Here is a 57344-nt window from a genome sequence, read left to right as displayed (position 1 = left end):
CTGCTCACCCGGCTCTACTCGCCGATGACGGCGCTGGCCAACGCCCGGGTCGACGTCATGAGCGCGCTGGTGGCGTTCGAGCGGGTCTTCGAGGTCCTCGACCTCAAGCCGATGATCACCGAGAAGCCGGACGCCCGGCAGCTGCCGGACGGGCCGGTCGGCGTGCGGCTGCGCGACGTGCACTTCGGCTACCCCAGTGCCGATCGGGTGTCACTGGCCTCGCTCGAAGAGGTGGCCGTGCTCGACAGCAGGCCCGGGGGAGCGGTGCTGCACGGCATCGACCTCGACGTCGGACCCGGCAGGCTGCTGGCGCTGGTCGGCTCGTCGGGGGCCGGGAAGTCGACGATCGCCTCGCTCGTACCGCGGCTCTACGACGTGGACTCCGGGGCGGTCGAGCTCGCCGGCGTCGACGTGCGCGACCTGTCGTTCGCCGCGCTGCGCGGCGCGGTCGGCGTCGTCACCCAGGACGGGCACCTGTTCCACGACACGATCGCGGCCAACCTGCGCTACGCCGCGCCGGAGGCCACCGACGACGAGCTGCGCGCGGCGATCGCCCGGGCCCGGCTGTCGGCCCTGGTCGACGAGCTGCCCGATGGGCTGGAGACTGTGGTGGGGGAGCGCGGCTACCGGCTCTCCGGCGGGGAGCGCCAGCGGCTGACCATCGCCCGGCTGCTGCTGGCCAAGCCGCGGGTGGTGATCCTCGACGAGGCCACGGCGCACCTGGACTCCGAGTCGGAGGCGGCTGTGCAGGCCGCGCTCGCGGAGGCCCTCGACGGGCGGACCGCGATCGTCATCGCCCACCGGCTCTCCACGATCCGGGCGGCCGACGAGATCGCCGTCGTCGAGGCGGGCCGGATCGTCGAGCGCGGTACCCACGCCGAGCTGCTGGACGCGGGTGGGCGCTACGCGCTGCTGTACCGCACGCAGTTCGCCGACCAGGCGGACGCCGACCGGGTGGCCTGAGACCGCAGTACGTCCTGGCTGGCTCCATAACGTACTGGGAAGCCAGGCGGTGGGACCGTCATGGAGCCATGACGCGCAGGACGCCCAGAACCCGCCCGGACCGGTGTGCGAGTTATGGCTCCATAACGTGGGGGGGAGCCGAACGCCGGACGGTCTGCTCGACGACGTCGAGGACGCCGGCCAGGTCGCCGGCGGGCAGGCCCATCGCCAGATGCGAGACCAGGCCCTCCAGCACCAGCTCCAGGTACTGGGCCAGCACCGGCACCGGAACGTCGTCGCGCAGCGCGCCCGCGGCGGCCTGCCGCTCCAGACGGTCGCGGGTGGCCGCGGTCAGCGCCGCCGAATGCGCCCGCCAGCGCTGCCGGAACTCCGGATCGGTGCGCAGCCGCCGGGAGACCTCGAGCCGGGTGCCGAGCCAGCTGCGATCGTCGCCGTCCTCGCCGGCCAGCAGTTCGCGCATCACCTGTACCAGGCCCTGATCGGCGACGATCTCGGCCATCCGCCGGGCGTCCTGCTCGGCCAGCGCCAGGAACAACGCCTCCTTGTCCCGGAAGTAGTGGAAGATCGCCCCGCGGGACAGTCCCGTGGTCTGCTCGAGCCTGCGGACCGTGGCGCCCTCGTATCCGTAACGGGCGAAGCAGGACCGCGCGCTGTCGAGAATCTGCTGGCGCCGTGCGGCGAGCTGATCGGTACTGACCCTGGGCACACCCGCAGTATCCCGTACGTACGGATTGTTGCGGCGCGCCGCGCTGCGACCGGCGCGGCGCGCGCCGGTGGTCACCCCGTGTTCCACACCCCGGAGGCCGCGGCGATCTCGACCGCACCGACGCCACCTCGCCGCGGCACACACGGAAGGTCGGCTCGACCCGCCGCTACCCGATCGGGGTAACAACACGGGATCCACTAGGCTGAATTGCCTAGTCCTCTCCTCTGGCATCGGCTGTTTTCCGGCGATCAGGCGAAGATCAGGGAGAGGGAGATAGCCGGATCGGGTGATCGGCGGTCCTGTCCCCGCTCGCGGTCGCCTGCGGCTGTCGGTCTCGACGAGTAGCGTTCCCGTACGTGATGCAGGAGGCGACGGGCGTCCAGCCGCCGACCGCAGCGAACGGAGTGGTGCCGACATGGGCGCCGCCTCCCGCCGCACCACCGACGATCACCGTGCTGCACAGTCGTGCCGAGGCGGAGGCCTACGTCGCGTCGGTGTGCTTCAAGCACGGACCTCCGCGGTTGGCCGGAGTCGAGCTGGAGTGGCTGGTGTACCCCGCCGCCGCTCCCTGGAAGCCTCCTGACGCGGCCACCCTCGCCGCCGCCCTCGGTCCGCACACCCCGAGCACCCTCCACCCCTGCTCCCCGGCCATCCCGTTGCCGAACGGCTCGGTCGTCACGGTCGAGCCCGGCGGGCAGGTCGAGCTGGCAAGCCCCCCACTGGCCGGCCTGAGTGCCCTCGACCGCACCGTCAAGGCCGACGTCGCCGAGTTGCATCGTCGCCTCGCCGCCCACGGCCTGCACATCGAGCCCCGCGCGTCGGACCCGATCCGTCCCCCCACCCGGATTCTCGACCTCCCGCGCTATCGCGCGATGGAGCGGGCCTTCGACCGCATCGGTCCGCACGGGCGCAGCGGAATGTGCTCCACCGCGGCGGTGCAGGTCTGCCTGGACGCCGGTGAGGCCGCCGAGATCGCGCACCGCTGGGACACCCTGCATGCGCTCGGTCCGGTGCTGCTGGCCGCGTTCGCCAACTCGCCGCTGCTGCACGGCAGGCGCACCGGCTGGAAGTCCTCCCGGATGGCCTGCTGGCTTGCGGCCGACCCGGGCCGCACCGCTCCGCCGCCACCGCGTACCGGCGACCCGGCCACCGCCTGGGCCGAGCGCGTGCTGCAGACCCCGCTGTTGTGCGTGCGCCGGTCCACCGGCTCCTGGGAGGTGCCGGACCGGGTCACCTTCGCCGACTGGATCGGCGGCGCGCTGTCCACCCGACCCACCACGGCCGACCTGGACTATCACGTGTCCACGCTGTTTCCGCCGGTCCGGCCGCGCGGGCATCTCGAGGTGCGCTACGTGGACGGGCAGCCGGGCCGGCACTGGATGCTGCCGATCGCGATGCTCGTCGCGCTGCTGTCCGACCCGGTCGTCACCGACAAGGCGCTGGAACTGAGTGAACCCGCGCAGGGCCGGTGGACCTCCGCAGCCCGGCACGGTCTGGACGACCGGGTGCTGGCCGGCGCCGCGGTCGGCGTCTTCGAGCTCGCGTGCACCGCGCTGCGGGCGCTGGGCGGGCCACCCGAGTATCTCGCCGAGCTGGAGGACGTCACCGAGCGCCGGGTGCGCCGGGGCCGATGTCCAGCCGACGAGGCGGTGCCGGGAGAGACCGGCGTGGACCGCGAACCCGCCCCCGCCGGGCCGCCGTTCGCCCTCCGCGACGGGCCCGCCGGGCCGCAACGGCTGCCCGACCACCCCGACGAACCCGACAGCCCGGAGGGAGCCCGATGGTGAGCGGAAGCCACCCCGCACCGCTGCCCGAGCGCAGCGCCGAGGAACTCCGCACGCAGGTCGCCGAGCTGCTGGCGCGCTCCCGCGCCCGCAGCATCGCGCTCACCGAGACCGTCGACGAGGCCGATCTCGTCGCCCAGCACTCGCCGCTGATGTCACCGTTGGTCTGGGACCTCGCGCACGTCGGCAGCCAGGAGGAGCTCTGGCTGGTCCGCGACGTCGGCGGCCGCACACCGCTGCGCCCGGAGATCGACGGGCTCTACGATGCCTTCCAGCACTCCCGCGCCAGCCGGGTCGATCTTCCGCTGCTGACCCCGGCGGAGACCCACGCCTATATCGGACAGGTCCGGGAGAAGGCCCTCGACACGTTGGAACGCAGCCCGCTCACCGGGCGCAGGCTCGTCGAGAACGGGTTCGCGTTCGGCATGATCGTGCAGCACGAACAACAGCACGACGAGACGATGCTCGCCACCCACCAGCTGCGGACCGGCGCCCCGGTGCTGCACGCCGAACCCCCGCCCGCGGCCGCACGGGTCCGCGGACCTCGTGAGGTCCTCATCCCGGCCGGTCGGTTCCTGCAGGGCACCTCGACGGAGCCATGGGCCCTGGACAACGAACGCCCGGCCCATCCCGTCGACCTGCCGGCCTTCGTGATCGACACCTATCCCGTCACGAACGGCGAATACGCCGCGTTCATCGACGACGGTGGCTACGACGAGCCACGCTGGTGGTCCGAGGCCGGATGGCGCCATCGCACCGAGGCCGGTCTGGTCGCGCCGGAGTTCTGGGAGCGCGACGTCGATGGCACGTGGTGGCGGCGCCGGTTCGGGGTGTTCGAACCGGTCCCGTCCGGTGAGCCGGTGGTGCATGTGTGCTTCCACGAGGCGACCGCCTATGCGGCGTGGGCGGGGAAGCGGCTGCCCACCGAGCCGGAGTGGGAGAAGGCCGCCCGGCACGACCCGGCGACGGGCCGATCCCGGCGCTACCCCTGGGGCGATACGGACCCGACATCCGCGCAGGCCAACCTCGGCCAGCGGCACCTGCAACCGGCGCCCGTGGGCGCCTACCCCGCGGGCGCCTCGCCCTACGGGGTGCAGCAGCTGATCGGTGACGTCTGGGAGTGGTGCGACTCGGGCTGGTGTCCCTACCCCGGCTTCGAGGCGTTCCCCTACCGGGAGTACTCGCAGGTGTTCTTCGGCGGCGACTACAAGGTTCTGCGCGGCGGGTCGTTCGGCACCGACCCCTCGGCGATCCGCGGCACGTTCCGCAACTGGGACCACCCGATCCGCCGGCAGATCTTCGCCGGGTTCCGGTGCGCGCGGGACGCGAGCCCGCACGAGACCCGCGCGGTCATCGCGGGCGAGCGGTAACGCCGAGTGTGCCGCCACCTGGCGTACCTCGGTCCGCCGACGACGCCGTGCGCGCTGCTGCTCGCTCCCCCGCACGGGCTGCTGCACCAGTCCTACGCCCCGGCCGATATGCGCGGCGGGGGCACCGTCAACGCCGACGGATTCGGGGCCGGCTGGTATGTGCCCCCGTCGGCGGGCGACGGTGATCGGGCGGGGCTCGAGCCGGTCCGCTACCGCAGCGACCGGCCGCTGTGGTCGGACACCTCGTTCCACACGCTCGCCGCCGCCACCGCCACCTCGGCGGTGCTCGCGGCGGTGCGCTCGGCGACGCCGGGGATGCCCGTGGTCAGCACCGCGGCCGCCCCGTTCGCCGAGGGACGCTGGCTGTTCAGCCACAACGGGGTGGTGCGCGGCTGGCCGGGCAGCGTCGCCGCGCTCGCGTCCGGACTGCCGGTGACCGACCTGCTGACCCTCGACGCGCCCACCGATTCCGCCCTGCTGTGGGCGCTGGTGCGGCACCGGCTGCGCGGGGGCGAGGATCCGGGCACGGCGCTCGCCGACGTCGTCGTCGCGGTCGAGGCGGCGGCCCCGGGATCGCGGCTGAACCTGCTGCTCACCGACGGCTCGACGATCTGGGCCACGGTGTGGGGCCACGCGCTGTCCCTGCGCACGACACCGGATTCGATCACCGTCGCCTCCGAACCGCTCGATCCGTCGCCCGGATGGACCGCGGTGCCCGACCGGCACCTGGTCGTGGCACTCCCCGGACGACACCGCCTCGTCGCGCTCACGGTCCCGCGATCCCTGCCGTCCCCGCCGTCCCCGCAGTCCCCGCACCCACAGGGAGTCCGATGAGTTCCGTGTTGCTCGACGTCCACCTGACCGAGTCCGCCGCCGAGACCGCCCTGCGGGCCGACGCCCGCGCCGGCCTCATGGCCGAACCCAAACAGCTGCCGCCCAAGTGGTTCTACGACGGGCGGGGCAGCGAGCTCTTCGAGAAGATCACCGAGCTGCCGGAGTACTACCCGACCCGGACCGAGCGGGCACTGCTGCGGGCCAGCGTGGACGATATCGCCGCCGCCTCCGGCGCGGACACCGTCGTCGAGCTGGGCTCCGGATCGTCGGCCAAGACCCGGCTGCTGCTCGACGCGTTCACCCGTGCCGGCACCCTGCGCCGGTACGTGCCGCAGGACGTCAGCGAGCCCGCGCTCCGGCTCGCGCTGCACGCGCTGGCCGACGAGTACGCCGGCCTGGAGCTGCACGGCGTGGTCGGCGACTTCACCCGCGACCTGAGCGGGCTGCCCCGCGGCGGCCGTCGGATGATCGCCTTCCTCGGCGGGACGGTCGGGAACCTGCTGCCCGCGGAACGCGCCGCGTTCCTCACGCATGTCCGCTCGGTCCTCGAACCCGGCGAGCAGTTGCTGCTGGGTACCGGACTCGTCATCGATCCGGCGATCGTCGTTCCCGCCTACGACGACGCCGCCGGGGTCACCGCGGAGTTCAACCGCAACGTGCTGCACGTGCTCAACCGCGAGCTCGGCGCCGACTTCGATCCGGAGGCCTTCGCCCACGTCGCGGCGTGGGACGCCGAGAACGAGTGGATCGAGATGCGGTTGCGTGCCGAACGGGACATGACCGTCACCATCGCCGCGCTCGACCTGGTCGTGCGGTTCGCGGCCGGGGAGGAGATGCGCACCGAGATCTCGGCGAAGTTCCGGCGCGACGGGGTGGGCGCAATGCTCACCGACGCCGGGTTCGAGCCCAGCCGCTGGTGGGCCGATCCGCAGGACCGCTTCGGCCTGAGCCTGGCCACCGCCCGCTGACCGAGGCCCCGCGCCGACCCGGCCCACGATGACGCTGGTGTTCTGTTGCCGAGTTCCGGGCTCCACAGCGCGAGCCACGACTCCGCATCCGCCGGCTCCGGCGGGCGGGCGGTGAGGGCTCGGTCGTGCGGGGGCACGCGGTGGTGGGCGGCGGCGAGTAACGCGGTCTTGCCCACCCCGGGCTCGCCGACGACAGCGACCGCCCGGTCGTCGGCCAGCGCGGCCTCGACGTCGGCGAGCCCGGCCTGCCAGCCCACGGACAGCTCGGGCAGGGGCACCTCGTCCTCGGAATGCGGGAGCCGGACCCGGAACATCTCCCCGCGAGACACCGGACGGGCGTCCGGCCACGACCGCGGGCCAGCATGAGGGCGGCCGTGCTCCCCGCCGCCGTCTGCGCCAGCGCCAGCAGGAGGTTGGCCGACTGCTGGGCCCAGGTGGTCAGGTTGACGCTGCCGACGAGCTCTCCGGTCACCGGATCCGTCACCGGAACGGCGGCGCAGGTGTAGCCCCACAGCGCCGTGCAGTAGTGCTCGTCCGCTCTGACCAGCGACGGAGCACGGTCGGCGAGGGCGAGGCCGAGCCCGGTCGCTCCCGTATCGCGCTCGGCGTAGCTGAACCCCGGCGCGAGATACACGTCGGCGAGCGCCCGCAGCAGCGAGCGCTCGCCGCAGGTGCGGCTGAGCACCAGACCCTCGCTGTCGGTGAGCCGCGGGCGATCGTCGTGGCTCCCGGCGCGCCTCGTGACATCGCGATCTGCTCCCGTCCCGAGAGCCGGGCCCGCTCGCTCATCCTCCAGACCTCCGTCGCACGCCTCGTTGCGTTCTCCCTGCTGATGTGACTGTGACACAGGCAACGCCGAACACGCGGGGCCGGGAGTCTCAGACTGAGACATCTCGCGTCAGGAGACGACCTCCGGCGTGCGGCGCCAGGGCGGACCTGGCCGGTGGGCCTCCGTGGGCAGTACCGCTAGCCTGCCCCCATGACCGACTGGCGCACCGACGGCGTCCGCGTCATCCCCGGTGACGCGCTCGACACCAACACCCCGCAGACCCCCGGGATGAACCGCGCGGCGGCGATCACCTACGACCGGGCCGGCGCCCAGAAGCTGTGGGCGGGCACCGTCACGATCCACCCGGGGGCGCGGACCGGCGCGCACCATCACGGCGAGCTGGAGAGCGTGATCTACGTGGTCCGTGGGCGGGCCCGGATGCGCTGGGGCGAGCGGCTGGAGTTCACCGCCGAGGCCGGGCCCGGCGGGTTCATCTTCGTGCCGCCCTATGTCCCGCATCAGGAGATCAACGCTCTGGACGACGAGCCGCTGGAATGCGTGCTGACCCGCAGCGGCCGCGACCCGATCGTGGTCAACCTCGACATCGAGGGGATCGCCGATCCCGAGCATGTGCCGTGGATCGACCCCATCCATCCGCCTGCGGGCTGAGCACGAACTCGAACTCGAGCGGACCGAGCTCGTACGCGCCGCCCCGCAGCGGCGGACCCAGTGTGCGGAGCAACGCGACCGAACCGGTGTTGGTGGGCTGCACCGTCGCGGTGATCTGTCAGCTCGCCCAGGCGCCGCGGGCGTGGCGCACCAGCTGGGTTCCGATCCCGCGGCGCTGCCACTCGTCGGCGACGAGAAGGGTGATCTCGGCCCGGCGAGGTTCGTGCCAGAACGCGGTGAGCAACCCCACGGGCCTCGACACTCGCCAGCAGCGCCTCGCCCCGGCGTCCGGGAGCAGGAAACGCAGGTAGCCCATCGAGGACGCGCGCCGCATCGATCCCCGGGAGGAAGAACCACCGGCTCAGCGACTCCGGCGAACACGCGCCGACCAGCTCAGCGACGGCGGTGCGAACCGCGCTGTTCTTCGGGTTCGCCTCGGGAATGGTGGAACGGGCCCTGCCCCGGGCCTGCGAGCTGGCCGATCCGGACCGGGTGGCGGCGGCGTGGGCCAAGGTGGCCGGGACCGTTCGCGGCCGAGGCTCAACGCCGCGGCGCTGGCCAGGGCCGTCGCGGCGGAGGGGCGCCGGCACTGCTCGAGCGCACCGGCCAGCCGCGGGTGCCCGGCGAGCAACCCGCCGTCGACCGGCTCGAGGAACGGCTGCTGCCGTGACGTCCGCGGTCACGACAGCGGCTCTGCTGGGATCGGCAGGGCTCAGGTCAGCAGGGCCTTCGCGAGCAGCCCCAGCGCGCTGAGCACCGCCAGCGCGACGACGGCGGGCCGCGTCCAGCCGCGGTCGAGGACGTGCCGGACCGGGTTGGACAGCAGGAACCCGCCGACCATGAACGGCAGCATCAGCGCGCCGTCGAGCAGCCCGGCGACGTGGACCTGCCCGGCCGCCCCGAGGAACAGCAGGGACAGCACGGCACCGAGGGCGAAGTAGGCGCCCAGCGTGGACCGCACCCGCGGGCCGGTCTCGTGCTGGTAGACCAGCGCGATCGGCGGTCCGCCGATCGACGACGCCGTCCCCGACGCCCCGCTCACCAGCCCGGCCGCCAGCAGGATGGGTGCCGTGGGCCGCAGCCGGCAGCGCAGCACCGACATCCCGGCGCAGGTCAGCACGGTCAGCGCCACCAGGATCGAGAACTCGCGGTCCGGCAGCAGCGTCACGGCGAGCGTCCCGAGCGCCGCGCCCGGGACGCGGCCGATCATCGCCAAGGCCACGCCGCGCCAGTCGGTGGCCCGGAACTCGCGGGCCAGGGTCAGCAGCGCGTGCGCCGCGGCGAGCAGGAGCACCGGGACCGGGACCAGCGCCGGGTTGAGGATCGCCAGCAGCGGTGCCGCGACCAGCGCGATCCCGAACCCGACCGTGCCCTGCACCAGGGCGCCGAAGGCCACGATGAGCCCGGCGGCAACGACCTCCACCCGACCACGGTAGGCAGCCCGCCACTCCGGACCGCGTTATGGCTCCACAACGTTCCTGCGGGGCCGGGCCCGGACCGCGTTATGGAGCCATAACGCGCTGGTGGGTCAGCTGCGCAGCATGCCGCGCAGCACGTACTGCATGATCCCGCCGTGCCGGTAGTAGTCGGCCTCGCCCGGGGTGTCGATGCGGACCTCGGCGTCGAACTCGATCGTCTCGCCGCCGTCCTTGCGCGCGCTCACGTGCACCGTGCGCGGCGTCGAGCCCTCGTTCAGCGCGGTGATCCCGTCGATGTCGAAGGTCTCGGTGCCGTCCAGCCCCAGCGAGGACGCCGACTCGCCCTGTGGGAACTGCAGCGGCAGCACACCCATCCCGATCAGGTTCGAGCGGTGGATCCGCTCGAAGGACTCGACGATCACCGCCCGGACCCCCAGCAGCGCCGTACCCTTGGCCGCCCAGTCCCGCGACGACCCCGAGCCGTACTCCTTACCGCCGAGCACCACGAGCGGCGTGCCTGCGGCGGCGTAATTCTGCGCGGCGTCGAAGATGGTCGCCTGCGGCCCGCCGTCGGCGGTGAAGTCGCGGGTGTAGCCGCCGCTCACCCCGTCCAGCAGCAGGTTGCGCAGCCGGATGTTGGCGAACGTGCCGCGGATCATCACCTCGTGGTTGCCGCGCCGCGAGCCGTAGGAGTTGAAGTCCTTGCGCTCCACCCCGTGGGCGTTCAGGTAGGCACCCGCCGGGGAGTCCTCCTTGATGGAGCCCGCGGGGGAGATGTGGTCGGTGGTGACCGAGTCGCCCAGCAGCGCCAGCACCCGGGCCCCCGAGATGTCGCTCACCGGGGCGGGCTCGCGGGTCATGCCCTCGAAGTACGGGGGCTTGCGTACGTAGGTCGAGTTCTCGTCCCAGGCGAACGTGTCGCCCTCCGGCGTGGGCAGCGAGCGCCACCGCTCGTCGCCGCGGAAGACGTCGGCGTAGTCGCGGATGAACATCTCCTGGGTGATGGCGGTGTCGATGGTCGCCTGCACGTCCTGCGCCGAGGGCCAGATATCGCGCAGGTACACCTCGCTGCCGTCGCTCGCGGTGCCCAGCGGCTGGTTCTCGAAGTCGAAGTCCATCGTTCCGGCCAGTGCGTACGCGATGACCAGCGGCGGGCTGGCGAGGTAGTTCATCTTGACGTCGGGGTTGATCCGGCCCTCGAAGTTGCGGTTGCCCGACAGCACCGACACGACGGCGAGGTCGGCCTCGTTCACCGCGGCCGAGATCTCCTCGGGCAGCGGACCCGAGTTGCCGATGCAGGTGGTGCAGCCGTATCCGACGAGGTGGTAGCCGAGCTTCTCCAGGTACGGCCAGAGCCCGGCCTTCTCGTAGTAGGCGCTGACGACCTGGGAGCCGGGCGCCATCGAGGTCTTCACCCACGGCTTGACCGCGAGGCCGCGGTCAACGGCGTTGCGCGCCAGCAGCGCCGCACCCAGCATCACCGACGGGTTGGAGGTGTTGGTGCAGGAGGTGATCGAGGCGATGACGACGGCGCCGTGGTCGAGCTCGGTCTGCGTGCCGTTCGCGAGCGTCACCGGCACCCGCTTGACGGCCCGCTCGGGCAGCGGCGAGTGGTCGTGGTTGTGCGGCCGGTCGGCGGTGTCCTGGCCGTTGAACACGGCTGGCGCGTCGCTGGCCGGGAAGGACTCGCAGGAGGCCTCGTCGACGCGGCCCTTGGAGATCGCGAAGTCGTCATCGACGTAGTCGGTCAGGGCCTGGCGGAAACAGTCCCTGGCCTCCGTCAGCGGCACGCGGTCCTGCGGGCGCTTGGGCCCGGCGATCGACGGGACAACCGTCGAGAGATCCAGTTCGAGGGACTCGGAGAAGACGGGCTCGCGGGCCGGGTCGTGCCAGAGGCCCTGCTCCTTGGCGTAGGCCTCGACCAGGGCGATCTGCTCGGCGGGCCGGCCGGTCAGCTTCAGGTAGCGGATGGTCTCGGCGTCGATCGGGAAGATCGCCGCGGTGGAGCCGAACTCGGGGCTCATGTTCCCGATGGTGGCCCGGTTGGCCAGCGGCACCGCGCCTACGCCCTCGCCGTAGAACTCGACGAACTTGCCGACGACGCCGTGGCGGCGCAGCATCTCGGTGATCGTGAGCACGACGTCGGTAGCGGTGGCGCCCGCCGGGATCTCGCCGGTGAGCTTGAACCCGACCACCTGCGGGATGAGCATCGAGACGGGCTGGCCGAGCATCGCCGCCTCGGCCTCGATCCCGCCCACGCCCCAGCCGAGCACGCCCAGCCCGTTGACCATCGTGGTGTGCGAGTCGGTGCCGACGAGCGTGTCCGGGTAGGCCTGGCCATCTCTGGTCATCACGACGCGCGCCAGGTGCTCGATGTTGACCTGGTGCACGATGCCGGTGCCCGGGGGCACGACCTTGAAGTCGTCGAAGGCGCCCTGGCCCCAGCGCAGGAACTGGTAGCGCTCCCGGTTGCGCTGGTACTCGAACTCGACGTTGCGCTCGAAGGCGTCGGCGCGGCCGAAGATGTCGATGATCACCGAGTGGTCGATGACCAGCTCGGCGGGGGCGAGCGGGTTGACCCGGGAGGGGTCTCCGCCCAGCTTCGTGACGGCCTCGCGCATCGTCGCGAGGTCGACGACGCACGGCACGCCGGTGAAGTCCTGCATGATCACCCTGGCGGGGGTGAACTGGATCTCGGTGTCCGGTTCGGCGGCCGGATCCCAGCTTGCCAGCGCGCGGATGTGGTCGGCGGTGACGCCGGCGCCGTCCTCGGTGCGCAGCAGGTTCTCCAGCAGCACCTTGAGGCTGAACGGCAGCCGCTCGGCGCCCTCGACGGCGGACAGCCGGAAGATCTCGTACTCGACGCCACCGGCCTCGATGGTTCCCCTGGATCCGAAGCTATCGGTGCTGGCCACGATGGGTGTCCTCCCTGGCGGTGGTAGGCGCGACTGTTCGGTTCCGGAGTCTCGCGCACGGCGCCCTGCCCGGCAGCGTGACCCCGCTCCCCTCAAACAGTACGCCTGTCCTATTAATGGGTCGAGCGCAGGGTGGCGGCGCGGGCTCCCTCGGGCGGTCTCGTCCGCCGCTCGGGCCCGCCCCCTTACCCCATGTGGTGGAAGTTACGCACGAATACCGGTGGGGCTACTGCAACTGGATGCACGAAAGTGGCAGAGTCGGACCACTGTGGAAGTGATCATCGCTGGTGGCCTGTCGCGGGAGGTGTGGTGCGCTCCGGTCGCGTCGTCGTCGTGCTCGTCGTCCTCGCGATGCTGGCCGGGGCCTCGACGGCGCTGGCCCAGCCGCCCACCCCGCCACCCCCGCCGAACCCCAGCGAGCAGGATCTGCAGAACAGCCGCGACGCCGTCGCCCGCCGCGCCGCCGAGGTCGCCCGGCTGACCGGCCGGCTCGCCCAGCTGGACGCCGAGGCCGACGAGCTGCAGATCCTGCTCGCCGAGCAGCGCGAGGCCGCGAACGAGGCGCGCGACGTGCTCGACGCCGCCCAGGCCGAGGCCGCCGCGGCGGCGGCGCGTGCGCAGGCCGCCCGCGCGGAGACCGAGGCCGCCGGGAAGGCCATCGAGGCCGCCCGCCGCAGGCTCGACGAGTTCGTCACCAGCACCTACCAGCTCGGCATCGATCTGGGCCCGCTCGGACTGCTCACCTCCGCGACGGGCCCCGAGGACTTCGTCGACCGCGCCCGGCTCACCGATGCGATCAGCCGGCAGCAGGCGGCGGCACTGGACGGCCTCGAACGCGCGCGGGTCGAGAAGGCGAACGCCGACTCGCGGGCCCGCGCCGCGGAGGAGGAGGCCCAGGCGCGGCGGGTCGCCGCGCAGGAGGCCAAGCAGGCCGCCGACGCCGCGGTCGCGCAGGCCCAGCAGGCGGCCGCCGAGCAGGCCCGGCGACTGGCCGCGGTCGCCGCCGAACAGGCCGACGTCCAGCGCAGGCTCGAGGCCGCCGAGACCGCCGACGCCGGGCTGCGGTCGCAGCGCAGGCGCTTCGAGGACTGGCAGCGCCAGCAGGCCGAGGCCGAGGCGGCCCGGCAGCGCGCCGCGCAGCAGGCGGCGGCCGCGCGCGCGGCGGGCCGGGCCGCTACTCCCGCACCCGCGCCCAGGGCCGGGGCGAGTGCCGTGCAGATCGTGATCGACCGGGCGATGTCGCAGCTCGGCGTCACCTATGCCTGGGGCGGCGGTACCGCCCGCGGGCCGAGCCGAGGCATCCGCGACGGCGGCTACGCCGACCTCATGGGCGACTACAACAAGATCGGTTTCGACTGTTCGGGGCTGATGCTCTACGCGTTCGCCGGGGTCGGCGTGCGGCTGCCCCGCTACAGCGGCAACCAGCACGCCTTCGGCCGCCAGGTCCCGCTGTCGCAGATGCGGCCGGGCGACATGCTGGGCTGGGCGCGCAACGGCCGCAGCTATCACATCGCGCTCTACATCGGCGGCGGCAAGATGATCGAGGCGCCGTACTCCGGCGGCCACGTCCGGATCAGCCCGGTGCGTTACTCCGGGGGCCTGCTGCCGACGGTGTCGCGGGTGCTGTGAGTCCGCTCGGGCGCAGGCAGTACGCCCAGTAGGTGAACTCGTTCCAGTCCAGCGCCGAGGCGACGAACCGGATGGTCACCTCGATCGTCTTCCTGCCCGCCGTCGCGGACGGCGGGATCAGGAACTCCGCGTCGCGCCACTGGCGGAAGGGGTTGCCCCCGGCGACGTACCAGGGCCCGATCACCTTGGCGTCGACCAGCACGTCGGCGCGCTGGTTCGCGATCGTCTGGTCGAACCGCCGCCGCAGCAGCACCCCGTCGTTGTCCGGGTCGATCCGCAGGACGAACCGGCTGGTGCCCCGGTGCGCCCGGCCGGTGTCGGGCACGTCGACGGTGTCGGCGACCCCCTCGTACTGGTAGCGGCGGGAACCGGCCCACCGCTGCCCGCTGATCCGGTAGCCGTGGGCGGCCTCGCTCGCGCGGTCGCCGACGTCGAGGATGTCGGTGAGCACGAGGCGGATCCGCGGCTGGTGGTAGTAGTACGCGAGCATCCAGGCGTCGGTGGTGGTGTCGTTGTGGCCGCCGTGCTCGATGGACACCCGGATCCGCCGCCGGAACGGCACCGCGTCCTGCAGCAGGAACCGGTAGGCCGCGATCCGCGCGGCCCCGTCGTCGAGCAGGTGCGCGGTGTTGCCGCTCATCGGCTGGGTGTAGGGGCCGCGGGCGAAGTACCAGCCGCCGTTGAAGAAGTCCTCGGTGCCGGTCCCGTGGCACGCGGGCGAACCACTGTCGTCGACATAGATGCGCTCGTCGCCCTCCAGGAACCAGCGGTCCGGGCGGCCGGCGTACGAGGCGGTGACCCCGACGAGGTTGCCGCTGCCGGTCACGTCGAGGATCGGGATGTCGCGGCCGGCGACCGACGGGGTCGTGGCGGTGAGGCGGGTGTGCAGGTAGCCGACGTCGGCGAGGTCGCCGGTGAGTGGGTGGTGGCGGAGCAGGTAGCCGACGGCCGCGGTCGGACCCGTGCTCGCGAGCTCGATGCGGGCGTGCCGGCGGAACGGCATCGGCAGGTAGACGTAGAGCCGGTCGGCGGCGTCCAGGCCGACCACGAGCGCCCGGATGGGACAGGACCCGAACCGGCCCATCCCGAAGAAGGCACCGAGGGGGGCGTCCACGCTCGGGGTCGCCTCGCCGTCCCAGTACATCCGGATCGCCAGCCCGTTGAGGATCTCGGCCGTCTCGGGGCCGGTCCGGGCGGCCGTGACGTCCGGCACCGTGAGCATGATCGCGGAGATCGACCGTGGCCCGTCCGCCTCGAAGATCGTCCGCACGGAGCCGGGCCGCAGCTGCCCGACGCCTGCCACCGTGGCCTCGCCGGAGGGCTGTTTCGGGTGGGCGCCGGCGTTCATCCACGCCCGGCGCGCCGGGGTGGTGTCCTCGGCGCCGGTCCAGGTCGTCACGGGGGTGCCGGGGCCGAAGGTGTGGAAGCCGATGTTGTAATAGCGGCCCATGTTGGTCGTGATCGTGATCGCGCGCTGGTAGGGCAGGGGCAGGTAGCAGGTGAAACCGCCGCTGGAAACCGTGTCGTCGGCGACCAGCGGGGCGAGGAACGGCGCGTGGGTGCCGGAGAACAGGTCCGCCAGCAGGATGTCGATGCGCGGCGTGGGATCGTCGTCGAAGTAGACCCGCAACCAGTCCGTCGCCGGATCGAAGCCGGTGACCCAGATCCGGTACACCACACCCGGGCCCCGCTGGTCGAGCATCACCTTCTCGTCCCCGCGCACCCCGAGGAAGTTGTTCCAGTCGTGGTTGCCCCGGCCGGGGCCGCGGGTGTCGCGCTGGTAGCTGGACTGCCCGCCCGCGAGGGTGTGCGGGCGCAGCAGCGGCAGCTGGTCGAGGCGGGTCAGCGCGGCGAGGCCGTGGACCGGGGCACCCGTCATCGCGGCACCGCCGGCCCCTGATCCAGGCGCAGCCGCACGGTGAGGATCTGGAACGGACGCAGCGCCACCGCGACACCGCCGCGGTCGGCGGCGACCAGCCCGGTGGGGGAGACCTCCCGTTCGAGCAGGTCCGTCTGGGTCGCCGCGGCCAGCGGCGTCCCGACCGCGAGCCGCCCCGCCGCCCGTCCGCCCACCGCCTCGTAGAGCCGCACGACGACATCGCCGGAGCGGTCCTCGGCGAGCTTGACCGACTCGACAACGAGGGCCGGGTGGTCGACCCGCACGATCGGCTCGACGGCGCCGCGCCCGGCCACCGTGCGCAGCGCCAGGTTCGCCGCGTAACCCGCCCGCACCGCGTCGGCGATGTCGGCGCCGGCCACCAGGGCGTAGCGGAACGTGTGGCGACCGTGATCGGCTCGCGGATCGGGGAACAGGGGCGCCCGCAGCAGCGACAGCCCGACCTGGGTGGTGGTGGCGGGCCCGGGGCCGCTGGTGCGGGAGACGTCGTGGCCGTAGGTCGAGTCGTTGACCAGTGCGATCCCGTACCCGGTCTCGCCGACGTGCACCCAGCGGTGCCCGCAGGTCTCGAACCGGGCCGCGTCCCAGGACGTATTGCGATGCGTCGGGCGGAACACGTGCCCGAACTGGGTCTCCGCGGCGTACCGCTCGGCGTGGACGTCGAGGTCGAAGCAGGCCTTCAGCAGCTTCTCCGACTCGTGCCAGTCGACGACGGTCTCGAACTCGACCGTGCGGGCGGACTCGCCGGTGCCGAGGGCGAGGCGCTGGGTGAGGATCGAATCGCCGAAGGAACGGCTGACGCTCACCCCGCCGCCGACAACGGCGATCCCCTCGGTGTCCATGAGGTCGACGGCAGTGCGCCGGTAGTGCTCGTCGACGTCCCAGGCATCCCACCGGTTGGGCAGATCCCGGTGCAGCCGCAGCCGGTTCGCGGCGCCGCCGCGCGCCACGACCTCCCGCCCGCACCCGACGTCGAGGATCGAGGTGACGAGCCCCCGGGCGTCCACCCGGACCCGGAGCGCGCCGTTGTCCAGCAGGTATCCGTCGCCGTCGCGCCGCGCCACGACCGGGTTCTGGCCGGCCCGCGGGCGGGGTCGCGCACCGAGGGCGGAGATGCCGTCGCGCGGGTAGGGGGCGGCGTTGAACGCGACCTCGCCATCCCCCGGCCCGAGCAACGCCGACTGGGCGCCCGCGATGATCTCCTCCAGCTCCGCGGCGCAGCGTTCGTGGGCCTGTTCGGCCTCCCGGTGCACCCAGGCGATCGAGCTGCCGGCGAGGATGTCGTGGAACTGGTTGAGCAGCACCACCTTCCAGATCCGGTCGAGATCGTCGTAGGGGTAGTCGATCCGGCCCGCGACCGCGGCGGTGGTGCACCACAGCTCGGCTTCCCGCAGCAGGTGCTCGCATCGCCGGTTGCCCTGCTTGGTCCGGGCCTGGCTGGTGTAGCTGCCGCGGTGCAGCTCCAGGTACATCTCGCCGCGCCAGACCGGGGCATCCGGGTACTCGGCCTGCGCGGCCGCGAAGAACTCCTCCGGCGAGGCGAGCGTGACCCGCGGGGAGCCCTCGAGGTCGGCGGTGCGGGCGGCCGCGGCGAGCATCTCCCGGGTCGGCCCGCCGCCGCCGTCGCCGTGGCCGAACGGCACCAGCGACATCGACCCCCGGCCGTGCTCGGCATAGGTGCGCGCGGCGTGCGCCAGCTCGGCGCCCGACAGCTCCGCGTTGTAGGTGTCCACCGGCGGAAAGTGGGTGAAGATCCGGCTCCCGTCGAGGCCCTCCCACCAGAACGTGTGGTGCGGCATCCGGTTGCGCTGGTTCCAGGAGAGCTTCTGGGTGACGAACCACCGCGCGCCCGCGAGCCGCAGCAGCTGCGGCAGCGCCGCGCTGTAGCCGAACGAGTCCGGCAGCCAACCGACGGCGGGGTCGACGCCGAACTCGGCGAGGAAGAAGCGCTTGCCGGTGACGAGCTGCCGGACCATCGACTCGCCGCCCGGCAGGTTCGCGTCGGGCTCCACCCACATCCCGCCGACCGGCACGACCTGCCCGGCCGCCACGCGCTTGCGCAGCTCGGCGTCGATGCCCGGATAGTGGTCCTTGAGCCACTGGTAGTGCTGGGCCTGCGAGCAGGCGAACACGAACCGCGGGTCGTGCTCCATGAGCCGCAGCGCGTTCGAGACGGTCCGCGCCACCTTGCGGATCGTCTCCCGGACCGGCCACAGCCACGCCGAGTCGATATGGGCGTGCCCCACCGCGACGATCCGGTGGGCCGAGCGGTGCGCGGGCCTGCCGAGCGCCGCGGCAAGCTGGGCGCGGGCGTCCGGCGCGGTGCCGGCGACGTCGTCCGGATCCAGCCGGTCGAGCATCCGCTCCAGCGCGCGCAGCAGATCGTGGCGGCGCGGGTCGCGCACGTCGAGCTGGCGCATGAGCCCGTCGGCGACCGCGACGTCCTGGGCCAGCTCCCAGACCGTCTCGTTCCACACCGCCAGCTCGGCGCGGCGCAGCAGGTACAACGGCCCGGGTGGCGCCGTCGCCTTCTCGCCCATCCCGGTCGGGCGGAACGACCAGTCGCCCGCGACGTCGGGGTTGGCCGCGGCCTCCACCAGGAAGCGCACCGGCCCGCCGGGCGGCGCGTCGACCGGGACGTGGATGCTGCGCGGCTGCACCCCCTTGAGCGGGACGCCGGCGGCGGTGAAGGCGAGGCCCTCGGCCTGGAACCCCGGTATCGGCAGGTCGAAACCGAGATCCACCAGCGCCTCCACCCGCCGACCCACCCAGTCCGGGGGCACCGTCGCGTCGAACCGGAACCAGGTGGTTCCCCATGGCCTGCCCCACCGGTCGCCGAGCCGGGCCGGGTGGAAGTCGGCGCCCAGGGCCGCCGCGACCCCGACGGGTTCGTCCGGCACCTCCCACGCGCCGACCCGCAGCGGCCGCGTCGGCCAGTGGATGGCCGGTTCGATGCGGTCGCGGACGGCCCGGGCGATCCGGTCCTCGGTGAGTACGCGGTCGTCGTGCACGCCGAACTCCCTCCTCCGGCCCGTCCGAGTATCCGCCGGCAACGCCGCGGCGCATATCACGTTTGTGAGATATCGTCTTCGATATGCCCCTGCGTCGCACGTCCTTCCCCGGCCTCCAGGGGATGCTCGACCGCCGCCGCGCGCTGCTCGACGAGCTCGTCGCGGCCCGGCGGGAGGGCGGACTGAGCCAGACCGAGATCGCCGCCCGGATGGGTACGTCCCAGTCGGCGGTGGCACGTCTGGAGCGGGGCGACGTCGACGCCCGGCTGTCCACACTGGAGCGGTATGCCGCCGCGCTCGGCCGCACGGTCGACTGGACGATCCGATCGCCTGAGGAGCCCCCATGAACGACACCTGGCCGCCGCCCCCGCTCCCGCCACCGCCGGGCGAGCCGCGGCGCACGCCGTGGCAACCCGGGCCGCACCCGCAGGCGCCGCTGCCCACCATGCCCCCCACCACCGTCGAGACCGGCCCGGACTGGCTGGCGCAACGGCTGCTCGACCAACGGATCGTGGCGCTGTCGGGCCGGCTCGGCCCGGCCGTGGTCAACCGCGCGACCGCGTCGCTGGCGATCATCGACGCCTCCGGGGACGATCCGGTCGAGCTGCGGCTCTGCGATGTGGACGCCGACCTCGACGACACCCTCACCCTTCTCGACGCCCTCGACCTGGTGAGCGTGCCGGTCCACGCGACGTGCGTGGGCGGCCTCACCGGCGCTGCGGTGGCCCTCCTCGCCGTCGCCGACCGGCGCGTCGCGGGTGCGCGCGCCGTCCTGGCCCTGCGCGAGCCGCGTATGCAGACCAGCGGCCACGCGGCCGACGTGGAGGCCCGCGCCGAGGAGCACCGGCGCAGGCTGCGGCTGCTGCAGGAACGCCTCGCCACGGCCTGCCGCCGCCCGCTCGACGAGGTGGCCGGGGACATGTACACCGGCCGCATCCTCACCGCCGACGAGGCGCGGGACTACGGGCTGATCGACGCGGTCGCCGGCGAGCGGCGCAGGCACTCGCCCGCCCGGCGCTGAGCCGCCCGAATCGCTTTGGTTCACCCCCTTCTCACGCTGGATGCGCTGAAATGGGCTCGTGAGCACGCACCCCGCCTCCCCGGAGCAGTCCGACGGTCCCGCCGGCGACGCCGAGCTGCTCGAGCACGTCGTCTTCGAGATCAAGCGGGTGATCGTCGGGCAGGACCGGCTGATCGAGCGGATGCTCGTGGGCCTGCTGGCCCGGGGGCATCTGCTGCTGGAGGGCGTGCCCGGCGTCGCGAAGACGCTCGCGGTGGAGACCGCGGCGAAGGTCATCGGCGGCACGTTCGCCCGCCTGCAGTTCACCCCGGACCTGGTGCCCGCCGACATCATCGGCACCCGGATCTACCGGCAGGGCCGCGAGGAGTTCGACGTCGAGCTCGGCCCGGTCGTGGCGAACTTCGTGCTCGCCGACGAGATCAACCGGGCGCCGGCGAAGGTGCAGTCGGCGATGCTCGAGGTGATGGCCGAGCGGCATCTGTCGATCGGGGGGAAGACCTTCCCGATGCCCGATCCGTTCCTCGTGCTGGCCACCCAGAACCCGATCGAGAACGAGGGTGTCTACCCACTGCCCGAGGCGCAGCGGGACCGGTTCCTCTTCAAGATCATAATTGAGTATCCAGGGGTCGAGGAGGAACGCGAGATCGTCTACCGGATGGGCGCCGAACCCCCGGTGGCCCAGCGCATCATCGACCCGGAGACGCTGCGGCGGCTGCAGCGGGTGGCCTCGCGGGTGTTCGTGCACCACGCGCTCGTCGACTACGTGGTGCGCCTGGTGGTCGCCACCCGCACGCCCGCCGAACACGGTCTGCCCGACCTGGCGGGCTGGGTGTCCTACGGCGCCTCGCCGCGAGCGAGCCTGGGCATCGTCGCGGGCGCCCGGGGGCTGGCGCTGGTCCGGGGTCGCGACTACGTCCTCCCGCAGGACATCCTCGACGTCGCCCCCGACGTGTTGCGCCACCGCCTGGTGCTGTCCTATGACGCCGTGGCCGACCAGGTTCCGATCGACCACATCATTTCCCGGGTGCTGCAGACCGTCCCGCTGCCGCAGGTCACCGCGCGGCCCCAGTACAGCCCGGCGGGTAGCGCGTCGTGACCGCTGACGCCGCGCCGACCCCGGAGCGGCCGATCGTTGCGGCCGGGTCCGGGCCCGCGGTGCGCCGCCCGGCGACCGCGCCCCCTTCGCTGCGCGACGGCAGGCTCGAGGCGGCCCTGCGCAATCTCGAGCTGTCGGTCCGCCGCAGGCTCGACGGCCTGCTGCAGGGCAACCATCTCGGGCTGGTCCCCGGACCCGGCAGCGAACCCGGCGAGGCCCGGATCTACCAGCCCGGCGACGACGTCCGGCGGATGGACTGGGCGGTGACCGCACGCACCACCGCGCCGCACGTCCGGGAGACCGTCGCCGACCGCGAGCTGGAGATCTGGGTGGTGCTCGACCTGTCGCCCAGCCTCGACTTCGGCACTGCCGCCTGCGAGAAGCGGGATCTCGCGGTGGCCGCGCTCGCCGCGGTCGCGCATCTGACCCGCGGCGGCGGCAACCGGATCGGCGCACTGGTCGCGACCGGCGCGCAGACCCTGCGCATCCCCGCCCGGGGCGGGCTCGCGCACGCCAGGGGCCTGGTTCGGCGGGTCGCCGAGACACCGCGCGCGCCGGAGGGCACTCGCGGCGAGCTGGCCGCGGCGATCGAGCAGCTGCGCCGCCCGCCGCGGCGGCGCGGCCTGGCGGTGGTGATCTCGGACTTCCTCGGCGAGCCGACCTGGGAGCGCGCGTTACGGGCGCTCTCGGCGCGCCACGACCTGCTCGCCGTCGAGGTGCTCGACCCGCGGGAGCTGGAGCTGCCCGACGTCGGCACGGTCGTGCTGGCCGATCCGGAGACCGGCCGGCAGCGCGAGGTGGTCACCTCGCCGCTGCTGTGCCGGGAGTTCGCGGCGGCCGCCGCGGCGCACCGCGACCGGGTGGCCGCGACGCTGCGCCGGTGCGGGGCCGCGCAGCTGACCCTGCGCACCGACTCGGACTGGATCGCTGACATCGTGCGGTTCGTGCTGGCCCGCAAACGCGCCTGGTCCGGGGGTGGCCGGTGACCCGGTGGCGCGTGCGCCGCTCACGTGCGGCGGCGGTGGCGCCGTGAGCTTCGCGCATCCCTGGTGGCTGCTCGGGCTGCTCGTCGTGGCCGGCCTCGTCGCGGGCTACGCGCTGCTGCTGCGCCGCCGCCGCCGTGACGTCGTCCGGTTCACCAACCTGGAACTGCTCGACAGCGTCGCGCCGAAGCGTCCGGGCCGGTACCGGCATCTGCCGGCCGCGGCGTTCCTCGCGGCGCTGGCGGTGCTGACCGTCGCGCTCGCCGGGCCGCAGGCGGAGGCCAAGGTGCCGCGCAACCGGGCGACGGTCATGCTGGTCATCGACGTGTCGCTGTCGATGAAGGCCACCGACGTCCAGCCGTCCCGGCTCGCCGCCGCGCAGACCGCGGCCAAGGCGTTCGCCGACCAGCTCACGCCGGGGATCAACCTCGGCCTGGTGTCGTTCGCCGGGACCGCCGCGGTGCTGGTGTCCCCGGCGACGGATCGGGAGGCGGTCAAGCGCGCGGTCGACGGGCTGAAGCTGTCGGAGTCCACGGCGACCGGTGAGGCGATCTTCGCGGCGATGCAATCGGTGGAGTCGTTCTCGCAGTCGATCGCGAGCGCAGGCGGGGCCGGTTCCGAGGGTCCGCCGCCGGCGCGGATCGTGCTGATGAGCGACGGCAAACAGACGGTGCCGGGGCCGGACGGCGAGAACGAGCCGCGCGGTGCGTTCACCGCCGCGAAGAAGGCGGCGGAGGCCGAGATCCCGGTCTCGACGATCTCCTTCGGCACGGCGTACGGGACGATCGACATCGAGGGTGGCCGCACCCGGGTGGCGGTCGATGACGCCTCGATGCGCGAGATCGCCCGGCTGTCCGGCGGCCAGTTCTTCACCGCAGCCTCCGAGAGCGAGCTGCGTCAGGTCTATTCGGAGCTGGGCGAGCAGATCGGCTACGAGGTGCGCCGGGTCGATACGAGCAGGCCCTGGCTCGCCGGCGGGGTCCTGCTGCTGGTCGCCGGTTTCGGCGGCGGCCTGCTGCTGGGCCGCCGCCTCCCTTGACCCCCGCGAGCCTGACCCCCGCGACTCGCGGGGGAGGGGAGGCCGTGCACTAGGTTGATCGCCGTGGGACGCAGCGTGTTGGTGACCGGAGGAAACCGTGGGATCGGGCTCGCGATCGCCCAGGCGTTCGCAGCCCAGGGCGACCAGGTCGCGGTGACCTACCGCGTCGGCGCCGACGGGCTGCCGGGCGAGCTGCTCCCGGTGCAGTGCGACGTCACCGACACCGAGGCCATCGACCGGGCGTTCACCGAGGTCGAGGAGAAGCACGGCCCGGTGCAGGTGCTCGTCTCCAACGCCGGCATGAACGACGACACGCTGCTCATGCGGATGAGCGAGGACCAGTTCACCCGGGTCGTCGACGCCAACCTGACCGCGGCCTACCGCGTCGCCAAACGCGCTTCGCGTGGCATGCTCAAGGCCCGCGGCGGCCGGATGATCTTCATCTCCTCGGTCGTGGGACTCTCCGGCTCGGCCGGGCAGGTCAACTACGCCGCCGCCAAAGCCGGGCTGGTCGGGCTGGCCCGTTCCGTCGCCCGCGAGCTGGGTTCGCGCGGGATCACCGCCAACGTCGTCGCCCCCGGTTTCGTCGACACCGACATGACCCGCGCGCTGCCCGACGCCCGGCGCGCCGAGATCCTCGGCCAGATCCCGCTCGGGCGGTACGCGAGCCCCGAGGAGATCGCCGCGGCGGTTACCTGGCTGGGCTCGGACACCGCCGGCTACGTCACCGGTGCGGTCATCCCGGTCGACGGCGGCCTCGGCATGGGCCACTGAATCGGCCCCGGAATCGGCCCCGGAATCGGCCCCGGAATCGGCCCCGGAATCGGCCCCGGAATCGGCCCCGACCCGACGCGACTCACCGAAAGGCATCTCATGGGACTGCTCGCCGGCAAGCGGCTGCTCATCACCGGCGTGATCACCGACGCCTCGCTGGCGTTCCATGCCGCGAAGCTCGCCCAGGAGCAGGGGGCCGAGGTCGTCCTCACCGGTTACGGCCGGATGCGGCTGGTGGAGCGGATCGCGCAGCGGCTCCCGAAGCCCGCCCCGGTCGTCGAACTCGACGTCGCCGACCAGGACCAGCTCGACAGCCTCGTCGAGCGCGTCTCGCCGCATCTGGGCGACGATCCGGCGCTCGACGGCGTGCTGCACTCGATCGGCTTCGCGCCCGCATCCTGCCTGGGTGACGGCGCGTTCCTGAACGCACCCTGGGCGGACGTCGCGACGACGATCCAGGTGAGCGCGTACTCGTTCAAGTCGCTGTCGACGGCCCTGCTGCCGCTGCTCGGCGAGGGTGCCTCGATCGTGGGGATGGATTTCGACAACCGGCAGGCCTGGCCGGCCTACGACTGGATGGGCGTCGCGAAGTCGACGCTGGAGTCGGTGACCCGCTACCTGGCCCGCGATCTGGGGCGCAACGGCATCCGGGTCAACCTGGTCGCGGCCGGACCGGTGCGGACGATGGCGGCGAAGTCGATCCCCGGCTTCGCGGCCTTCGAGGACGCCTGGGATGCCCGGGCACCGCTGGGCTGGGACGTCAACGACCCGGTTCCGGTCGCGAAGACCGTGTGCGCGCTGCTGTCGGACTGGCTGCCGGTGACCACCGGCTCGATGGTGTGGGCCGACGGAGGGTTCCACGCGGTCGGGGTGTGAGCCGGTGAGCACGGTCGACGCGCTGCTGGTGCTGTCGTTCGGCGGTCCCGAACACCCGGACGACGTGCGTCCCTTCCTGGAGAACGTCGTGCGGGGCCGCGACGTCCCGCCCGAGCGGCTGGACGCCGTCGAGGAGCACTACCGCCGCGTCGGCGGCGTCTCGCCGCTCAACGCACGCAACCGCGAGCTGATCGCGGCCATTCGGGAGCGCACCGACCTGCCGGTCTACTTCGGCAACCGCAACTGGCATCCGATGGTCTCCGACACCGTCGCGGCGATGGCCCGCAACGGGGTGCGCCGCGCCCTGGTCCTGGCCACCAGCGCCTACGGCGGCTATTCGGCGTGCCGGCAGTACGACGAGGACATCGCGCACGCCCGCGCGGCCGCCGGGCCCGCCGCCCCCGAGCTGGTGAAGCTGCGGCACTTCTTCGACCATCCGCTGTTCGTGGCGGCCAACGCCGACGCGGTACGCGCGGCACGAGCGCGGTTGCCGGCCGCGGTCCGCGACGCCGCACGGCTGGTCTTCACCGCGCATTCGATCCCGACGGCCGCGGACGCCGCCGCGGGTCCGCCCGCCGAGGGGGGCCATCGCTACTCCCGCCAGGTGGCCGAGGCGGCCCGGCTCGTCGCCGCGGAGGTCGGGGCGGCCGGGCACGACCTGGTGTGGCAGTCGCGTTCCGGGCCGCCGCAGGTGCCGTGGCTGGAGCCGGACGTCCTCGACCACATCGAGGTGTTGCACGCGCGCGGCGCGCCGGCCGTGGTGATCGCGCCGGTGGGATTCGTCTCCGATCACGTCGAGGTCGTGTGGGACCTGGACACCGAGGCTGCCGGGCGGGCCGCCGAGCTGGGGATGGGTTTCGCCCGCGCGGCCACGGCCGGGCCCGATCCGCGGTTCGCCGACATGGTCGTCGAGCTGATCGCCGAGCACACCGAGGGCGCCGCGCCGCGCGGGCTGGGCCGGGTCCCGCGCGCGGGATGCACGGTCAACGGCGCGCCGTGCGCGGTCGAGTGCTGCCTGCCCGCGCGGCATCCGGTCCGCCCCGAATAACCCCGATCGCGTACCGCCGGACCCCGTGCGGCGGTACGCGGGCTACGTGGCGTCGGGTCGTTCACCCCGCTGCTCGGTCAGCGTGCCCATAAGGTCGACGATCCGCTGCTGCGTCGACGATCCGCTGCTGCCCGGCGCCGAGGGCGTCCAGCAGTCCGCGCAGCTCGGCCAGCTCGGAGCGTTGGTCGGCCGGATCGGCACGCATGGCGCTGAGGCTGGACGTGGTGGCGCGACGGAAATCCCGGATCTACCCGCGGAGCTCGTTCACGTCGCGGTCGTCCGGCTGAGCCATAGCTGGCAGCCTACCGGCGCGACGTCGGTCGGAGGCCGAGTTCGCTCAGCTCGGGCCGGACGACCCGACGGCGGCGATCGCCGCGGCGACCAGGTCGGCGGCGGTGGTGTCGCGGGTGCGGCGGCCGCGATCGTAGTGCTGCGTAGTCGCGATCGTCGCGTGCCCGACGTCGGCCTGGACGTGCTGGATCGGCGCGTCCCGCTCCAGCGCGATCGTCACATAGGCGTGCCGCAGGGCGTGCGGGTGCACCCGGTCGGCCACGTCGGCCAGCTCCGGACCCGCGCCCGCCGCGATCCGGCGCAGCAGCCGGTAGAGATCCACCCGGGAGCAGCGACCGCCGTCGCGGGTGGCGATGAGCGGTGAGCCGCCCGCGGCGGTGCGGCCCCGCCGGGCGGGCACCGCGCCGCCGGAGAGCCGGTCGCGCTCGGCGAGATAGGCGTCGAGCGCGGTGCGCACCAGGTCGGTCAGGTACACCTCGCGGCGCAGCCCGCCCTTGCCCAGCACCCGCACCACCTCCTCGCCGCCGGTGCGGTAGATGTCGCCGCGGTCGAGCCCGGTGAGTTCGGAGATCCGCAGGCCCAGGGTCAGCAGCGCCACCACGGCGACGCCGCGCAGCGGATACAGCCGCCGCAGCCGGGGATCGGCGGTGTAGTGCAACGTCGCCGCACCGGTGAGCAGGGCGCGCAGCTGGGCGGCGGTGAGCCGGACGGTCGGTGAGGGCTCGCGCGCGCTGCTCGCCAGCCCGAGCCGCGAACGGTTCAGCGCGGCCGGGTTGGCCGGGACGACGCCGGTTTCGGCGAGATGGCCGTAGAGCGCCGAGAGGGTCGAGAGCATCCGCTGGCGGGTCCGCCGCTGCGCCCCGGCGGACGACAGCGCGTGCAGCCACGCCTTGACCTGGGCCGACGTCGCCGCCCGCGGGTCCAGCGACTGCCGGGCGCACCAGCGGAACCAGGCCAGCTGGTGCAGCGGCCCGGGCGGTGCCGGGGGAGGGCAGCGCGTCGAACCGGCCTGCGGCGGGGCCGCGGGGGTGCCGCCGATGGCGTCCACCCAGGCGATGGGCAGGCCCAGGGCGTAGGCGTAGGTCCGCCGGGTGCCGGCGTTGTCGTACTGGCTGAGCCAGTCGAGCAGCTGCGCACGCAACGTGTCGGGGTCGGTGACCCCGGGCCAGCCCGCCTCGGGCAGCACGGGCTTCCCGACGGTGTCCTCGCGGACGGCTTCCAGCAGCACCAGGGCGTCTGCGCTCACGGCTCGATCTTCCTCTGTCGCGTTATGGCTCCACAACGCGCGTGGCGACCATCCGCCCACGACGTCATGGCTCCACAACGCGGTGGCGGTGGTGCCGCTCGGGGATGGCACGGTCGCCTCGCTCTTCAATGTCATCCATTCATTGACGCACCGGTGGATCTTGAGAATGTGGCTGGGCCGTCGAACCTCAGGTCAGGGGAGCACCCGCCGAGGCGCCGTCATCCTGGCAACGCCTCGGCCGGCATCGCTGGCTGCAGCCGGCTCCGCCTTGACGAAGACCATCGGGCCCTCACGATCCGGACGTCGCCACGTCCAGGGGGTGGCGATCAGCACGTGCATGGTCATGGTCCTGCGCGGCCGCCGGGATCCGGGCAGCTTCAACGTCGTTCATTCATTGACGTAACAACTAAAAACGATCAACCTCAGCCGGTGAGACACCCAATCCACACGCCACAACCGCCATCAACCGCCTCGACCAGAAGAGGGTCCCCCTAGTGCTCGGGAAAATTCGGGCGGATATGGCTGGGTAGGCTCCTGTTGACCCCGGCGGACGTTGCGTTCGTTGACCCCGGCCGGGGTCGGGGGCCGGCAGACCGGTTGGGGCTCGCCGTAGCCCTCTGCACGTTGCCGTGGTTGGGGTTCGTGCCCGACGACGTGGCGTCGGCGCCGCGCGCGGCGGTGGTGCGGCTGGCCGAGCGCCTCCAGGTCGACCCGGATGCGCTTCGCTCCTACGGGCGGCGGGCGAAGACCCGCACCGAGCATCTTCGGCTGGCGGCGCAGTATCTGGGGTGGCGGGCCGCGACGCCGCTGGAGTTGAAGGAGCTCGACGAGTTCCTGCTCGCGCGGGCGATGGAGCACGACTCACCGACGCTGCTGTTCCGGCTGGCGTGTGAGTACCTGATCTCGGCACGGGTGATTCGGCCGGGCCCGGTGACGGTGGTCAAGCGGGTCGCCCATGCCTGCGAGGTGGCGCGGCAGGAGACGTTTGACCGGTTGGCGCACGAGTTCACCGACGAGCGCCGCGCCGCCCTGGACGGCCTGCTGGTGGTGGACGCCGGGATCGGGATGACCCGGCTGCGGTGGCTGGGCAAGGGGCCGGTGGAAGCCTCGCCCGCGGCGGTGAAGGCCGAGATCGCGAAGCTGGAGTTCCTGCGCGGGATGGACGCGCACACCCTGGACCTGTCGGTGCTGCCGGCGGAGCGGCGCCGGTTCCTGGCCACAGTCGGCCACCGCCTGACGGCGCAGGCACTACAGCGGCGGGAGCCGCAACGCCGGTACCCGATCCTGCTGACCCTGCTGGCGCAGTCGGCGACCGAGGTGCTGGACGAGGTCGTGGGGCTGTTCGACCAGGCCGTGTCCGCGCGGGAGAGCAAGGCCGCGTACAAGATGCGCGACTACCTGGCCGAGCGCGCCAAGTCCGGGGAAGACCGCCAGGCGTTGCTGGACGCGATCCTGGCCATCGTCCGAGGAGCGGGCGAGCAGGTCGCCGGGGCGGCCTGTTCTTCCGGGTGCACCGTAGTTCTCGACCGGTCGGCTGCGCTGGTGGCACGCTCAATGGCATGCCGGAGCTGTTGTGCCCGGTGCTAGTGGGTCGCGACCGGGAGTTGGGAGAGCTGCGATCCGCGCTCGATCGCGTGGCCAGAGGTCACGGCGCGACGCTGGTGATCGTTGGCGAGGCCGGCGTCGGCAAGTCACGCCTGGTTCGGGAGGCTGCCGCCGATGCCGTCAGCCGGCGAGTATCGGTGCTCACCGGTCGGGCCGTTGAGCGCGACAACCCGCGTGCTTTTCGACCTCTTGCGGAGGCGCTGTTCTCCCACCTCCGTCGGTCGGGACCGCCGCAGGTCCCCGAGTTGGCCCCGTTTCGCCCGATCCTGGGTCGACTGATTCCGGAGTGGCGCCTTGCCGGTGAGCCGCCCGGGGAGGCATCGCTTGTGGTGTTGGGCGAGGCCGTGCTCAGGGTGCTCGCCGCGGTAACCGAAAGCGCTGGCAGTGTGCTCGTGCTGGAAGATCTGCACTGGGCGGACACCGAAACGCTCGAGGTCATGGAGTATCTGGCCGACAACGTAGCCGACCAGCCAATCCTGTGCCTGATCTCGCTTCGCGACGAGGAACCCAGTCTCGCCTTGTCACGTGTCCACAGCTTGGCAGCTCGGCGCTCGGCTTCCGTTCTGCGGCTTCAAAGGCTGACCGCCGAGGAGGTCACCGCGGTCGCCGCGGGATGTCTGCGAAGCGTGGCCGTTCCCGCCGCGCTGGCCGAGGTGCTGGCGATCAGGGCTGATGGTCTGCCGTTTCTGGTCGAGGAGCTGATCGCGGCGATGGTCCAGGCTGGCGAGCTGCGACAGACGGCCGAGGGCTGGATACTGGATCGTTTCCGTGGTGCTGCCATTCCCGTCACGTTCGCCGAGACCGTTCGCCGACGCCTCGAGGCGACACCGGGGACGCGGGAACTTTTGGGGGCGGCGGCGCTGCTCGGCCGGAGTTTCGACTGGCGCCTGCTGCCCGACATGATCAAAGGCCAGGACGAAGCGAGCGTGGCTAAGCACCTTCGCTGGGCTGCCGACGTCCAGCTGCTGTCCGTCGAAGCCACTGGTACAGGTCCCCGCTTCCGTTTCCGGCATGCCCTGACCCGCGAGGCGATTTTGGCCGAACTCTTCCCGCCGGAGCAGGTCATCCTCGCTTCGAGCGGTCTGCGCGCTGTCGAGCAGGCACATCCTGGGTTGCCCGGGGGGTGGTGTGAGCTGGCCGCCGAGCTCGCCGAAGCGGCGGACCAGCCGGCCCGGGCAGCCGAACTACACCTCGAGTCGGCACGACGCGCTTTCGCTCGGGGCGCTCTGGCCAGCGCCGAGGCCACGCTCGAGCGGGCCAGAGGCCTGGTCGGTGACGATGCTCAACGTGCCGCCGAGATCGATGAGGTGCTGTGCGAGGTATTCGTCGCGACCGGTAGCGCGCAACGGGTGAGCGAGGTGGGCCAGCGGTTGCTGTCCAGTCTCGGTGCCGTGGCCGCGCCACCGGCACGCCGGGCGCGGGCGCATCTGCTGCTGGCTCGGGCCGCGATCGTCTCGGCCGATTGGCCTCGGGCCCGCGACCAGCTCCACCTCGCCGAGGAGCTGTCCGAATCTGGTGGCGTTGCCGGCGTTTCCGAGGTGCTGGCCGCCCGGGTGGCCCTCGGGGAAGGCCAGCTTGACGACGCCGCCACGCTGGCCCGCACGGCACTGGCCACCGCACAGACGGACGGACGTTACGAGCTGGCCTGTGAGGCACTGGAGGTACTCGGGCAACGCGAACGCCAGCACGACCTCGCCGCCGCCGAAGATGCCTTCAGCGCCGCTCTGGTTCTGGCCGACCAGCACGGTCTTCCCCTGTGGCGCATCCGGGCCCTCCACGAGCTGGGCACGATCGATCTCATCGGCGGCGGTCCGCTCGACCGGCTCGCCCAGGCCCGCCAAGCCGCGCTAGATGCCGGCGCGTTGGCGACCGCCGCCACCGTCAGCCTGCAGATGGCCGCCTGGTCCACCAACCATGCCGAACCCGAGGGCGTGATCAAAGCGGCTCGTTCGTGCGCCACCGAGGCGGGCCGGCTGCGGCTTCCTCTCGTCGCCGGGGTGGGGTACGTCCTGCAAGCGGTCGGTCACGCTCTTTTGGATCAGCGCGCGGAGATGGAAGCGGCCATCGATAAGGCCGTCACCGTCTCCGGCGGCCATCGCGAGGTCCGTGGGGACGCCGCCCTCATGGCCCGGGCGCTGCTGTGGCTGGTCCGGGAGGACCGTCGGCGGGCACTGGCCGAGCTCGACGCGGGTATGGAGCTGTTGCGAGACACGCCGGTCACGACACCCAACCGGGGTCTGTGGGCGCTCCTGCATACCCTCGACCGCGACGATGGGGCAGACGCGGTGGCCGAGGTGGAGGCCTCGGGCCTGATCGTGTACTGGCTGATCCGGGGATGGGTGGGCCACGCACGCGCGGTCGAGCTGGGCCGACGGGGCCACATTGCAGAGGCGGAGGAGGTCTTCGCCAGAGCCGACGCCGACCTGGCCCCCTGTGACTGGTATCGCCACCACGCCCGCCGGTTGGTGGCTGAGGCGGCGATACGCGACCGGTGGGGAAACCCGAAGCGTTGGTTGGCCGAAGCGCTCGCCTTCTTCGATGCGACCGGGCCGCCCGCGGTGGCCTCCGCCTGCCGCTCCCTTCTCCGGCAGGCCGGCGCCCCGGTGCCCCGCCGTCGCCGGCCGGCACCAGACCTGCCCGACGCCTTGGCCGCCGCCGGGGTGACCCCCAGGGAGGCCGAAGTGTTGACATTGCTGGCCGAAGGACTCTCCACCAGGGACATCGCTGCCCGCCTGTACCTGTCTCCCAAGACCGTGGAGCGTCACATCGCCAACCTGGCCACCAAGCTGGGCGTCGAAAGCCGGTCGGAGCTCGTTTCCCTCGCCGCACGCCATCTTCTAGGGGTGAGATGACCTAAAGATGGGGGTCGGCCTGATGCCCGAGGGCACCGCCGTCTCGATCATGTATGCATCCCGTCGACAAGGGAGCACCTCATCTCTCGGTAGGTCATTGACGCGCACGAAAGAAGGCGAAGGGGAATGGACCCCATCTACCGCGTCGGCAACGATGTCCACGTCCTGCCTAGCAGCTTGCCCATTCCGGGCATCGGCACATTGGTCGTGAACGCGTACGTCATTCTGGCCAGGGAGCCGGTCCTGGTGGACACAGGGCTCGCCATGGACGGCGAGGAGTTCGAGCACGCGCTGCGCTCGATCGTGGACCCGGCAGACATCCGCTGGATCTGGCTGACCCATGACGACGCAGACCACACCGGCAACCTCGAGCGGGTCATGTCGCTGGCTCCGGCGGCCCGCCTGCTGACGCATGGCCTCGGCGCGTTGCGCATGTCCACCTGGTGGCCCGTTCCCCTCGATCGGGTGAGCGCTCTGCAGCCCGGGGGCCGGCTCGACGTGGGGGACCGCTACCTCCGCGGTGTGCGGCCACCGCTGTTCGACAATCCGATGACGACCGGCCTGCTCGACGAGCGGACCGGCGCGATGTACACGGTCGACACGTTCGGTGCGATCCTGCCGAGCGTCCCGGAGAGCTGCGACGACGTTTCCGAAGCGGACCTCGTCGACGGAATCGCCGGCTGGGCGGCGTTCGACTCCCCGTGGACGCAGCTCGTCGACCACGACCGCTTCCGGGCGGCGGCCAATGAGGTCGCACGGCTGCAACCTACGACCATCTTCAGTTCCCACCTGCCCAGCGCGTCCGGCCGTATGGCCAGGCAGTTCGTCGAGGTCATCGCGTCCGTTCCCGCCCGCCCACCGTTCGTCCCGCCGGACCACGCTGCCTTCGCGTCGATCTTCGCCGCGCTCGGTGCAGCTGCCCCAACTCCACCCGCCTGATCGACCGTGAGGAGGACGACATGACCCCCACCGAAACGGCGCCGGCCGCCAAGGCCACGGTGCGTCCGACGCTCACCGGGATCCATCACATCGGCATCACGGTCACCGACGTCGAGGCGAGCGCTGCCTGGTACGAGCGGGTGCTCGGGCTCGGCCGCCTCTTTCAGGTACGCCACTACCGCAGCGAGGCGAACGGTTACACGATCGTGCTCGGTCCGCCCGACGGGTCGTTCAGCCTGGGAATCGATCACCACCCGGCGAACACGGGGGACGGCTTCGACCCGACGCGGACCGGCCTGGACCACCTGTCCTTCCAGGTCGAGTCGGTCGACGCACTGCACGCTTGGGTGACGCACCTGGAGAGCCAGGGCGTACCAAACTCCGGCGTGTACCCCATGCCGGGCTTCCCGCTCTCGCTGGTGACGTTCTGCGACCCAGACGGCGTGCAGCTTGAGTTCATCGCCTTCCACGGCTGAGGCACACCGCGTTGCCACGACACCTCGGCTGAAAAGCCCGGCGCCGACATCGGCGACCGGGCTTATAACTCGCGAGGCGATACCGGGATCGACCAGACCGCCTCGGTGTGAACGCGGATCGGGGAGCGGAGCGGCTGCCTCGGCGGGCAGTTCCGCCGGGGTTGAGCAGGTGAGCTGCGCGGAAGCTGCGGTCATGGATCGACGCCATCCGCTGGTCGTGCACGGCCATCCGAGCAGGGTCGTTGCCCAGCGACCGCTGCAGCGTTGCTTCGTAGCCCGGTGGCCGCTCGCGCGCGCTGCGTCGATAGACCTCGGCCCGGAGCCGTCGTGCGGCTTCCTGTTCGCCCAGCTCGTGGAAGAAGCCGAAGGCGCGGCGCGCGTGTGCCTCCTCGCCATCCCACACGGTCGGGTCAGCACCGGGGAACCCAGCGTCCTGGTAGAGGGCCATGACCGCGAACAGCAGCAGTTCTTCGGGACTTGCCGTGGGTTCGGTCGCTCGCGGAGCGATGTTGGCAGACATGTAGAGCGCGCCATACTCATACCGCTCCCCGGCCTCCGGATCGGACCGGGCGTGCTCCAGCAGGCCCACCGCCTCGCCGTCGCCGGCCTGGAGGCAGGACAACCAGCCCGCGACGAAGACGCGCAGGTCAATACCAGCAATGACGTAGGGATCAGCGGAACTCGCCACGTGCTCGATGGTGTCCGGCACAAGCCGCCGGCCGATCATCGGGGGTCCGGCTGCCGCCGGGCGACGGCCGGATGATCAGCCGGCCGCTGGCTCCATGTCTGGGCCCACTGGTCCACGGCGAGGCGTTCGATCGCGGCCTGGTTATCAGCGTCGGCGTCAGGGGGCAGGCTGTAGCGCTGGGCGGTCTCGATGGAGTGTCCGAGGATCTCGGCGACGGTGACGATGTCCTCACTGTTGCGGATCAGGTTCGTGCCGGCGGTGTCAGGTTTCCCCAGCTCAGAAGCCTACTCGGCCATATCCGCCCGAATTTTCCCGAGTACTACGGCGACCCCAGAAGGTCGGAACCGCGGGGGCCCGGATAGTCAGGTGCGGAACCGGTAACCCATGCCGGCTTCGGTGATCAGGTGTCGGGGCTGGGCGGGATCGGGTTCGAGCTTGCGGCGGAGCTGCCCGAGGTAGACGCGCAGGTAGCTGGTTTCCTTGCGGTCGCCGGGTCCCCACACCGTCTCGAGGAGCCGTCGGCGAGTGACCAACCGGCCGCGGTGGCGGACGAGGAGTTCGAGAATGTTCCACTCGGTGGGCGTGAGGTGGACCTCGACCCCGGCGCGTTCGACGATCCGTGCGCCGAGGTCGATGGTGAGTTCGCCGGCCTCGACGCGCGGTTCGGTGCCACCGATGGTGGTGGCGCGGCGGACCGAGGCGCGGAGCCGAGCGAGCAGCTCGTCCACGCCGAAGGGCTTGGTGACGTAGTCGTCGGCGCCCTGATCGAGCGCGTGGACCTTGTCGTTGGAGTCGGTGCGCGCGGAGAGCACGATGATCGGCACGGTGGTCCAGCCGCGTAGCCCGGCGATGACCTGGGTGCCGTCGATGTCGGGCAGGCCTAGGTCGAGCACGACGACGTCGGGGTGTACGTCGGCGGCGGCGCGCAGCGCGGTGGCGCCGCCGACGGCCGTGAACACACGGTAGCCGCGCGCGGTGAGGTTGATCCGCAGCGCCCGCAGGATCTGGACGTCGTCGTCGACGACGAGCACCGTGACCGGCGCTGCCGCCGCGGTCACGGCGCGCTCGCCGGGTCGAGCAGCGTGGCAGGGACGGTCGCGGGCAGGCTGATCACGATCGTGAGCCCGCCGCCGGGGGTGTCTTCGGCGGTGAGGGTTCCGGCCATGGCCTCGGTGAACCCGCGCGCCACGCTGAGGCCGAGACCGAGTCCGCCGCGGTCGCGGTCGCCGAGGCGTTGGAAGGGGGCGAAGAGCTGGTCGGCGTCGCCCGCGGGGATTCCCGGACCGGAGTCGACCACGCGGAGCTCGACCCGGTCGGCCAGGGCGCTGGCCCGCAGCGCGACCGGCGCGCCCGCGCCGTGGCGGATCGCGTTGTCCACGACGCTGGCGACGACCCGTTCCAACAGTCCGGGGTCGGCGAGGACCTCGGGCAGGCGTTCGTCGATGTCCACGCTGACGCGGCGCGCGTCCTCCACACCGGCGAGCGCCTGGGCGGCGATCTCGTCGTAACCCACGGGTCGCAGGTCGGGGACGACGGCCCCGGTGGCCAGGCGGGAGGAGTCGAGGAGGTTGGCGACGAGCCGGGTGAGCCGGTCGGCGGACTCCTCGACGGTGGCGGCGAGCTCGGCGCGGTCGTGTTCGGAGAGCCGCAGCTTCGGGTCGCGGAGGCTGCCGGCCGCGGCCTTGATCGAGGTGAGCGGGGTGCGCAGGTCGTGCCCGACCGCGGCGAGCAGCGCGCTGCGCAGCTCGGTGGCCTCGGCGCGGTGCCGGGCCTCGGTGGCCTCGGCGGCGACCTGCTGGTGACGCAGCGCCAGCAGCGCCTGCCCGGCCACCGCCTCGAGCAGCCGGCGGTCCGCGGCGGGCAGCGACCGACCCCGTCCGACCAGGTGGATGTCCGGGTCGACCGCGACGTCGACGTCGGCCTGCTCGGGACGCTGGCAGTCCGGCGGGCCGGCGCAGGCGGAGGCGGCCCACCGCCCGTCGTGGCGTTGCAGCACGGCGACGGTGGTCAGCCCGAAGGCCTCGCGCACCTTCTCCAGCAGCCGCGGCAGCGGGTCGGGGCGGGTGAGCACGGTGCGGGAGAACGAGGCGAGCAGCGCCGCCTCGGCGCGGGCGGCCGCGGCCTGCTGTGCCCGGCGCGCGGCCCGGTCGACCACCAGGGCGACCAGGATCGCCACCAGCACCATCGCCACCAGCGTGATCACGTTCTCGCGTTCGGCGATGGTGAGCGTGTGCAGCGGCGGGGTGAGGAAGAAGTTGAGCAGCAGGCCACCGGCCAGCGCGGCGAGCAGCGCCGGCCCGAGCCCGCCGACCAGCGCCACGACCACCGTGGCCAGGAAGAACAGCACGACGTCGGTGGACAGGCCGTACACACCGGTGCCGAGCACGCCCAGCCCGGTCGCGGTCACCGGCAGGGCCAGGCCGAGCGCCCAGCCCGCGGCCCGCCGCCGGGCTGGGACCGCGCTGAACCGGCGCGGCAGCCGCAGCCCGCGGCCCGCCTCCGGGTGGGTGACCATGTGCACGTCGATGGGCCCGGAGTCCTGCGCGACCCGCGCGCCGATGCTCTCGACGAGGGCGCGGGCGGGCCGGGAGCGGCGCGAGGTCCCCAGCACCAGCTGGGTGGCGTTGACCCCGCGCGCGAAGTCGAGCAGCGCGGCCGGCACGTCGTCGCCGAGCACGGTGTGGAACGAGGCGCCCAGGTCGTCGGCGAGCCGGCGCAGCCCGGCCAGCGCCCCGGCGGTGGCACCGGCGAGGCCGTCGCCGCGCAGCACGTGTACGGCGAGCAGCTCGGCCGAGCCGGAGCGTTCGGCGATCCGTGCCGCGCGGCGCAGCACCGTTTCGCTCTCCGGGCCACCGGTCACCGCCACGACCACGCGTTCCCGGGTCTCCCACACGTCGGTGGTCCGCTGTTCGGTGCGGTAGCGCTGCAGGGCGACATCGACCTGGTCGGCCACCCACAGCAGCGCCATCTCGCGCAGCGCGGTGAGGTTGCGCGGCTGGAAGTAGTTGGCCAGGGCGGCGTCGACCTTCTCCGGGGCATAGATGTTGCCGTGGGCCATTCGCCTGCGCAGCGCCTCGGGCGTGATGTCGATGAGCTCGACCTGCTGGGCGCGGCGCACCATCTCGTCGGGGACGGTCTCCTGCTGGCGCACCCCGGTGATCCGCTCGATGACGTCGCCCAGGGATTCCAGGTGCTGGATGTTGAGCGTGCTCAGCACGGTGATCCCGGCCTCGAGGATCTGCTCGACGTCCTGCCAGCGCTTCGGGTTGGGCGACCCGGGGGCGTTGGTGTGGGCCAGCTCGTCGACCAGCACCACCTGCGGCGCCCGCGCCAGCACCGCCGCCACGTCCAGCTCGGCGAGCGCGACTCCGCGGTAGGAGACCGGGCGGCGGGGCAGGACCTCCAGGCCTTCGAGCTGCGCTGCGACCTTGGCGCGGCCGTGGGTCTCGACCACCCCGACGACCACGTCGGTGCCCCGCCCCGCTCGGCGGTGGGCCTCGCCGAGCATGGCGTAGGTCTTGCCCACCCCGGGCGCTGCGCCGAGGTAGATCCGCAGCTCACCGCGCCTGGTCATGGCCTCATCATGCTCGCCGCCGCGTGGACGGCCAGGTTGAGCTCGGGGACGTTCACCCCCGGCTCGCCGAGGAAGCCGAGGGGCCGGCCGTCGGTGTGCTGCGCGACGAGCCGCGCCACGTCCGCCTCGGACAGCCCGGTCACCCGGGCCACCCGCGGCACCTGCAGCGCGGCGTAGGCGGGGCTGATGTTCGGGTCCAGTCCCGACGCCGACGCGGTCACCGCATCCGCCGGCACCCGTGCGGCGTCGACGCCCTCGCGGGCGGCGATGAGTGCGCGCCGCTGCTCGACGGCGCCGAGCAGGGTCTCGGAGAAGCCGCCCTTGTTGGAGCCGCCGGAGACCGACGGGTCGGCTGGCCCGATCCCGAGCGGGTCCTCGGCGGTCGCGGACGGGCGGGTGTGGAAGAACGGGTCCGCCGCCGGGTCGGCCGGTACCGGATCGATGCCGATCAGCGACGAGCCGGCCGGCCGCCCGTCCACGGTGAGCACCGATCCCTCGGCGCGGTGGTGGAGCCCGGGTATCCGGGAGACCCCCCAGACCGCGAGCGGGTAGGCGACGCCGAGCACGAGGGTGAGCAGGATCAGCACCCGCACCGCCGCGGCGGCCTGGCGGGTCAGCAGCGAGAGCATGGTCAGATCCCGGGGATGAGTCGGACGAGCAGGTCGATGAGAAAGATCCCGGCGAACGGGGTGAGCACGCCGCCGAGGCCGTAGACCAGCAGGTTGCGCCGCAGCAGGCGCGCGGCGGTGGTCGGCCGGTAGCGCACGCCGCGCAGTGCCAGCGGGATCAGCGCCACGATGATCAACGCATTGAAGATCACCGCGGACAGGATCGCGGACTGCGGGGTGGCCAGGCGCATGATGTTCAGCGCGCCCAGCGACGGGTGGAGCACCATGAACATCGCGGGCAGGATCGCGAAGTACTTGGCCAGGTCGTTGGCCACCGAGAACGTGGTCAGCGCCCCCCGGGTGATCAGCAGCTGCTTGCCGATCTCAACGATGTCGATCAGCTTGGTCGGGTCGGAGTCGAGATCGACCATGTTGCCGGCCTCCTTGGCCGCGGCCGTCCCGGTGTTCATCGCGACGCCGACGTCGGCCTGCGCCAGGGCCGGGGCGTCGTTGGTGCCGTCGCCGGTCATCGCGACCAGCCGCCCGCCGGACTGCTCGCGGCGGATCAGGGCCATCTTGTCCTCGGGCGTGGCCTCGGCGAGATGGTCGTCCACCCCGGCCTCGGCGGCGATCGCCTTCGCGGTCAGCGGATTGTCCCCGGTGATCATCACCGTCCGGATGCCCATCGCGCGCAGCTCGGCGAACCGCGTGGCCATCCCCGGCTTGACCACGTCCGAGAGCCGGATGAGCCCGAGCACCCGCCCCCCATCCCCGTTCTGTTCGGCCCCGTTCTTTTCGGCGACGACGAGGGGGGTGCCGCCCTCGCGGGAGATCCGGTCGACCTTGTCCTGCAGCCCGCGCGGCAGTCCGCCATCGGCCTCGTCCACCCAGCCGGCGACGGCGCTCGCGGCGCCCTTGCGGATCCGGCAGCCGTTCAGGTCCAGCCCGGACATGCGGGTCTGCGCGGTGAACGGCACGAACTGCGCGGCCGCCTCCCCGGCGGTCGCCTCGGCGGGCAGCTCGTGCGCCCGGGCGCACAGCTCGATGATGCTGCGGCCCTCGGGGGTCGGGTCGGCCAGGCTGGACAGCCTGGCCGCGGCGGCGAGCTCGGCCAGGCTCACCCCCTCGGCCGGGAGCAGCTCGGTGGCCTGCCGGTTGCCGAAGGTGATCGTGCCCGTCTTGTCGAGCAGCAGGGTGTCGACGTCGCCTGCGGCCTCCACCGCGCGCCCGGAGGTGGCCAGCACGTTGCGCTGCACCAGCCGGTCCATGCCGGCGATGCCGATCGCGGACAGCAGTGCACCGATCGTGGTCGGGATCAGGCACACCAGCAGCGCGGTGAGCACGACCAGCGACTGCTGGGCCCCGGAGTAGCCGGCCATCGGCTGCAGTGCCACCACGGTGAGCAGGAAGATGATCGTCAGCGTGGACAGCAGGATGGTCAGCGCGATCTCGTTGGGGGTCTTCTGCCGCTGCGCGCCCTCGACCAGCGCGATCATCCGGTCCACGAACGACTCGCCGGGCTTGGTGGTGACCTGCACGACGATCCGGTCGGACAGCACCGTGGCGCCGCCGGTGACGGCGGAGCGGTCCCCACCGGACTCCCGGATCACCGGCGCGGACTCCCCGGTGATCGCGGACTCGTCCACGGTGGCGATGCCCTCGACGATGTCCCCGTCGCCGGGGACCACCTCGCCGGCCTCGACGACGACCCGGTCGCCGATCCGCAGCGCGGTGCCGGGAACCGCCTCCTCGGAGCCGTCGGCGCGCAACCGCCGGGCGACGGTCTCGGTGCGGGTCCGGCGCAGCGTGTCGGCCTGCGCCTTGCCCCGGCCCTCCGCCACCGTCTCGGCCAGGTTGGCGAACAGCACGGTGAACCACAGCCAGGCCGCGATCAGCCAGGCGAACAGGCTCGGGTCGGCGACGGACAGCCCGGTGACCAGCACCGAGCCGACCCAGACCACGAACATCACCGGGTTGCGCAGCTGCGCCCGCGGGCCCAGCTTGCGCACCGCACCCGGCAGTGCTTGCCACAGCTGCCGCGGGGAGAACGCCCCGGCCACCACCGCCCGTCCGGTGCGCTGGGCATGCAGCTCCTGCCGCTCGATGATCGACCGGTCCAGGGTGGGGGTGGTGCTCATTTGAGTGCCTCCGCGATCGGGCCCAGCGCCAGGGCCGGGAAGAAGGTCAGCGCGGCGACGAGGACGACGGTGCCGCCGACCAGCACGCCGAACATCGGTCCGTGGGTGGGCAGGCTCCCCACGCCGGGCTCGACGCGTTTCTGCGCGGCCAGCGAACCGGCCAGCGCGAGCACCGCCAGGATCGGGACGAACCGCCCGAACAGCATCGCCAGCCCGAGGGTGGACTGGAAGAAGTCGCTGGTCACGGTCAGCCCGGCGAACGCGCTGCCGTTGTTGTTGGCCGTCGAGGCGTAGGCGTAGAGCACCTCGGACAGGCCGTGCGGGCCGTCGTTGTTCAGTGCCGCGTCCAGCTCACCGGGCTGGGCCAGCGCGGCGCCGGCGCCGAGCAGCACCACCGCCGGCATCGCCAGGATCGCGATCGCGGCCGCGGTGATCTGGACCCGGCCCAGCTTCTTGCCCAGGTACTCCGGGGTGCGCCCGACCATCAGCCCGGCCAGGAATACCGCGATCACGGCGAGCACCAGGATGTTGTAGAGCCCGGTGCCCACCCCGCCCGGCGTCACCTCGCCGAGCAGCATGTTCAGCAGCAGCACCCCGCCACCCAGCCCGGTGTAGCTGTCGTGCATCGAGTCCACCCCGCCGGTCGAGGTGCCGGTGGTGGCCATCCCGAACAGCACCGAGCTCGGGATGCCCAGGCGCACCTCCTTGCCCTCCAGCGCCGCGCCGGCGGCCAGCGTGGCCGTCCCGTTCGGGTGAGTCTCGGCCCACCAGGCGACGCTCAGCAGCGAACCCCAGATGACCCCCATGACGGCGGCCAGGACGTGCCCCTGCCGGGGGTTGCCGACCATGACCCCGAACGCCCGGGTCAGCGACACCGGGATGACCAGCACCAGGAGGTACTCCAGCAGGTTGCTGGCGCCGTTCGGGTTCTCGAACGGGTGGCCGGAGTTCGCGTTGAAGATCCCGCCGCCGTTCGTTCCCAGCATCTTGATCACCTCCTGGGAGGCCGCCGGGGCCAGCGCGAGCGTGCTCTGCCGCCCGTCGACGCCGGTGACGTCGACACCGGCCCGCAACGACATCACCGCGCCCAGCCCGACCAGCAGGATCGCCGCGGCGAACGAGATCGGCAGCAGCACCCGGACCGTGCCGCGCACCAGGTCGACCCAGAAGTTCCCGAGCCGGTCGGTGCCGGAGCGGGCGAACCCGCGGACCAGCGCCACCGCGACCGCCATGCCCACCGCGGCGGACACGAAGTTCTGCACGGTCAGCCCGGCCATCTGCACGCTATGCCCGAGGGTCGTCTCCGGGACGTAGGACTGCCAGTTGGTGTTGGTGACGAAGGAGATCGCCGTGTTGAACGCCACCGACGGCTCCACCGCGGCCCGCCCGAAGTCGAACGGGAGCAGCGGCTGCAGCCGTTGCAGCAGGTAGAGCAGCACGATGGAGAGGAACGAGAAGCCGAGCACCCCGGCCGCGTAGACCGTCCACCGCTGCTCGGTGCCCGGATCCACCCGGACCAGCCGGTACAGGGCGCGCTCCACCCGCCAGTGCTTGTCGGACGTGTACACGTGCGCGAGGTAGTTGCCGAACGGCACGTACACCGCGACGAGCACCAGCAGCAACGCGCTGACCTGGACCAGGCCGGCAACAGTAGGGCTCATCAGAACTTCTCCGGGCGGACCAGGGCGATGAACAGGTAGACGACCAGCGCGAGCGCGAGCACCCCACCGATCAGGTTCGGCACGTTCACAGCCGCTGCAACCCCCGCAACGTCAGCACCAGCAGGGCGAACCCGCCGATCAGCAGCAACAGATAGGCCAGGTCGGCCATCTCTCAGAACCTCCTCGGCGTCGGCCGGGTGGCCGCGCGGCCGCAAGCATGCGACCCGCTGCGGGCCACGACCACAGGTCCTGACGGGTTCCTAACGACCTTGTGACGACCTTGTGCCGCGCGTCATCACGCTCAATGCCCCCGGTCAGGGAGGTGTGAGGATTCAGCGACCAGCCGTCAGGATCCCGTGAAGATCCGCCCCGAGCGCCGGCCGCGATCACATGCTGGACAGGTGCTGCTTGCCTCCCCGCCGTCTGTCCGAGACGACCCACATCCATCGGTGACGGGACCGCATCCGCCGATCGGCAGCGGAATGGCCTTTGCGCTGGGATTGCCCGCAGGCACCGTGGCGACCTTCGCCGCTGCGGGGCTCGGCGCCCACGACGCGCCCCTGTTCGGACTGGCCGTCCTCACCGCGACGGCCGTTGCCCTGGCGACACTGACGAGCGCGCCAGGTGCGATCGGGGCCGCCATCCAGTTCTGGGCCCTGTGGGACGGTTTCCTGGTCAACAAGTTCGGCGAGCTCACCTTCACCCACGCCGACTGGCCGGGCCTCGTCGCTCTCCCCGCATGTGCGGCCCTGGCCAGCCTCGTCGCAGCCAAGCTCCGCGCAGCGGCTTCCCGGCAGGAGCAATGCTTGAAACCTGTGGATCACGAGGGGCCGTACCCTCCCGGTGATCGTGAAGCTGTCGAGCAAGACCGGCGCTGCCAGGCTCGTCGGGAAGGTACGGCCCGTGTTCACCGTGGTCTCCGAGGAGCTCAACGGCCGCGATGACCACCCCACCGGCGGTGGGGATCGAGCGTCGGCATCGTTGATCGACCAGATCGGGCGAGAGGGCGCCCGGCGGATGCCGGCCGAGGCGTTGCAGGCCGCGAGGTCGACGCCTACATCGCCCGCGTCGTCACCGAGCACGACGAGACCGGCAGCCGACTGGTGGTGAGCAACGGCTACCACCAGCCACGCGAGGTGCTCATCTCGGCCAGCGAGGTCTCGGCCAGCGAGGTCGAGGTGTCGTCGCCGGGCGCGGGATCCACCTGCGTACGACCAACCCGATCGAGTCGACCTTCGCCACGGACAGGAACCGAAGCAAGATCACCAAAGGACCGGGATCGCGGGCGGCCAGGCTGGCCATGGCCTTCGAGCTCATCCAGGCGGCCCAGCGGTCCGGTCTACAGGGTTCGGCTGTCGTCGCCAGCCTCGCTAGGGTCGCGGCCGTTCAGGCTGGTGCGGAGTTCGTCTTCCAGCTCGCGGATCCGGGCGTGGGCCACGTCGAGGTCGTCCTGCAGGCCGACGATGCGCCGCGCGGCATCCAGCGAAAGGCCCTCATCGAGCAGGGCGCGCACCCGGGTGGCCAGCGCGAGCTGACGCCGGGAGTACAGCCGATGCCCGCCGGGGGAGCGGTGCGGGTGCAGCACCCCGGCCGCGTCGAGGCTGCGCAGGAACGCGGGCTGCACGCCGAGCAGCTCCGCGGCCCGTCCCATCGTGATGGACGGGTAGTCCTCGTCGTCAAGCCGCTTCACGCTCACCTGTCGCAGCATCTCACGTGAAATCTATGATGCAAGTTTACTACTGTCATTGCTACAGATCCTGCCGAACTCCCTGCGAGTGCGCTGGGTGGCGCGCGTCGCGGCTCCCGCGAGCTTCACCAACAAAACGGTGGTTTCGTTGGTTTAGTGTTCAGTTAACTGAACTTAGAACTAGTTAGAACGTTGAAAACATAGAAACTGATACGATCGGTTCGTGATCGACGAGCCCGCACGCTGCGGTTACAGCCGTTGCCGCGCCGAGTTGCCCGCGCCCGGCCCTCAGGGGGGACGCCGGCGGTCCTTCTGCCGCGACACCCGGTGGCCCGGTGGACGGACGTGTGCGCAGATGGCCCGCGCCGAGCGGGAAGCGCTCGGCGCTCTGGGCCTGGACTCCGGGACCAACGCGTTCCAGCTGGACGCCGACCGGCTGCGCGAGCATGTGGGCGCCGTCCGCGCGCCGGTTCAGGCGCTCAGTGAGGCGCTCGCCGGGGTGTCCGCCAGGCTCGACGAGGTCCAACGCGACGCCGTCGCCGCGGTCGAGGCGGCGAACCGGAAGGTCGCCGACGCGGACCGGGCCCGCATCGCGGCCGAACAGGCGCGTGAGGAGGCACAGCGGCAGGCGCGGCAGGGCGCGGAGGCTGCGGAACGGGCCGCGCAGGAGCGTGCCGAGGCCGTGCAGCGCGCCTCGGCCGCGGCGCGGCAGGCCCTCGAGGCGACCGAGGCGCTGGGCGCGGCGAAACAGACGGCCGAGGACGCCGCGGCCGGGCGCCGGGCGGCCGAGCAGCGCGCCGCGACCGCCGACGAACGGGCGGTCGCCGCCGAACGGGACGCCCGGGCCGCTGCGGTCGCGGCCGAGCAGGCCACCGGGGAGCGCGACGCCGTGCGGGCGCGGTTCGACGAGCTGCGCAGCTCCCTCGACGCGCTGCGCGCGGAGTCCGGCGAGCTGCGTGGCGCGCTCGCCGCCGCGCGCACCGAGACCTCCGCGGCGCTTGCCGCTCGGGACGCCGCGGCCGCGGCCCGGGAGCAGGCCGTCAGCGAGCGGGACGCCGCCGTGCGCGATGCCGCGGAACTCGCTGTCGAACGCGACCGCGAGCGTGCCGAGCTCACCGGGCAGATCCGATCCGCCCGCGACCGCGCCGAACGCGAGGCCGCGCTGCGGGTTCGCGCGGACGTCGAGGCGGAACGGCTGCGCGCCGAACTCGATCGGGCCGGGTCACCGCGACCGCTGCACCCGGACGACCTACGCGCCCTGGTCCGTGCGCTGAACGGGGGCGACGACGCGGCCGAATAGGCCCGGAATGACGGGTCCGGCCGGAATACGGCAGAAAGGGGCCGCGGGTGAGACTTCCGCCAGGTAGGCGGGTCGGGCGGCGGGCCGACGAGGAAGGCGGCGTCAGTCAGGTCTTCGGCCCCGGGGATCAATGGAACCGTGGTCGGCGCTGAGATTGATCTTGCTGGCTACTCGTCCTCCGGGCGCTGGGGGACCTGGGCCTGGAGGCGTTCCCGAAGGTCGGTTTCCTCGGGCGTCAGCGGGTCGTCGGGGTGCCGGATACGGACGGGCTTGGGCCGGAAGCGCCTTCTCCAGCTCGGGCCGGACCTTGACCTCGCCAGCTCCTGGCGGGCGTCGACGTCCTCGCGTACCCGATCCGCACCGGCCGCTCGGTCCGAGGTGCCGGGACCACGGCGAGCGCGGCCGGAGATGGGTCCCGCCCCTTTCGAGCCACAACTGCGCGCTCAGCTGACGGCAGCGCCGAACCACCTGGGCAGCCGGCTGAGCAGATCCTGCTGATCTTCACCGACCCACGCCACGTGGCCGTCCGGCCGCAGCAGCACGGCGGGCACGTCCAGTTCCTCGCTGACGTCGACGACGTGGTCGACCCGGTCTGCCCAGCCCGCCACCGAGAGCCGGCCGGTCTGGTCGAGCAGCAGCCCGCGGCCGCCGTGCATCAGCCCGTAGAGGCGCCCCCGCTTCAGCCCCACGTCCCGCAGCCGCCGGCCGAGCAGCTCATGCCCCTCGCCGAAGTCGTAGCGGACCCCGATCGCGGTGATCTTCTCGATCAGGTACCGGTTCACCTCCTCGAAGTCCATCAGTTCCGCCAGCAGCCGGCGCACCGCCTGGGGGCCCGGCTCGAGGGAGATCAGCTCGGACTGTGCGCGGGTGTTGTTCAGCACGTCGGCGGCCACCGGGTGCCGTTCGGTGTGGTAGCTGTCCAGCAGCCCCTCCGGTGCCCAGCCCGCGACCTCGGCGGCCAGTTTCCAGCCGAGGTTGAACGCGTCCTGGACACCGAGGTTGAGCCCCTGCCCGCCCAGCGGCGGGTGGACGTGCACCGCGTCGCCGGCCAGCAGCACCCGGCCGGTCCGGTAGCGCTCGGCCAGCCGGGTGGCGTCGCCGAACCGGGACAGCCAGCGCGGTGAGTGCGCGCCGAAGTCGGTGCCGGCGAACACCCGCAGCCGCTGCCTGAGCTCCTCGAGGGTCGGCGGGACCGTGCGGTCCTCGGCCACCCCCTCGGCCGGCACGACGACGCGGTACACCCCGTCCCCGAGGGGCCCGGCGCCGAACCCATGATGGGTCTTGCGGACTTCCGCGACGATGGCGGCAACCGTCGCCGGATCCTCGGTCACCTCCATCTCGCCCAGCAGCCACTCGGCCCTGGCGGGCTCGCCGGGAAAGCCGACACCGAGCAGCCTGCGCACCGTGCTGCGGCCGCCGTCGCAGCCGACGAGGTAGCGCGAGCGCAGCTGCGTGCCGTCGGCCAGCTCGGCGGTCACCCCGTGGTCGTCCTGGCTCAGCCCGACCAGCTCGCAGCCGCGCCGGATCTCGGCGCCGAGCTCGGTGGCGCGCTCGGCCAGCAGGCGATCGGTGGTGGTCTGCGGGATGCCGAGGACGTAGGGATGCGCGGTGTCCAGCCGGTCGGGCGACGGCTTGGTGATGCCGGCGAAGAAACCACCGACCGGGTACTGCTGGCCGAGCGCGAGGAACCGCTCCAGCAGACCGCGCTGGTCCATCACCTCGACGCTGCGCGCGTGCAGGCCGAGCGCGCGGACGATCCTCGTCGGCTCCGCCTCCTTCTCCAGCACGAGCGCGTGCACGCCGGCCAGCCGCAACTCGCCGGCCAGCATCAAGCCGGTCGGTCCGCCGCCGGCCACGATCACGTCAATCATGAAACCCCCATTCAACGAGGTTGGATTTCGGCCAGCTGCTCCGCGCAGTCCGGCGGCGCGCACACCGCACCTGGGCGCCGAGTGCTCGTAACCGCACCGCGAGTCCCACCGGCGGTTCGACGTCCCGCGCGACCCACACGTCGACAAGAGCACACGTACTTCGCGAATCCCTGATTTCCGTAGGTTCTGGCTTCGGCCGGAGATTCTGCGGCACGACCCGGGTCTTGCCGCAAGGCCCCCGGTGCGCTATACGTTGAGAGTGGCAAGAAGTGGGTAGCCTTCTTGCCTTTGCCCTACGCCATCCGCTGTGGACGGACAAGCTCCTCCCGAAGCGGTGACGCGCCGCGTACGGCGGTGCCGCCGCCAGATGAACACACCTGGGGCTCATCCCTCCTCGTCGACGTCGGCGGTGGTCGGGTCGCGCAGGGGCCACAGGCCGCCGCCAGCCGGGGTGGAGGCGCGGAAGCGTTGCGGACGGTGCACATCTGCACCGCGAACCCCAGATGGTGGGCCGTCGTCCGACGCAGCACGATCAGGTCCCGGTCCATGTCGTCCAGGAGGAAGAACCGCTCCAGCTCCGGCCGCGCCGGCTCCTCAACGAACCGTCCGTACGCCGCCGCCTGCTGATCCCCGGGGCTGGGTGAGGAGCACCGGCCCGCGGATCCGCCCGCCGAGCAGGCACGGCAGCAGCTGGGCGGTGCCGGACTGCCAGCGGATCCATTCGGTCGCGCCGCCTTTGGCGATGACGCGGGCGCGCTTGTCGGCCGGGGCGAGGTCTTCGATGTCGAGGGTGAGGATCTCCTCTGCTCTGGCGCACGACTCGTAGCTGCACCGTGGCCAACGCCGATCCGCCTTGCCGCAGTAAATGCGTACACCTCGACCACGGCCGCGCACCGGCGGCCGCGAGGTCAGTGTGGCCGCGGCTCGGCTGCTGCCGCAGTAGATACCGGATTTCCTGCAGCAGGTCGAAGCCCGACAAGGCACCGAGGCCGAAAAATGTCACAACTTCGGGTGGTGCCTTGTCTTCAAGGGAAAGCACCATGCGGAAGGAAAGATCATGCGAGTCTTCGTCACGGGAGCGACCGGGGCACTGGGACGGCACCTCGTTTCTGGGCTGGTCGCGGCGGGTCACGAGGTCACCGCCACCACGAGGACGCCCGGCAAGGTCGCGCAGCTGCGCGAGGCGGGCGCGGACCCGGTGGTCGTCGACGGGCTGGATCGCGAGGCGGTGATCGCGGCGGTGCGGGCCTCCGCGCCGGAGAGGAAGGAACTCGGCTGGGAGCCGCGGTACGGGAGCTGGCGGGAGGGATTCCGTGCCTGGGTCAACGGCCAGCCGGGCGCCGTGATGTACGACGCCGAAGGGCACGTGGTCAGCTTCATCCACTTCACCCGGGCCCGCCGCGACGAGCTTGGCGCGGCCCGCAAAGCACCGATCAACTACCGTCGAACCACAACCGAGGACCAACGATGGTCACTACCCGCTCATGGTCGGATATTTCATCGGCCACCTGGTTCATTTTCTCGGACACACCTCACCGCGCTCGTGAAGCCGCGGCGAATCCACCCGCCAGATCCCCAGGATCGATGAATCCCGGGCCCTTGCGGCGTCAACACGGGTGAGGACCGGACAACCACCAAGGAGCCATCAGATGCCCACCCGAGACACCGCCCCCGTCGGCGCACCCTGCTGGGTCGACCTGACCAGCTCTGACGTCGGGCGCAGCCGGGCTTTCTACTGCGAGCTGTTCGGCTGGACAGCCGAAGAACCCGCCGAGAAGTTCGGCGGTTACTTCAGTTTCCTGAAGGACGGCATCCTGGTGGCCGGATGCATGGCCAGGCAGCCCGGCGAGCAGGCGCCGGATCTGTGGTCGGTGTATCTGGCCACCGACGACGCGCGAAAGACACTCGAGGCCGCCGCGTCCAGCGGCGGCGAGGTCCACGTGGACGCCATGCCGGTCGGCGACCTCGGTACCATGGCGTTGATCACCGATGTCGGCGGCGCGTGGATCGGCCTCTGGCAACCCGGCCGCCACCAAGGATTCCGGGTCCTCGATGAGCCCGGAGCCCCGAGCTGGTTCGAGCTGCACACCCGCGCCTACGAGGCCACGATCGGCTTCTACCGCAACGTGTTCGGGTGGGACACGCACGCCGTGAGCGACACCCCGGAGTTCCGCTACACCACGCTGCGGCAGGGCGAGAGCTGGCTGGCCGGCATCATGGACGCCTCGGGAACACTCCCCGAGGGCGTTCCCGCCCACTGGTCGGTCTACTTCGGGGTGGACGACACCGACGCCGCGCTGGCGAAGGCCGTCGAGCTCGGCGGCTCGATCGTGGTGCCGGCCCAGGACACGCCGTACGGCCGCCTCGCGGCGGCCATCGACCCCACCGGGGCGCAGTTCAAGCTGGTCGGGCCGAACGAGACGACGCCGGCGGGCTGACCGGCGAGGTTGCGGCCGCTCCCGCCGCGGTCGCGATCACGTACCGGAACGCGTTGTCCTGCCACGAGCTGCCATCGCGCCGCAGGCTGTCGGCGAGTGCGGCGCGAATGGCGTCCGCGACGGGTCTCGCAGTGTCTCGCCTCGGCCCACCTCGCCACCGCGACGGGCGCTCCGGGAACGGCCACGCCGAGCAGCCCCGCGGCGGCGTCGAGCCCGGTGACCGTCGCCCCGCGCTCGTGGGCGAGCCGCAACGCGAGCCCGGCGCCGCTGCTGAACCCATCTCATGCCTCCGGAGGGACGGACCCGACGAGGTCTCGGACACGGTCGGAGAGGATGACGCGATTCTGTCGCGGGTGGATCCGGGAGTTCCTCTGTTCCGCGGCTGGTTTCCGGCGGGCGGCATACGCCGCGGCCTCGGCCCGGGTGCGCAGGCCGAGCTTGGCGAGCAGGTTCCCGACTTGAGCTGCGCACGAGGCCCAAGTGCACCCGATCGTGTCGACGGTCCGGGTTGTGTTGTACACCACAAGACAACGAAGATCGCTGCCACTCAACCGCACGAGGAGGACCATGCGTACCACTGCTCTTCGCTTGCTTGCCGGAGGCGTCGCGACCGCCGGGTTGCTGGTCGTCGGGGCCGGAGTCGCCAGCGCGGACCCCAGCTGCCTGCAGCAGAGTGTCACCGGCGTCGTCGCGGATCCGCTCGCAGCGATCACCGGTGTGCTGGGCGACCCACTCGCCGCCGCGCAGGCCGACCTCGCCTGCGTGCAGCAGGTGCTCGGGCACTGAGCTCCCCACCGGTCGGTGGCGCGCCGCGCGGTCCGGCCGCCACCGGGTACTGCTGGCGGCGGCCGGACCGCTCAGACCATCGGACCGGACGCCAGCACCCGCACCGCCTCGGCCACCGCCGCGCGGCGGGCCACCCGCACCGCGGTCTCGATGGGCCGCAACGCTTCCCGGCGGGCGGCCGCTGCTGAGGCGGACAGCGCGCCGCCCGGCTCATCCATCGCGGCCGCGGCGAGGATCGCCGCGACCTCATCGGCGTGCTGCAGCACGCGCAGCGCCCGGCCGGGCATCCCGGCCGGCCACAACGATCGGGGCCGGGCACGCAGCGCTGCGGCGATCTCCTCGCGGACCCCGGGGCGATGCCGCGCCACACCCAGCGAGGTCAGAATCGACGCGGACTGCCGCACCTGCTCGCGCAGCTCGTACTCGGCGTAGCTGAGCGCCACGAACTCGGTGGGCGGGGTGGTCTGGGAGACCGGGTAGACCGTCCAGCGCAGCACCCCGTCGGCGACGGGCGTCGGCACCACCCCGAGACCCGCGTCGACGAACAGCGCGCCCTCGCCTGCGGCGGTCGCCTCGCGGCTGAACGGGCCGGGTCCGGGCAGCCCGCGGATGTCCCCGGGGGCGGGAAGCACGAACCGGGCGTGGCCCCGGGGCGCGGTCCGGCGCAGCGCCGCCAGCAGGAACGTCACCGATGACGCCGGTGCCCCCGGGGCGGGCAGGTCGGTGGCGGCCGCGGTCTGCGGGTCGGCGGCCAGCACATCGTGTGCCTGCGCCCAGGGCTCGAGCGCGTCGAGGACGTCATCGGGCGCGGCGGCTCCGGCCAGCCACGCCGAGGTCCAGACAGTCAGTGTCGCCGAGGGACAGGGCACGTGCGCAAGGCTAACGAAGGCGCTCCGAACCCGACACTTCCGCCGCCCCGGCTCGCCGCGGCAGGCGGAGCGGTTCTCGCCACCGAGCGTGTCGGTCCGCGAAACCGGCGCGACGGCCCGGTAGAAGGACCGGGTGGCTTTGCACGCGCACGACTACCGCGGTGCCTTCACCGCCGACGGAACCCGCAACCGGGTACGCACCCGGCTCCCGGAGCTGCCCGCCGAGGCAGGTCTGGTCGTCGAGGACCCGGTGAGCGGGTTCTGCGGCGCTGTCGTGCTGGTCGACGTTCGCGAGGTCACGCTGGAGGACCGGAACGGACGACGCCGGGTGTTCCCGTTGCGCGCCGGCGGGTTCCTCGTCGAGGGTGGGCCCGCGACGCTCGTGCCACCCCGGGCGGCGCCCACCGGAGCCGCCCGCTCCGCCTCGGGATCGGTGAAGCTCCACGGCGCGGCGGCGCGCACGGCGCGGGCCAGCCGGATCTGGGTGGAGGGCATCCACGACGCCGCGCTGCTGGAGACGGTGTGGGGGCACGACCTGCGGGTCGAGGGGATCGTCGTGGAACCGATGCACGGGATGGACGATCTCGTCTCGGCCGTCCGCGAGTTCGGCTCGGCGCCGCAGCGGCGGCTGGGCATCCTGGTCGACCACCTGGTGGAGGGCTCGAAGGAGATGCGAGCCGCCCGCGCGGTGAGCGGGGCGGACGTGCTGGTCACCGGGCACCCGTACGTCGACGTCTGGCAGGCGGTGAAGCCGTCGGTCGTCGGGATCCGGGAGTGGCCCGCGGTGCCGCGCGGCACCGACTGGAAGACCGGGGTCTGCGCCGCGTTGCGCTGGGGCGAGCCCGCTGACGGGGCTCGCCGGGTGCTCGGTGCGGTCCGCAGCTTCCGCGATCTGGAGGCGCCGCTGATCGGCGCCGTCGAGCAGTTGATCGATTTTGTGACTGCGGAAGGCTGATCTCTGGCAAGATCAGGGCATGGCGGCAGTGATCTGGCTCATCGCCGGAATTGTGCTGGTCGCTGCGGAGGTGCTGTCCGGCGAGTTCGTTCTGCTCATGCTCGGCGGCGGCGCGCTGATCGCGGCGCTCGCCTCGGTGTTGGGCGCGGGCCCGGTGGCGGGGGCGATCGTGTTCGGCGGCGCGTCGGTGCTGCTGCTGTTCGCGGTCCGCCCGGGTCTGCGCCGCAGGTTGAACCGCGCGATCGACAACACCGCCATGCATTCCGACGCGCTCCTCGGGCGGGAGGCGGTGGTCGTCGAGCGGGTGCAGGGCGACCACGGCGGCGGCCGGATCAAGATCGACGGCGACATCTGGTCGGCCAGGGCCTACGACCACCAGCAGGTGATCGAGCCGGGAGCGCGGGTTCGGATCGTCACGATCACCGGCGCGACGGCCATGGTGCTCGCCGAGGACTGACCCGCGGCCGTTACGGTGCGGCCCGCACGGGCAGTCGACGAGGAATGAGCAACCGCAGCGAGCTGCGGAGAAGCGGGGGAGGGGATCGAGGTGGCCGATGGGGCGGTAGTGCTCATTGTCGTTGTCCTGATCGTGTTGCTGGTCGTGGTCTCGGTGGTCAAGGCGGTGCAGATCATTCCGCAGGCCACCGCCGCGGTCATCGAGCGGCTGGGCCGCTACAAGACGACGCAACCACCGGGCCTGTGCTTCCTGGTGCCGTTCATCGACAAGATCCGGGAGCGGATCGACCTGCGCGAGCAGGTGGTGTCCTTCCCGCCGCAGCCGGTGATCACCCAGGACAACCTGACCGTCAACATCGACACCGTCGTCTACTTCCAGGTGACCGACCCCAAGGCCGCGGTCTACGAGATCTCCGACTACATCACCGGCGTCGAGCAGATCACCACCACGACCTTGCGCAACGTCGTCGGCGGGATGACGCTGGAGGAGACGCTCACCTCCCGCGACCAGATCAACACCGTGCTGCGCGGTGAGCTCGACGAGGCCACCGGCCGCTGGGGGATCCGGGTCGCGCGGGTGGAGATCAAGGCCATCGACCCGCCGCCGTCGATCCAGGAGTCGATGGAGCGGCAGATGAAGGCCGACCGCGAGAAGCGCGCGATGATCCTCACCGCCGAGGGCCAGCGGGAGTCGGCGATCCGCAGCGCCGAGGGGCAGAAGCAGTCGCAGATCCTCACCGCGGAGGGTGCCAAGCAGGCGGCGATCCTCAACGCGGAGGCCGAGCGGCAGTCCCGGATCCTGCGGGCGCAGGGTGATCGCGCCGCCCGCTACCTGCAGGCGCAGGGCCAGGCCAAGGCCATCGAGAAGGTGTTCGCCGCGATCAAGTCGGGGAAGCCGACACCCGAGCTGCTGGCCTACCAGTACCTGCAGACGCTGCCGCAGATGGCGCAGGGCGACGCGAACAAGGTCTGGCTGGTGCCCAGCGACTTCGGCAAGGCCCTGGAGGGTTTCACCCGCATGCTCGGCGCACCCGGCGAGGACGGGGTGTTCCGCTTCCAGCCCAGCCCCGATGACGGAGTGCACAGCAGGCCCGAGCAGGACGACGAGTCGATCCGCGACTGGTTCGACACCTCCAGCGACCCGGAGATCGCCCGGCAGGTGGCGGACGCGACCGCGGAGGCCCGCCAGCAGCTGCCCGCGCTCGGCGCCGAGCGCTCCGCGGTCCCGCCCGGGCTCGCGCAGCGCCCCCCACACGCGCCGGAACCCGCACCGCAGCAGGTCGGTGGCGCCGATGAGCCGACCCGCGAGCTACCGGCTCCGGTCGCGCCGCCCGCCGGGGAGCAGGCGCCGCCCGCCCCGCAGGCCCCGCCGCCATCGACCGTGGGCGGGGCCGAGGGCAACGAGGGCCCGCGACCGGGCTACCCCTCACCCCCGCCGCAGCGGTAGGCAGGGCCGAACCGACGGATCTCGTCGCCAGCCGCCGCGTACCTGGTGCTCAAGTGCCGCGGAGGGTGAACCCGTAGGGCAGCTCAAGACGGTGGCGGCGCAGCAGGTCGGGGTCGGCCAGCAGCTCGCGGGTCGGGCCGTCGGCGACCACCACGCCGTCGTCGATGACGATGCTGCGCGGGCACAGCTGCAGCGCGTACGGCAGGTCGTGGGTGACCATCAGGATCGTGCGGTCGAGCCCGAGCAGCACCTCGGCCAGCTCGCGGCGGGCCACCGGGTCCAGGTTGGACGACGGCTCGTCGAGCACCAGGATCTCCGGATCGCAGGCCAGCACGGTGGCCAGCGCGACGCGGCGGCGCTGCCCGCCGGACAGGTGCAGCGGGGAGCGGTCGGCGTGCTCGGCCATGCCGACCGCGTCGAGCGCGGCGTGGACCCGCTCGTCGAGCGCATCGCCGCGCACCCCGAAGTTGGCAGGCCCGAAGGCGACGTCGGCGCGCACGGTCGGCATGAACAGCTGGTCGTCGGGGTCCTGGAACACGATCCCGACCCGCCGCCGGATCTCGTGCAGGTTCGCCTTGGTCACCGGGAGGCCGCCGACCGCCACCGAGCCGTGGCCGGGGGTCAGGATGCCGTTGAGATGCAGCACGAGCGTGGTCTTGCCCGCACCGTTGGGGCCCAGCAGGGCGACCCGTTCACCGGCGGCGATGCTCAGGTCGATGCCGTGCAGGGCCTGCGTCCCGTCGGGGTAGGTGAAGGCCAGCCCGGACACCGCGAGCGAGAGCGGACGGACCGGCTCGGCGCCCGCGGCCACGGCCGGCTCCGGCGCACGCGTCACGCGATCACCCACCCGGTGCAGGCCAGCGCCGCGGCCACGGCGACCGGGGCGAGCCCGCGCAGCCAGTCGCGCCGGGTCGTCACCCGCTCGGCGAGCTGCGGCAGCTCACCGGTCCAGCCGCGCGAGAGCATCGCCAGATGCACCCGCTCGCCACGCTCGTAGGACCGGATGAACAGGCTGCCGACGCCGCGGGCGGTCGCGCCGACCTGCCAGAGGAACCGCGGATCGTGGCCACGCGCGATCCGGGCCAGGCGCATCCGGCGGGCCTCGGCGACGATGACATCGACATAGCGGAGCATCAGCGTCGCGATCGTGGTGACGAGAGCCGGGGCACGCAGCCGCTGCAGGCCGAGCAGCAGCTCCGGAAGCGGTGTGGTCGCGGCGAGGGTGAGCGAGGTCAGGACGCCGAGGGTGCCCTTGACGAGGATGTTCCAGGCGCCCAGCAGGCCGGGTTCGGACACCGACAACCCCAGCCAGTCGATGCGCGGGTCCGGGCCGGTGATCGGCAGCAGGACGGCGAGGACCACGAACGGGGTCTCGATGAGCGCGCGCCGGGACAGCCAGCCCGGTGGGATGCGGGCGATCGACCAGATGAGGGCGAGCAGCAGCAGGTAGCCGCCGAACACCGCGAACGCCTCGCGCGGCGTCGCGACCACGCAGACGACGCCGAGGAACGCCGCGACGACCTTCACCTCGGCCGGCAGACCGTGCACGGCCGAGGTGCGCGGCAGGTACAGGGGATGCGCGTGACCGGCGCCCACCGCAGGGTCAGTCCTCGCGGGTGGGCGGGTGCGGGCCGCGCCGCCGCAACACCCAGAACACCCCGCCGGCCAGCGCCAGGGTGGCCATGACGCCGATGACCCCGGCGAGGCCGACCGTTCCCTCGCCGCCGCGCACCGTGTAGTCCGCGAGCGGGCCCGCGGCGAGGGCGTGGCCCTGCGCGTTCTGCGCGATGCACTGCCCGTCGAGCTGCTCCCGGTCGGCGATCTCGGTGATCTGGCAGCCGTGCAGCGTGACGCTGTCGAGGCCGTCGGGGGACGAGCTGGCGAAGTAGGAGAGGACGCCGGCGACGAGCAGGGCCACGGCGAGGAAGCCGAGCAGGAACCCGGACCTGCGGGTGGTGCCCGCGCGGTTCATCGGGCGCTCCCCTCGGCGGCGCTTCCGGCGCCGGGCTTGAGCACCGGCGGTCGCTGTGTGCCGCGCAGCAGGTAGACCAGGTCGGGGCGGACGGCGGCCACCGCGCCGACGGTGGCGGCGGTGATGATGCCCTCGCCGATGCCGATCAGCGCGTGGAGCCCGACCATCAGGCCGAACACGGTGCCCAGCGGCGCGCCCGCGGCTCCGCCGATCGCGTACTCGGCGACGAAGCCCAGCGAGGCGACGACGGTGCTGGCGAAGGCGGCGAGGAACGCGGTCGCGAGCAGGCCGCCCCGGCCGCGCACCGCGAGTCCGCGCAGTCCCCGGGCCACGAGGTATCCGATGAACACCCCGAGCACGGCCATGTTGACGATGTTCATCCCCAGCGCGGTGATCCCGCCGTCGGCGAACAGGAGCGACTGCACGATCAGGACGATCGCGATGGCCACGCTGCCGACCCACGGGCCGACGAGGATCGCCACCAGCGCCCCGCCGAGCAGATGTCCGCTCGCGCCGGGCAGGATCGGAAAGTTGATCATCTGGACGGCGAACACGAACGCCGTGACCAGCCCGGCCATCGGGGCGGTGCGGTCGTCGAGGTCCGCGCGGGCCCGGGTCAGCGCGACGGCCAGCGCCAGCGCCGCGACGACGCCGAAGGCCAGCGCCGTCGGTACGTTCACCAGCCCGTCACTCATATGCATGGCGACGATCACGAATCGCTCCTCCCGCGATGCCGCCCCGCCGGGGCGCACACCCCAGTAAACACGACCTGGGTGCTATCGCAAATAGCCGGCGACAAGCGGACGGGTGCGGATGGAGAGGTACCGACTGCCCGATCAGTCAGGTGACTCGGCGGCGAGCCCCTTCTCCTCCTTGCGGGCGTTGAACCGAGAGATGGCGAACAGCGTCTGCCTGCGCGCCCGGCCGGCCGGGGCCAGCACCCGGCCGAGGGCGAGGTCAATCCCGCGGACCTGGTAGTAGGGCGACTCGCCGAGCTCCTCGATGAGCAGGCGCTGGTCTTCATAGATGGCCTGCTCGTTCTCGGCGGACACCGAGCCGCGGCCGATCCGGAACGCGGCCAGCGTCTCGGGAAGGCCGAGGAACTCGCCGTACTGCAGCAGCCGCAGCCACAGGTCGAGGTCCATGACGAAGCGCCGGTCGGCGCGCCAGCCGCCCGCGGCGAAGAAATGGTCGCGCCGGAACAACACACCGCCGGGTTCGCCGATAGGGTTCGCGCCGTTGCGCACGACCTTGCGGGCCACCTCGACGCTCGTGCGCACGCCCAGCAGGCCGCCGAGACCGCGCCGGGGGACGATCACCCGGCTCTGTTCGTCGACCATGTGGCGGCGCGCGGCGACGACGGCGAGCCCCGGGTCGGCCTCCATGGGCCCCACCTGGAACTCCAGGCAGCGCGGATGCAGCAGATCGTCGGCGCAGACGAGCTTGATCAGCGGGGCCCGGCACAGCTGGATCACCCGGTTCCAGTTGTCGGGCTGGGAGAGCAGCGTGGCGTTGCGCTCGACCCGGATCCGGGGGTCCGCGAACGAGTGGATGATCTCCAGGCTGGCGTCGGTGCTCGCGTTCTCCAGCAGCACGATCTCGAAGTCGCGGTAGGTCTGGTCGAGGACGCTGCGGATCGTCTCCGCCAGGAATCGCTCCCCGTTGTAGACCGGGATGCAGACGGACACGCTCGGTTGCGGCAACATCGCGCAACC

The 57344-nt window shown here is 72.4% G+C and carries 51 protein-coding genes and 1 pseudogene (1 of these 52 only partly in view); 28 read left to right on the top strand and 24 right to left on the bottom strand.

The window, feature by feature from the left end; genetic code table 11:
* On the top strand, window positions 1–963 hold the 3' portion of the coding sequence (locus G567_RS0110665) for an ABC transporter ATP-binding protein (RefSeq protein ID WP_028929979.1). It extends 924 nt beyond the left edge of the window; the window shows 963 of its 1887 coding nt (coding positions 925–1887); the start codon falls outside the window, past its left edge; it ends in the stop codon at window positions 961–963.
* 112 nt (window positions 964–1075) lie between these two features.
* Here the strand turns inward: G567_RS0110665 and G567_RS0110660 are convergent, their stop codons facing one another.
* Entirely contained in the window at window positions 1076–1669 is a 594-nt protein-coding gene (locus G567_RS0110660) for a TetR/AcrR family transcriptional regulator (RefSeq protein WP_028929978.1), read from the bottom strand.
* 359 nt (window positions 1670–2028) lie between these two features.
* On the opposite strand from G567_RS0110660, the gene egtA reads away from it, so the two are divergent.
* The 5 genes from egtA (at window position 2029) to G567_RS0110625 (ending at window position 8063) form a co-directional block, all read left to right on the top strand.
* Window positions 2029–3456: an ergothioneine biosynthesis glutamate--cysteine ligase EgtA gene (egtA, locus tag G567_RS28070; protein ID WP_084796051.1), complete on the top strand. Its 1428-nt coding sequence runs from the start codon at window positions 2029–2031 to the stop codon at window positions 3454–3456.
* Window positions 3450–4823 (top strand): ergothioneine biosynthesis protein EgtB, encoded by a 1374-nt coding sequence (egtB, locus tag G567_RS0110650; protein WP_037056739.1) that lies wholly within the window; start codon window positions 3450–3452, stop codon window positions 4821–4823. Before egtA ends, egtB begins: the two co-directional genes overlap by 7 nt.
* 6 nt (window positions 4824–4829) lie before the next feature.
* On the top strand, window positions 4830–5657 hold the full coding sequence (gene egtC, locus G567_RS28065; protein ID WP_051232747.1) for an ergothioneine biosynthesis protein EgtC: 828 nt from the start codon (window positions 4830–4832) through the stop codon (window positions 5655–5657).
* On the top strand, window positions 5654–6625 hold the full coding sequence (gene egtD / locus G567_RS0110640; protein ID WP_028929976.1) for an L-histidine N(alpha)-methyltransferase: 972 nt from the start codon (window positions 5654–5656) through the stop codon (window positions 6623–6625). The genes egtC and egtD overlap by 4 nt, the downstream gene beginning before the upstream one ends.
* Before the next feature lie 979 nt (window positions 6626–7604).
* Window positions 7605–8063, top strand: coding sequence for a cupin domain-containing protein (locus G567_RS0110625; RefSeq protein ID WP_028929974.1), 459 nt, complete (start codon window positions 7605–7607; stop codon window positions 8061–8063).
* A gap of 118 nt (window positions 8064–8181) precedes the next feature.
* Here G567_RS0110625 and G567_RS34125 read toward each other — a convergent pair whose 3' ends face one another.
* From G567_RS34125 to G567_RS0110610, 3 genes are all read right to left on the bottom strand, one after another.
* Window positions 8182–8397 (bottom strand): GNAT family N-acetyltransferase, encoded by a 216-nt coding sequence (locus G567_RS34125; RefSeq protein ID WP_147200902.1) that lies wholly within the window; start codon window positions 8395–8397, stop codon window positions 8182–8184.
* A 378-nt stretch (window positions 8398–8775) separates the two neighbouring features.
* Complete coding sequence (locus tag G567_RS0110615; RefSeq protein ID WP_028929973.1) at window positions 8776–9486, bottom strand: sulfite exporter TauE/SafE family protein; 711 nt, start codon at window positions 9484–9486, stop codon at window positions 8776–8778.
* Window positions 9487–9591: 105 nt separating this feature from the next.
* Entirely contained in the window at window positions 9592–12396 is a 2805-nt protein-coding gene (locus G567_RS0110610) for an aconitate hydratase (protein ID WP_028929972.1), read from the bottom strand.
* 309 nt (window positions 12397–12705) lie between these two features.
* Here G567_RS0110610 and G567_RS0110605 point away from each other — a divergent pair, with 309 nt between their 5' ends.
* The gene (locus G567_RS0110605; RefSeq protein ID WP_245585620.1) at window positions 12706–14025 is read left to right on the top strand and encodes an NlpC/P60 family protein; all 1320 of its coding nucleotides are present in this window, start codon (window positions 12706–12708) and stop codon (window positions 14023–14025) included.
* Here G567_RS0110605 and G567_RS0110600 read toward each other — a convergent pair.
* Together G567_RS0110600 and G567_RS0110595 are read right to left on the bottom strand one after the other, a co-directional pair.
* On the bottom strand, window positions 13970–15904 hold the full coding sequence (locus tag G567_RS0110600; protein WP_028929970.1) for a glycoside hydrolase family 172 protein: 1935 nt from the start codon (window positions 15902–15904) through the stop codon (window positions 13970–13972). The genes G567_RS0110605 and G567_RS0110600 overlap by 56 nt on opposite strands.
* Window positions 15901–18933 (bottom strand): alpha-mannosidase, encoded by a 3033-nt coding sequence (locus tag G567_RS0110595; protein ID WP_028929969.1) that lies wholly within the window; start codon window positions 18931–18933, stop codon window positions 15901–15903. Before G567_RS0110595 ends, G567_RS0110600 begins: the two co-directional genes overlap by 4 nt.
* Before the next feature lie 83 nt (window positions 18934–19016).
* Between G567_RS0110595 and G567_RS0110590 the strand changes: the two genes are divergently transcribed.
* From G567_RS0110590 to G567_RS0110555, 8 genes are all read left to right on the top strand, one after another.
* Complete coding sequence (locus G567_RS0110590; protein WP_037056738.1) at window positions 19017–19280, top strand: helix-turn-helix domain-containing protein; 264 nt, start codon at window positions 19017–19019, stop codon at window positions 19278–19280.
* On the top strand, window positions 19277–19954 hold the full coding sequence (locus G567_RS0110585; RefSeq protein WP_211223891.1) for an ATP-dependent Clp protease proteolytic subunit: 678 nt from the start codon (window positions 19277–19279) through the stop codon (window positions 19952–19954). The genes G567_RS0110590 and G567_RS0110585 overlap by 4 nt, the downstream gene beginning before the upstream one ends.
* 58 nt (window positions 19955–20012) lie before the next feature.
* Window positions 20013–21050 (top strand): AAA family ATPase, encoded by a 1038-nt coding sequence (locus tag G567_RS0110580; RefSeq protein WP_028929966.1) that lies wholly within the window; start codon window positions 20013–20015, stop codon window positions 21048–21050.
* Between the two features lie 32 nt (window positions 21051–21082).
* On the top strand, window positions 21083–22036 hold the full coding sequence (locus G567_RS0110575) for a DUF58 domain-containing protein (protein WP_028929965.1): 954 nt from the start codon (window positions 21083–21085) through the stop codon (window positions 22034–22036).
* A gap of 43 nt (window positions 22037–22079) precedes the next feature.
* Window positions 22080–23072: a VWA domain-containing protein gene (locus tag G567_RS0110570; protein WP_028929964.1), complete on the top strand. Its 993-nt coding sequence runs from the start codon at window positions 22080–22082 to the stop codon at window positions 23070–23072.
* A 63-nt stretch (window positions 23073–23135) separates the two neighbouring features.
* Entirely contained in the window at window positions 23136–23846 is a 711-nt protein-coding gene (fabG, locus tag G567_RS0110565) for a beta-ketoacyl-ACP reductase (protein WP_028929963.1), read from the top strand.
* A gap of 99 nt (window positions 23847–23945) precedes the next feature.
* Window positions 23946–24722, top strand: coding sequence for an enoyl-ACP reductase FabI (fabI, locus tag G567_RS0110560; protein ID WP_028929962.1), 777 nt, complete (start codon window positions 23946–23948; stop codon window positions 24720–24722).
* Between the two features lie 4 nt (window positions 24723–24726).
* A complete protein-coding gene (locus G567_RS0110555) occupies window positions 24727–25770 on the top strand; it encodes a ferrochelatase (protein WP_028929961.1) in 1044 nt (347 codons plus the stop codon).
* A gap of 61 nt (window positions 25771–25831) precedes the next feature.
* Here G567_RS0110555 and G567_RS34120 read toward each other — a convergent pair whose 3' ends face one another.
* Both G567_RS34120 and G567_RS0110550 read right to left on the bottom strand, forming a co-directional pair.
* Window positions 25832–25975, bottom strand: coding sequence for a hypothetical protein (locus G567_RS34120; RefSeq protein ID WP_154667140.1), 144 nt, complete (start codon window positions 25973–25975; stop codon window positions 25832–25834).
* A 132-nt stretch (window positions 25976–26107) separates the two neighbouring features.
* A complete protein-coding gene (locus G567_RS0110550) occupies window positions 26108–27307 on the bottom strand; it encodes a tyrosine-type recombinase/integrase (protein WP_051232745.1) in 1200 nt (399 codons plus the stop codon).
* Window positions 27308–27844: 537 nt separating this feature from the next.
* On the opposite strand from G567_RS0110550, the gene G567_RS28060 reads away from it, so the two are divergent.
* The 4 genes from G567_RS28060 (at window position 27845) to G567_RS0110530 (ending at window position 33179) form a co-directional block, all read left to right on the top strand.
* Entirely contained in the window at window positions 27845–28894 is a 1050-nt protein-coding gene (locus tag G567_RS28060; RefSeq protein WP_261763813.1) for a DUF4158 domain-containing protein, read from the top strand.
* Window positions 28867–31764: a helix-turn-helix transcriptional regulator gene (locus G567_RS0110540; RefSeq protein WP_028929959.1), complete on the top strand. Its 2898-nt coding sequence runs from the start codon at window positions 28867–28869 to the stop codon at window positions 31762–31764. Before G567_RS28060 ends, G567_RS0110540 begins: the two co-directional genes overlap by 28 nt.
* A 126-nt stretch (window positions 31765–31890) precedes the next feature.
* The gene (locus G567_RS0110535) at window positions 31891–32703 is read left to right on the top strand and encodes an MBL fold metallo-hydrolase (protein WP_028929958.1); all 813 of its coding nucleotides are present in this window, start codon (window positions 31891–31893) and stop codon (window positions 32701–32703) included.
* A 20-nt stretch (window positions 32704–32723) separates the two neighbouring features.
* On the top strand, window positions 32724–33179 hold the full coding sequence (locus tag G567_RS0110530; protein WP_051232743.1) for a VOC family protein: 456 nt from the start codon (window positions 32724–32726) through the stop codon (window positions 33177–33179).
* Here the strand turns inward: G567_RS0110530 and G567_RS0110525 are convergent.
* From G567_RS0110525 to kdpF, 7 genes are all read right to left on the bottom strand, one after another.
* A complete protein-coding gene (locus tag G567_RS0110525; RefSeq protein ID WP_147200903.1) occupies window positions 33160–33906 on the bottom strand; it encodes a hypothetical protein in 747 nt (248 codons plus the stop codon). The two genes, G567_RS0110530 and G567_RS0110525, sit on opposite strands and share 20 nt — an antisense overlap.
* Before the next feature lie 323 nt (window positions 33907–34229).
* Complete coding sequence (locus G567_RS0110520; protein WP_028929955.1) at window positions 34230–34925, bottom strand: response regulator; 696 nt, start codon at window positions 34923–34925, stop codon at window positions 34230–34232.
* A complete protein-coding gene (locus G567_RS0110515) occupies window positions 34922–37441 on the bottom strand; it encodes a DUF4118 domain-containing protein (protein ID WP_028929954.1) in 2520 nt (839 codons plus the stop codon). The genes G567_RS0110520 and G567_RS0110515 overlap by 4 nt, the downstream gene beginning before the upstream one ends.
* Entirely contained in the window at window positions 37438–38070 is a 633-nt protein-coding gene (locus G567_RS0110510) for a potassium-transporting ATPase subunit C (RefSeq protein WP_028929953.1), read from the bottom strand. The genes G567_RS0110515 and G567_RS0110510 overlap by 4 nt, the downstream gene beginning before the upstream one ends.
* A gap of 2 nt (window positions 38071–38072) precedes the next feature.
* A complete protein-coding gene (gene kdpB / locus G567_RS0110505) occupies window positions 38073–40187 on the bottom strand; it encodes a potassium-transporting ATPase subunit KdpB (protein WP_037056728.1) in 2115 nt (704 codons plus the stop codon).
* The gene (kdpA, locus tag G567_RS0110500) at window positions 40184–41848 is read right to left on the bottom strand and encodes a potassium-transporting ATPase subunit KdpA (RefSeq protein WP_028929951.1); all 1665 of its coding nucleotides are present in this window, start codon (window positions 41846–41848) and stop codon (window positions 40184–40186) included. Before kdpA ends, kdpB begins: the two co-directional genes overlap by 4 nt.
* Window positions 41848–41937, bottom strand: coding sequence for a K(+)-transporting ATPase subunit F (kdpF, locus tag G567_RS34115; protein ID WP_037056726.1), 90 nt, complete (start codon window positions 41935–41937; stop codon window positions 41848–41850). Before kdpF ends, kdpA begins: the two co-directional genes overlap by 1 nt.
* 760 nt (window positions 41938–42697) lie before the next feature.
* On the opposite strand from kdpF, the gene G567_RS37145 reads away from it, so the two are divergent.
* Together G567_RS37145 and G567_RS34105 are read left to right on the top strand one after the other, a co-directional pair.
* The gene (locus G567_RS37145; RefSeq protein WP_211223890.1) at window positions 42698–42958 is read left to right on the top strand and encodes a hypothetical protein; all 261 of its coding nucleotides are present in this window, start codon (window positions 42698–42700) and stop codon (window positions 42956–42958) included.
* Between the two features lie 91 nt (window positions 42959–43049).
* A pseudogene (locus G567_RS34105) lies at window positions 43050–43178 on the top strand (IS256 family transposase); the annotation flags it as partial.
* A gap of 9 nt (window positions 43179–43187) precedes the next feature.
* Here the strand turns inward: G567_RS34105 and G567_RS28045 are convergent.
* Window positions 43188–43544 (bottom strand): helix-turn-helix domain-containing protein, encoded by a 357-nt coding sequence (locus tag G567_RS28045; RefSeq protein ID WP_245585618.1) that lies wholly within the window; start codon window positions 43542–43544, stop codon window positions 43188–43190.
* A 346-nt stretch (window positions 43545–43890) separates the two neighbouring features.
* Between G567_RS28045 and G567_RS31980 the strand changes: the two genes are divergently transcribed.
* Window positions 43891–44835 carry a coiled-coil domain-containing protein gene (locus tag G567_RS31980; protein WP_051232741.1) on the top strand — a complete coding sequence of 315 codons (945 nt, stop codon included), beginning with the start codon at window positions 43891–43893 and terminating at the stop codon, window positions 44833–44835.
* Between the two features lie 443 nt (window positions 44836–45278).
* Here the strand turns inward: G567_RS31980 and rox are convergent, their stop codons facing one another.
* Both rox and G567_RS36145 read right to left on the bottom strand, forming a co-directional pair.
* On the bottom strand, window positions 45279–46706 hold the full coding sequence (gene rox / locus G567_RS0110465) for a rifampin monooxygenase (RefSeq protein WP_028929949.1): 1428 nt from the start codon (window positions 46704–46706) through the stop codon (window positions 45279–45281).
* Window positions 46707–46999: 293 nt separating this feature from the next.
* On the bottom strand, window positions 47000–47581 hold the full coding sequence (locus G567_RS36145) for a DUF4158 domain-containing protein (RefSeq protein ID WP_245585625.1): 582 nt from the start codon (window positions 47579–47581) through the stop codon (window positions 47000–47002).
* A gap of 182 nt (window positions 47582–47763) precedes the next feature.
* Here G567_RS36145 and G567_RS31975 point away from each other — a divergent pair, with 182 nt between their 5' ends.
* From G567_RS31975 to G567_RS31970, 3 genes are all read left to right on the top strand, one after another.
* Window positions 47764–48294, top strand: a complete 531-nt coding sequence (locus G567_RS31975; protein WP_028929947.1) for an SDR family oxidoreductase — start codon at window positions 47764–47766, stop codon at window positions 48292–48294.
* Window positions 48295–48355: 61 nt separating this feature from the next.
* Complete coding sequence (locus tag G567_RS0110440; protein ID WP_028929946.1) at window positions 48356–49144, top strand: VOC family protein; 789 nt, start codon at window positions 48356–48358, stop codon at window positions 49142–49144.
* 567 nt (window positions 49145–49711) lie between these two features.
* Entirely contained in the window at window positions 49712–49930 is a 219-nt protein-coding gene (locus G567_RS31970; RefSeq protein ID WP_147200904.1) for a hypothetical protein, read from the top strand.
* 71 nt (window positions 49931–50001) lie between these two features.
* Here the strand turns inward: G567_RS31970 and G567_RS0110430 are convergent, their stop codons facing one another.
* Window positions 50002–50799: a hypothetical protein gene (locus G567_RS0110430; protein WP_028929944.1), complete on the bottom strand. Its 798-nt coding sequence runs from the start codon at window positions 50797–50799 to the stop codon at window positions 50002–50004.
* A gap of 139 nt (window positions 50800–50938) precedes the next feature.
* Between G567_RS0110430 and G567_RS28030 the strand changes: the two genes are divergently transcribed.
* The 3 genes from G567_RS28030 (at window position 50939) to G567_RS0110415 (ending at window position 53657) form a co-directional block, all read left to right on the top strand.
* Window positions 50939–51754 carry a DUF3097 family protein gene (locus G567_RS28030; RefSeq protein WP_084796041.1) on the top strand — a complete coding sequence of 272 codons (816 nt, stop codon included), beginning with the start codon at window positions 50939–50941 and terminating at the stop codon, window positions 51752–51754.
* A 19-nt stretch (window positions 51755–51773) separates the two neighbouring features.
* On the top strand, window positions 51774–52211 hold the full coding sequence (locus tag G567_RS0110420) for an NfeD family protein (RefSeq protein WP_028929943.1): 438 nt from the start codon (window positions 51774–51776) through the stop codon (window positions 52209–52211).
* A gap of 90 nt (window positions 52212–52301) precedes the next feature.
* The gene (locus G567_RS0110415) at window positions 52302–53657 is read left to right on the top strand and encodes an SPFH domain-containing protein (protein ID WP_028929942.1); all 1356 of its coding nucleotides are present in this window, start codon (window positions 52302–52304) and stop codon (window positions 53655–53657) included.
* 49 nt (window positions 53658–53706) lie between these two features.
* Here G567_RS0110415 and G567_RS0110410 read toward each other — a convergent pair whose 3' ends face one another.
* The 5 genes from G567_RS0110410 to G567_RS28025 form a co-directional block, all read right to left on the bottom strand.
* Window positions 53707–54468, bottom strand: coding sequence for an energy-coupling factor ABC transporter ATP-binding protein (locus tag G567_RS0110410; RefSeq protein WP_028929941.1), 762 nt, complete (start codon window positions 54466–54468; stop codon window positions 53707–53709).
* 20 nt (window positions 54469–54488) lie between these two features.
* Window positions 54489–55253: a cobalt ECF transporter T component CbiQ gene (gene cbiQ, locus G567_RS0110405; RefSeq protein ID WP_028929940.1), complete on the bottom strand. Its 765-nt coding sequence runs from the start codon at window positions 55251–55253 to the stop codon at window positions 54489–54491.
* A gap of 7 nt (window positions 55254–55260) precedes the next feature.
* Window positions 55261–55629, bottom strand: coding sequence for a PDGLE domain-containing protein (locus G567_RS0110400; RefSeq protein ID WP_028929939.1), 369 nt, complete (start codon window positions 55627–55629; stop codon window positions 55261–55263).
* Window positions 55626–56330, bottom strand: coding sequence for an energy-coupling factor ABC transporter permease (locus tag G567_RS0110395; protein WP_028929938.1), 705 nt, complete (start codon window positions 56328–56330; stop codon window positions 55626–55628). The genes G567_RS0110400 and G567_RS0110395 overlap by 4 nt, the downstream gene beginning before the upstream one ends.
* A gap of 135 nt (window positions 56331–56465) precedes the next feature.
* The gene (locus G567_RS28025; protein WP_037056722.1) at window positions 56466–57335 is read right to left on the bottom strand and encodes a glycosyltransferase; all 870 of its coding nucleotides are present in this window, start codon (window positions 57333–57335) and stop codon (window positions 56466–56468) included.
* Window positions 57336–57344 lie beyond the last annotated feature (9 nt).

The sequence above is a fragment of the Pseudonocardia asaccharolytica DSM 44247 = NBRC 16224 genome, from assembly GCF_000423625.1.
Taxonomy (GTDB): domain Bacteria; phylum Actinomycetota; class Actinomycetes; order Mycobacteriales; family Pseudonocardiaceae; genus Pseudonocardia; species Pseudonocardia asaccharolytica.
The sequence above is the reverse complement of the archived record's forward strand: the minus strand, read 5'-3'. Positions and strand labels throughout refer to the sequence as shown.

Bases quoted from the DNA above. Each gene is read 5' to 3' on its own strand.
- egtA (WP_084796051.1), top strand. From the start codon at position 2,029: ATGCAGGAGGCGACGGGCGTCCAGCCGCCGACCGCAGCGAACGGAGTG.
- egtB (WP_037056739.1), top strand. From the start codon at position 3,450: ATGGTGAGCGGAAGCCACCCCGCACCGCTGCCCGAGCGCAGCGCCGAG.
- egtD (WP_028929976.1), top strand. From the start codon at position 5,654: ATGAGTTCCGTGTTGCTCGACGTCCACCTGACCGAGTCCGCCGCCGAG.
- G567_RS0110625 (WP_028929974.1), top strand. From the start codon at position 7,605: ATGACCGACTGGCGCACCGACGGCGTCCGCGTCATCCCCGGTGACGCG.
- G567_RS34125 (WP_147200902.1), bottom strand. From the start codon at position 8,397: ATGCGGCGCGCGTCCTCGATGGGCTACCTGCGTTTCCTGCTCCCGGAC.
- G567_RS0110600 (WP_028929970.1), bottom strand. From the start codon at position 15,904: ATGACGGGTGCCCCGGTCCACGGCCTCGCCGCGCTGACCCGCCTCGAC.
- G567_RS0110590 (WP_037056738.1), top strand. From the start codon at position 19,017: ATGCCCCTGCGTCGCACGTCCTTCCCCGGCCTCCAGGGGATGCTCGAC.
- G567_RS0110585 (WP_211223891.1), top strand. From the start codon at position 19,277: ATGAACGACACCTGGCCGCCGCCCCCGCTCCCGCCACCGCCGGGCGAG.
- fabI (WP_028929962.1), top strand. From the start codon at position 23,946: ATGGGACTGCTCGCCGGCAAGCGGCTGCTCATCACCGGCGTGATCACC.
- G567_RS34120 (WP_154667140.1), bottom strand. From the start codon at position 25,975: ATGCGTGCCGATCCGGCCGACCAACGCTCCGAGCTGGCCGAGCTGCGC.
- G567_RS0110540 (WP_028929959.1), top strand. From the start codon at position 28,867: ATGCCGGAGCTGTTGTGCCCGGTGCTAGTGGGTCGCGACCGGGAGTTG.
- G567_RS0110535 (WP_028929958.1), top strand. From the start codon at position 31,891: ATGGACCCCATCTACCGCGTCGGCAACGATGTCCACGTCCTGCCTAGC.
- G567_RS0110530 (WP_051232743.1), top strand. From the start codon at position 32,724: ATGACCCCCACCGAAACGGCGCCGGCCGCCAAGGCCACGGTGCGTCCG.
- G567_RS0110525 (WP_147200903.1), bottom strand. From the start codon at position 33,906: ATGATCGGCCGGCGGCTTGTGCCGGACACCATCGAGCACGTGGCGAGT.
- G567_RS0110515 (WP_028929954.1), bottom strand. From the start codon at position 37,441: ATGACCAGGCGCGGTGAGCTGCGGATCTACCTCGGCGCAGCGCCCGGG.
- G567_RS0110510 (WP_028929953.1), bottom strand. From the start codon at position 38,070: ATGCTCTCGCTGCTGACCCGCCAGGCCGCCGCGGCGGTGCGGGTGCTG.
- kdpB (WP_037056728.1), bottom strand. From the start codon at position 40,187: ATGAGCACCACCCCCACCCTGGACCGGTCGATCATCGAGCGGCAGGAG.
- kdpA (WP_028929951.1), bottom strand. From the start codon at position 41,848: ATGAGCCCTACTGTTGCCGGCCTGGTCCAGGTCAGCGCGTTGCTGCTG.
- G567_RS31980 (WP_051232741.1), top strand. From the start codon at position 43,891: ATGGCCCGCGCCGAGCGGGAAGCGCTCGGCGCTCTGGGCCTGGACTCC.
- rox (WP_028929949.1), bottom strand. From the start codon at position 46,706: ATGATTGACGTGATCGTGGCCGGCGGCGGACCGACCGGCTTGATGCTG.
- G567_RS31975 (WP_028929947.1), top strand. From the start codon at position 47,764: ATGCGAGTCTTCGTCACGGGAGCGACCGGGGCACTGGGACGGCACCTC.
- G567_RS0110440 (WP_028929946.1), top strand. From the start codon at position 48,356: ATGCCCACCCGAGACACCGCCCCCGTCGGCGCACCCTGCTGGGTCGAC.
- G567_RS31970 (WP_147200904.1), top strand. From the start codon at position 49,712: ATGCGTACCACTGCTCTTCGCTTGCTTGCCGGAGGCGTCGCGACCGCC.
- G567_RS0110420 (WP_028929943.1), top strand. From the start codon at position 51,774: ATGGCGGCAGTGATCTGGCTCATCGCCGGAATTGTGCTGGTCGCTGCG.
- G567_RS0110400 (WP_028929939.1), bottom strand. From the start codon at position 55,629: ATGAACCGCGCGGGCACCACCCGCAGGTCCGGGTTCCTGCTCGGCTTC.
- G567_RS0110395 (WP_028929938.1), bottom strand. From the start codon at position 56,330: ATGCATATGAGTGACGGGCTGGTGAACGTACCGACGGCGCTGGCCTTC.
- G567_RS28025 (WP_037056722.1), bottom strand. From the start codon at position 57,335: ATGTTGCCGCAACCGAGCGTGTCCGTCTGCATCCCGGTCTACAACGGG.